Below are 57,671 nucleotides of genomic sequence, written 5' to 3' on the forward strand. Positions count from 1 at the left end.
TCCGGCTGTCGTTCGGGCAGCTGCGGAACCTGCGAAACGACGATCAGCGCAGGCGAAGTGCGCTACCTCCAAAGACCGTCGTTCGATATCGCCGCGGGACGCTGCCTGCTCTGTGTCGGCACGCCGATCGGCGATCTGGAGCTCGACGCGTGAACGGGGCGCGCGCAAGCCTGTTGAGCCGGGAGGTCATCCCCTTCTACCTCTCGCTCGCCGCTCTCGGCGGCGCCGCACTGGCGCTCGACGCGCTGCTGCACCTCTCGGGCGCGGTCTGGATCGGACGCTATCTCGGCATTCCCGGCGTGCTGCTGATCATCGCGTCGTCGGGCTATTCGCTGCGCAAGCACAAGCTGATCAGATCGGGAAAGCCGGCCAGCCTGCTGCGCTGGCACGAACGCCTCGCCTGGGCCGGGTCGCTGCTGATCCTCGTCCATGCCGGCATCCATTTCAACGCGATCCTCGCCTGGCTGGCGGTCTGGGCGATGCTGATCAACGTCGCCAGCGGGCTCACCGGCAAGTTCCTGCTCGGACGCTCGCGCAAGCGGCTCGACGCGACCCGGGCAGGATTGCGGGCGCAGGGCATGTCGCCCGAGGAGGTGGAAGAACTGACCCATTGGGACAGCCTGACCTTCGACGCCGTCAAGCAATGGCGCGTCGTCCATCTGCCGATCACGCTGGCTTTCACGGTTCTGGCGCTGGCCCACATCATTGCGATCTTCCTGTTCTGGGGCTGGAAATGATGCGCCGCTGGGGACTGATCCTGATCGCCGTCAATCTGTGCGGGCTGATCGCTCTTGCCTTTGCCTTGCCGCACCTGATGGTCGCACCCGGCCCGCTGATCCCTGCGCACGCGGAGATCAGGCGCGACTGCTTTGCATGCCATGCTCCGTTCAGGGGCGTGTCGGCGGATCGCTGTACCGCCTGCCACAAGGTGGCGGATATCGGTATCCGCACGACCAAGGGCGTGCCGCTTGGCGCCGCCCGGCATGGTATCGCCTTCCACCAAGCGCTCTCCCAGCCCAACTGCATGGCGTGTCATAGCGACCATAGCGCTCCGCATCTGGTGAAGACCCCGAGGCAAAGCTTCGCCCATGAGTTGCTGCGGCCCGAGGTGCGCGACCGGTGCGCCGCGTGTCACCGCGCGCCGCCGACCGCACTCCATGCCCAGGCCGGCAGCAACTGCGCGCAGTGCCACACGCAAAAGGGATGGAAACCGGCGCGCTTCGACCATGCGCGCTTCTTCGCGTTGACCGGACCGCACGATAGAAGCTGCTCAACCTGTCATGTCGGCGGCAATCTTTCCCGCTATACCTGCTACAGTTGCCACGAACATCAGCCCGACCGGATCCGGGCCAAGCATGCGGAGGAAGGCATCCGCGATATCGAGAATTGCGCACGCTGCCATCGCAGTGGCTCGGGCGAAGGCGACGAACGCGAAGGGGACGGGCGGGACGATGACTGACGGGAGCCGATCAGGCGGCCTGACCGCCGATGCGGCGCGCGCGCGACTGGAAGCGGACGGACCCAATGAGTTGCCGCGCGCCGGACAACGATCCGTCCTGCGCATCGCGATCGAGGTGTTGCGCGAGCCGATGCTGGCGCTGCTGCTGGCCGGCGGGGTCGCCTATCTCCTGCTCGGGGACACGACCGAGGCGCTGATCCTGCTCGCCTTCGCGACCTTCTCCGTCGTCGTCACCGTGGTCCAGGAATCCCGCACCGAGCATGTGCTCGAGGCGCTGCGCGACCTGTCGGCGCCGCGCGCGCTGGTCATCCGCGACGGCGCGCGTCTTCGCATCGCGGGGCGCGAGGTCGTGCGCGACGACCTGCTCGTGCTCGAACAGGGGGATCGGATCGCCGCCGACGCGGTGCTGGTCGAGGCGGCGGACCTTCAGGCCGACGAATCGCTGCTGACGGGAGAATCGCTGCCGGTCGGCAAGGCTGTGGCCATCCAGGATGGGGCCGAACACGACCGCCGGCCCGGTGGCGAGGGCCAGCCTTATGTCTATTCGGGCTCGCTGGTCACGCGAGGGAGCGGCATCGCCCGCGTGCTGGCGACGGGACCACGCAGCGAAATCGGCCGGATCGGCCAATCGCTCGCGACACTCGACGCCGAAGCCCCCCGCCTGCGCCGCGAAACGACGCGGATCGTTACCTGGTGCGCAGCCGGCGGCGGCGCGGTCGCGCTGCTCGTGGTGCTGCTGTTCGGGTTGTTGCGGGGCGGCTGGATCGAGGCGGTGCTGGCCGGCATCGCAATCGGCATGTCGATGCTGCCCGAAGAATTTCCCGTCGTCCTGACCGTATTCCTCGCGATGGGGGCGTGGCGGATCGGCAAGGTAGGGGTGCTCACCCGGCGCGCGGCGGCGATCGAGACGCTCGGTTCGGCGACCGTGCTGTGCACCGACAAGACCGGCACGCTGACCGAGAACCGCATGTCGGTCGTTGCGCTGTGGCTGCCGTCGGGCGAGACGCATATGGTTCAGCCGGAGGTAAGCGTTCCTGAAGCCTATCACGGCCTGATCGAGACGGCGGCGCTCGCCAGCGCGGCCGAGCCCACCGACCCGATGGAGATTGCGCTTCACGGCGCGCGCAGCGCGGTCCCCGCCATTGCGCCATCAACGAGCGCGCTGGCGCATGCCTATGCACTGCGTCCCGATCTGCTGGCGATGTCGAATATCTGGGACGATGGCGACACGCTGACCATTTCGGCCAAGGGCGCGCCGGAGGCGATCGCCAGCCTGTGCCATTTGCCTGCGCACGAGTTCGCCGCGATGACCGACGCCGTCGAGGCGATGGCGGTGCGCGGCATCCGCGTGCTCGCGGTTGCGACGGCGGCGCCGCGCGACCGGGCCTGGGCTCAATCGCAACAGGATTATGATTATGCGCTGACCGGGCTGGTCGGACTGGCTGATCCGATCCGCGCCAGCGTGCCCGGGGCGGTCGCTGAATGCCGCAGCGCCGGCATCCGTGTCGTCATGATCACCGGCGACTATGCCGCCACGGCGCGCTCGATCGCGACCCAGGCGGGGATCGCCGAGGGCGACGTGCTGACCGGCACTGATCTGGCCTCGCTCGATGATACCCAGCTTGCCGAGCGATTGAAGGCAGTCACCGTGTTCGCCCGGATCATGCCGGAACAGAAGTTGCGCATCGTCCAGGCGTTCAAGGCCGATGGCGAGATCGTCGCGATGACCGGCGATGGCGTCAACGACGCGCCATCGCTCAAGGCGGCGCATATCGGCGTGGCCATGGGCAAGCGCGGCACCGATGTCGCGCGCGAGGCTTCCGCCATCGTGCTGCTCGAGGACGATTTCGGCTCGATCGTGCAGTCGGTCCGGCTCGGGCGGCGTATCTACGACAATATCCGCAAGGCAATGGCCTTCATCTTCGCGGTCCATGTGCCGATCGCGGGGCTGGCGCTCCTGCCTTTGTTCTTCGGCCTGCCGATCCTGTTCGGCCCGATCCATATCGCCTTGCTCGAAATGGTGATCGACCCGGTCTGTGCTTTGGTATTCGAAGCTGAGCGCGAAGAGGACGACATCATGCGGCGTCGCCCCCGCGATCCGTCAGAGGCCCTGTTCTCGCTGCCGATGATCGCCTGGAGCGTGTTTCAGGGAGGGCTCGCCTTCGCGATGCTGGCGACGGTCTTTCTGGTGGAGAGCTGGTCCGGGATGCCGGAGATCGAGCTCCGCGCGCTGACCTTCTTCGCGCTGATCGCCGAGATCGTCGCCCTGATCCTGGTCAACCGGTCGTTCAGCGCCGCTCTCGGCGAGGCGATCATTCGTCACAATGCCGCATTGCGCTATGTCGCTGCTGCCATTGCTGCGGTAACTGCATTGATTCTATTCCTGCCTTCGGCGCAGGCCCTGTTAAGATTCGGGTCGATCGCCTGGAGCGACATGGCGTTGGCGATCGGCCTGGGAGTCATGCTCATGCTGCTGCTCGAAGCCTGCAAGCCCGTGGTCCGGCGGTTGACGGCGCGCGTCTCGCCGACCGCGCCGCGCGGCCTGGTCGCGGCGTCGTGAGCCAGGCTATGCTATCCACCATGACGCTGGCGCGTGTCTTCCTGCTGGTGCTGGTCACCGTCGCAACGCTCGCTTTCTTCTGGCTTGTGGCGCCCTTTTCGGGCGCGATCCTCTGGGCGGTGATTGCCGCGGTGCTGTTTGAACCGCTCAACACGCGCCTGCTTGCCGCGATGCCGCGGCATCGCAACGGTGCGGCGCTGATCACATTGGTCATCATCACCGTCGTCGTCGTGGTGCCGGCAATGCTGCTCGGCGCAGCGCTGCTGCACGAGGCGGGCGACTTCTATGCCCGGGTGCGAAGCGGTGAGATCGATTTCGGACGGGTCTTCGTCGAGGCGCAGGCGCATCTGCCGGATTGGGCCAGAAGCTGGCTCGCGGATATCGGCCTTGGCGATGTTGGCGGCCTGCGCGCCAAAATAAGCCACGGCTTTGCGAGCAGCTTCCAGGCGGTCGCGTCGCGTGTGCTGAGCATCGGCCAGGGAGCGTTCGGCTTCTTTCTCGCGCTGGGCGTGATGCTCTATCTCACCTTCTTCCTGCTGCGGGACGGCCACGCCGTGGCGGCGCGGGTCGAGCGCGCCATTCCGCTGACCCTGGATCATCGCACGATGCTGGTCGCGAAGTTCGTCGCCGTCATCCGCGCGACGATCAAGGGCAGCCTGATCGTCGCGATTCTCCAGGGGGCGACCGGTGGCCTCGTTTTCTGGGCCTTGGGAATCCCGGGCGCGCTGCTCTGGGGCGTGGCGATGGGCGTCTTCTCGCTTTTCCCCGCCATCGGCACCGGACTGATCTGGGTTCCGGTGACGATCTATCTGCTGGCGACCGGTGCGATCTGGCAGGGGGCGGTGCTTGGCGGGTGCGGCTTCTTCGTCATCAGCAGCGTCGACAATATCGTACGCCCGATCCTGGTCGGGCACGATGCCCGCATGCCTGATTATGTCGTCCTGGTTGCCACGCTGGGCGGCTTCGAGCTGATGGGGTTCAACGGTTTCGTGATTGGCCCCGTCATCGCCGCCCTGTTCATGGTGGTGTGGGACATTTTTGGCGACGCCTATCCGCAACCAGCGGCGGTTGACGCAATCGGGCAGGATCCCGTGGATCGGCCCGACAACGCACCATAATGTCGACCTCGAGCTGACGCCGCGGGTCGCCTCCGGCGCGCCCGATGGCGAGCTGAAAAAGGCGCGACAGCGTTCGGACTATTGGGACACGCCCGATCACTGCCTGCTCAAGGCAGGTCGGTCTCAGCGAACCTCCCGCTGCTGCCGCGAGCGCCTCTTCAGCGGGACTTCATCGCCCGCCTACCAGTCGCGATGGGCTTCGCTGTCGATCCACCGGGCGATGCGATCATAGCGGATCGCTATGTCACCGATCGCCCTGCGATCTCCCTCGGCGCACTCGTGCCGTTGCCTGTCTTCGAGGCGATCGATCGCGTTGTGGATGCGATCGGCATCATCGTCGTCGATCTCGTCTTCGGCAACTTCGTGGCGAAGACGATCTTCGAGCAGATGGGCACGCTGCCCCGAACAGATGACCCGCGCCAGCCGATCATCATCGTCATAGTAACGGTTGTAGAGGGGATACCCGCCGCCCGTTCCGATATAGACGCCCCAACTCTGGGCGTTGGCAGAACCACTTGCGATGAGGGACGCGCCCAGCGCCACGACACTCCAGATCCTACGCATAATCACTCCTGACCAATGGGGACTTGACTGCGATTGCTCATTACGAAAGGCCCCCTAGAGCGATGCTGAACGCGCTGTCGTGTTACGTTCATATACGACCGGCAGGCTCATTTCCGCGCCGGGCGATGACGTTTTTCGCTCAACCACGAGCGCGACATGGCGATGGATCCCGAGCCGGGATGCAGGACAACGTCCCCGGCCTAGAACCTCGTCCCCATCCGCACTGAAATCGCCCGAGGCCGTTCCGGGGTATGCTGGCCGACAAGCGCCAGAGTGAAGGGATTGCCGAAGCCGAAGCTGTCGGCATGGCCGTCGAACAGGTTGGTCACGTCGATCGAGAGCCGCTGTCGGCCGAAGGCGATGGCGATGCCGGCATCCGCTGTCACATAATCACCCGCGCGCCGATCAAGCGCCGGATCGAAGCTCAGCCGCATCGCCCCGGTGTAACGCAGCGCGGCATAGGGCGAGACCTGATGGCGCGCGACCATGATGGTTCCGGCGAGCTGGGCATGGCCGGCGAGGTCCGGGACGACCGGCAGCCGGCGATCGTCCAATCCGCCTAGCACCGCCTCGGGGGCTGACAGCCGGGCATGCTGGGCGGTGACGCCGAGATCGAGATGGAGCCTCTCGCCGCCGACGCGGCCGCCGAATTCGAGGCCGAGATTGGCCGCGTCGCCGACATTGGCGGCAGCGATCAGCCCCAGGTCGAGCAGCCTGTCGCTCTGCACGTGATTCCACAGATAGCCGAATATCGCGCCATGGAATTGAAGGTCACCGTCCAGCGCGGTGAGGCGCCAGCCGAGCTCGATGCTTTTCAGCTCGTCGGAGTGGATCGCCGGGCTGGTCGGTCCACTGTCGGCGACGAGTCCGCCGGGGCGGATCGCACTCGCATAACGCAGCCAGAGCAAGGCATGAGGCCCGGCGTGCCAGACCAGCGAGGCGCTCGGCGTGAGCCCTGCCTTGGTGGCGAGCGGCTCGCTGGTCGAATCGAGCTCGTGATGGCTGGTCGAGACGAAGCCGCGCAGGCCAAGCTTGAAGTCGAGCGCAGGCGAAAGACGCTGCGTGCCCTCGGCATAGAGCGCTGCCTCGAAAGTCTCGTCGAGCCGGCTGCGGATGGGGATCGCCGGTGCGCCCGCTGGCTCGAAGCCGATGCCGGTCGAGGTGCCGGCGTCGAGCAGCGAAAGGCCCACGACCCAGGGATGAGACGCCGCCGGATCACTGATGCGGACTTCCTGGCCCTTCATCACCAGCCGGTGCCGCTCCTGCGCGGCGAGCGGCGCCGCCAGGCCGAGCGTGGCGGCGAGGACCGAGGCATCGTAGCGGTCATCGAATTCGTGGCGGACGAAGGAAGAGGTCGATTGCACGTCGAGCCCGGCGATCGCGCCCCTGATATCGGCAGTGACGGCGGCGAAATCATTGTCGACCGGCTCGGCGAGCGCGGTGGCGCGGGTGAGGCCCGAGGTCGCATATTGGCTGTCGCGCGTGTCGAGCCCCTGGCCGACGCCGGAGAGCGTGATTGTCCAGTCATCGGAGACCCGCCATGCGAGCGCGGCGCGCGCGCCCCTGCGGCGCGAGCGGTTGACGTCGCGCAGGTTCCGTTCCGTATCGTCGATCCAGCCGGGCATGGTCTCGCTCCACGCCGAGGCACGGAGGGCGAGCCTGCCGGTCACGATCGGGGCATTCACGGTGCCCTCGATCGAATAGCCTTGCCCGCCATGCGCGACGGTGGAAATCTCGGTCGCGGCGCTGCCCGACCAGCGGGCGAGATCGGGCTGCGCCGTCACGATCCTGACGATGCCGCCGAGCGCCCCAGCGCCGTAGAGCGTGCCCTGCGGCCCGCGCAGGACCTCGACATGATCGATATCGACGAGCTTGAGATCGGGATCGGGCGAGGCGTAGCTGATCCGCGCATTGTCGAGAAACAGGCTGACGGTCGCCTGGGTCGGGCCGTTGAAGGGGCTGTCCGAGACGCCGCGCAGGAACAGCCGGTCGCGGCCCGGGCCGAGATTGGTCGAGGAGACGCTCTCGGTTCGGGTCAGCAGGTCGGAAAGGCCGCGGCGGATGGCCGGCTGGCCGGCGACATCGCCGGGCAGCAGGCTGATCGACAGCGGCAGGTCGCTCAGCCGCTCGCCGCGCTTGCTCGCCGTGACGATGATATCGGGCGTCTCGATCGCGCCGGGCTCGGCGGCGCGGGTGGCCGGCCTGGCGCGGGCGTGGGGGGCGGGCTCGATCCGCCAGGTCACCGGATCGACCTGGACGGCACGGTAGCCGCTGTCGCGGAGCAGCCGGCGCAGCGCGGTGGCGACGTCGATCCGGGCGTGGATTGCCGGGGTGCGGACCGCCGGCAGCCGGCCGGCCATGCCGATCGTGATGCCGGCCTGGCGGGCGAGCGCGGGCAGCGTGGTGGCGAGCGTTCCTTCGGGCAGGTCGATGCTGGTGCGCTGGCCGTGCGCCGCGGCGGGTTCAGCCAGCGCGCTCGAGATGAACAAGGCCGCCAGCGCGGCGCGCACGAACCGGGAGGAGTTTCTGAACCTGGTCGACGAGATGCGATCCGTCGCCAATGGTCAAGACTCCCGAAAACCGCATGCCGGCCGCCGAGGGATCGACGACCAGCCGGGCGCCCGCATAGCGGGATATGTCGCCGGCAACCAGCGCGAGCGGCGCATTGTCGTATACCAGCCGGCCCGAGCTCCAGCTGCCCACCGTCGCCGGATCGACCCGGCTGCGCCGCGCAGCGCCCGCGGCGAGGTCGAGCCGCTGGCCGGCCGTCACCGCGACGCCGTCGTCCTGGCCCGAACGGGCGACGCTCACCGCACCCTCGGCAACGGCGACGACGACTGACTCATTGGAAGACGAGACGTCGAACCGGGTGCCGACGTCGCGCACCTCATAACCGCCGGCGCGGACGATGAAGCTGCGGGCGGGATCGTGGCGGACGCTGAAATTGGCGGTGCCCTGCGCGATCTCGACGACCGGCGACGCGCCCTCGGTCACCCGCAGCCGCGACGCGCGGTCGATGCGGATGCTGCTGCCGTCGGCAAGCTTCAGGTTTCGGGTCTCGTCGGCCCGGGTGGCGATGTCGCGCGGCGCTGCGGGGTGAGTGATCATTGACGGCAAGGCGAGCGCGACCGCCAGCATCGCGGCCGCGCCGGCGCCGGCGAGCCACAGGATCGGCCGGCGGGGAAGGGCGATGGCTTCCGGTTCGTCGTTTGCGGGGAGGCGCACGGCGATCGCTGGGGCGGCGGCGGCGATATCGGCATCGAGCATCGCAATCCGGTCATAGGCGGCGCGGTTCGCCGGCCGCGCGTCGAGCCACGCGCCGAACGCCTCCCAATCCATCTCGGGCGCGTCGAGCCGGGCGTGCCAGCCGGCAGCCTCTTCGAACGGATCTGGCCTGTTTCCCTGTGTCATTGCATCCCTGCCTCCGGCGGATGCCCCCGCCTTGACGAGAAGACGCCGCGACCCCGTCGCCGCCCCAGTGCGCCGGCGCGATCAATCATCGAGCGTCGCCCGCAAATGCCTGAGCGCGACGGCGATATGCTTTTCCACCGCGCTGCGCGAGATGCCGAGTTCGGCCGCGATCGCCGAGTGCGGACGGCCTTCGAGCCTGTGCCAGGTGAAGACCCGCCGCGCGCCGGGCGGCAGCGCTGCGATCGCCGTCGCCACGCGGGCCGCCTCTTCGCGGCCGGCGAGCCGGTCGAAGGCTGAAGGCGTCTCGTCGACTGCTTCGTCGCCAGCAAGCGTCGTGGTCGCCTCGGCCCAGGCGGTGTCGCGCGCCGTGCGCCGCCGCCCGCCGCGCAGCCGATCGATCACGAGGTTCATGCCGACGCGGTGGAGATAGCTGAGCGGGTTCGCGATCGGCCCGCTCCCGGTGCGTTGCACATGGAGCCAGATTTCCTGGACGACGTCCTCCGCCTCGTCGACGTTCCCGGTGCGGCTGGTGAAGAAGCGGATCAGGCGCGCGCGGTTCTCCGCGAGCACCCGGCCCAGCCCTTCGCCATCCATCTGTTCACCCTCGTACGCGACGATTTCTCTCCGGTCGGTCGAGCACGCCGATAACGGGTCGGGCGCCGGTCCGCAGTCCGTATTGTTGCGAATGGCGCGCTGCCTTCAGGCGTGGTGCGGGAGCGGGATCGCCGCGAACATCCCACCGAACAGGTCGAAGATGCGATCGGCCATCGCGACGATCGCCTCCTGGTCTTCGATATCGGTGATCCGGTTCATCAGCGATTCGAAGAAGCGCATATGCTCCTGGTCGAGCGCTCCGTGCGAAGTGAGGTAGCGGAAGGCCTCGGGCGGCAGGCCGAGGCTTGCCTGCACCGCCTCGGCGCCCTGGCTGGCGAGCGCGATGCTGGTGCCTTCGAGCACGAACACCATGCCGAAAAAGCTCGCCGGGTTGCCATGGCGGATCGTCGCATAGGCATGGTCGACCATCGCCGCGGTCGCCGCTGAGGGGCCGTCCGCCACGACCCGGACGGGATCGCCCCCGGCTGCTTCGATATCGTCGAGAATCCAGTGCTCATGGCCGCTTTCCTCGACGATATACTCGTCGAGCGCCTCGACCAGCATCGGCGACCGGCCGAGCCGGCCGCGAGCCAGCTGCATCAGCGGCACGGTGTGCCGGACATGGTGATAGGCCTGGGCGAGATAGGCGAGATAGGTGTCGCGCCCGATCCGGCCGGCAAGCCCGGCCCGGAGCTGGGGGGTGGCCAGCATCCGGCTGCGGGCGCCGGCGGTGCGGGCGACGAGCTGGTCGAAGAAGGGCGCGCTCGCCGCCCGGGCGAGGATCGCGGCGCGGCGCAGGCGGCCATTGGCGGTGAGCGTGCCGTCGAGCGGGGTAAAGGGCCGGGAAAGGCGCCACGACCCGACCCGGGCATAATCCGGCAGGGTCGCATTGGCGGCGGCGATGCCGGCGCCGGCATCGGCGGTGAGCGCGCTCGGCACGATGATCGCGGACAGCGCTGCATCGCCCTCGCCGTGAACCAGTGCCTGGGCGATCTCGGGCTGGGCGCACAGGACCTCCTCGATCCATTCGGGCGCGACGTTGCGCGCAAAGCCGGTGATCAGCATGCTCGATTTCCGCCCGATGATGGTGAGGCGGCCGGACTCGTCGATCGTGCCGAGGTCGCCCGTGCTGATCGGGCCGGACGCGCGCGGCGCGCCGACCGTGCCGAGATGGCCGATGCCCCGCACGATGATCTCGCCGTCAGCGGCGAGCGACACCCTGACATGATCGAGCGGTTGCCCGACCGTGCCGCGCACGGCTTCACCGAGCTGCTCGAGCGAGACGACCGAGCCGCACTCGGTCAGGCCATAGCCCTGGATCACCGGCAGCCCGAGCGCGGCGGCGCGATCGAGCAGGGTGACCGGGACTCGCCCGCCGCCGACCGCGACGAGGCGGAGCAACGGCAGCCGCGCGCCACGCGCTTCCATCGCCGCGACCAGCCCGGCGAGCAGCTCGGGCACCAGGATCAGGCTCGTCGCACGCGCTTCCTCGATTGCGCCGAGCAGTGTCGGAAAATCGGGGCGGAAGGGCGAAGCGAGGCCGAGCGCGTCGGCACGGCGGGTGGCATAGGTGCCGCCCGCGAGCAGGCTCGCATACAGGCCGGCGACATTTTCGAGCAGCACCGGCAGCGGCAGGACGGGAAGATGGACCCCCGCCATGCCGGCGCCGAGTCGCGCGACGATCGCCTGCGCGGTCGCCAGCATCGCTGCTTCACTCAGGCAGATGCCCTTGGGATCGCCGGTCGAGCCGGAGGTGTAGGTGATCTTGGCGGTACCAGCCGGGATATCCGCCGGTGAGCCCGGCAAAAGGGTGACGCCGCGCCGCTCGATCAGCGCGATGGCGCCGGCATCCTTCAGCACGGCCGCTTTCTGGCCGTCGGAAAAGAAAGGCGGCAGCGGCACGCAGGGGATGCCGAGCGACAGCAGCGCCAGATCGGCGAGTGCCCAGTTGGTGCCGTTGCCCTTGGCGATGGCGACAGCGCCGGGCGCGATGCTGCCCAGGCTGAACCGGATTACCGAGGCGACCGTCTCGATCTGGCGGCCGAGGTCGCGGTAGCGGACCACGCTCTCGCCATCGTCGAACGCGATCGCATCGGGAATCCCGGCGGCGCGCGCCAGGATCGCGTCGATGATCGCGCTCATGCCGCCCGCTCCGTCCGGGTGCGGAACCGGCCGAGACCGGCGGCACCACTATGAGTCCATCCGGCGCAGACCATCGGCGCATCGTCATAATAGCTGCCCCAGCGTTCGGGTTCGGCGATCCGGGTCGGGTCAGCCGGGGCGAGCTCGACGATCGGCACGCCGGCACGGGTGATCAGCCGGCGCAGCGACGCGCTGAGAGTCGCGACGGCGACATCATAGCGATCGGCGAACTCGACGGCGGTCTCGGCCCAGAGCCGCACCAGCGCCAGGGGCGAGATGGCGGCGAGGCAGCCGATCTCGACGATCCTCGCCCGCCCGATCTCGCGCTGCAGCGCCCGCGACGCGACTGCCTCGATCGGCGCATCGAGATAGGCTTCGAGGAACAGCCGGTCCTCGGTAGCGCCGCGATAGCCGAGCGTTGCGCCGAGCGCGCCGCCCGCCACCGACACCGCGCGCCACGACGCGAAATGCGGATCGGGCCGGGCCGCCAGCCGCGCCTGGAACCGCTCGCTGACGAAACGCTTGATGCCGTCTTCCCGCATGGGGATATTCTCCTTGTTGATCGCGAGACGCCGCTGCCGCCGCGGCACCTCAGTCCAATGCCTCATCGCGCGGCTCCAGCCGAGACCACCGCAATCAGTCCGTTGATCGCGCCGCTGATCCGGACCCCCCGCACGGCGATGTCGCGCTCGTCGAAGCCGCCGCTACCGAGGGCGGCGGCCAGCGAGGCGGCGTCGAACAGCCGGTGGGTGTCGGGCCCGGCGAATTTCCAGCGCTTCATCGCCGCTGCATCGGTGGCGTAGATGACGATCCGGCCGCCGGGGCGGAGCACGCGCCGCATTTCGGCGACCACCGCGCCGACATCGCGCCAGAAATAGATGACGTTCGAGGCCAGGATCCGATCGATGCCGCCGTCGCGATAGGGCAGTCGCTCGAAACGCGCCCGGGCCAGGCAGACATGGCCCGATCGCAGCGCGCGCCGGTTCGCGCGGGCGGCCTGGGCAATCATCGTCGCTGATTGATCCAGGCCGTGCACGACCCCGAGCGGCGCCCGGCGCGCCATCGCCGCGACGGTTGCGCCGGGGCCGCAGCCGAGATCGAGCACGACATGATCGGGCTCGATGTCGAGCGCCTCGATCGCGAGCGCATTGGGCCGCCCATTGGCGAGGCGCATCGCCGCGCCGGTGATGCGCCCCCAGGCGCCGCGGGGATGTTCGAGTTGCCGCCCGATGGCGTGCCAGATCGGCATGGCTGCGGTGCCGCCCCGATCAGCCGAGATGCTTGTCGGCCTTGGCGATCAGCTCGCGCACATCGGCGCGGCGCCCCGAATCCCAGACCGGGCGATGCGGGTTGACCGGCGCCTTCAGCGCGCGGGCGAGATAGAGCTTGGCCTTGGCATAGTCCCCCTGCGCGATCAGGAAATCGCCGTAGAAATAATTGGCGTCGAGCCCGTCGGGATCGAGCACCAGCGCATTCTGCAGATAATGCTGCGCCTTTTCCTTGCTGCCGAAGCCGACCGGCCAGCCGGGCACCTTGTAGTAGAGCACGCCGAGGCTCATCACGACGCCGCCCTTGGCCGCCTTCGGATCGATTTTCGCTGCCTTTTGCAGGATGTCGCGCGCCGTGGTCGCGAGGCTCAGCTGATGGAAGACATTGGCCATCGCCGCTTCCTCGCTGGTGGCGATGCCCTGCCACAACAGGGGCTCGGCGCGGCCGGGATAGCGCGCCACCACCGCCGCCGCCTGCTTCGCCAGCGCGTCCATCTGGCGCACCCGGGCGTCGCTGTCCTTGACCTGATATTTGATCCGCGCCCATTCATTGTCGATATGGCTGACCTGGGCATCCATTGCCGGGTCGTTCGAGGCATTGGCGCTGCCGCCGAAGCCGAAGGCGATGATGGCAAAGGCGGTGCTGCCCCATTTCTTCAATATCTGCATGTCGGTCGTCCTGCTTCGTTCACGAGGTGAAAAGCGCGCGCGCGGCTGCCGTCTGCCGGGCGAGGCCGGCATCGATCAGCCGCGGCGCGAGGCCGTTGGCGGCGATGAGGAAGCGTTCGGCCGCGCCGATCACGACATCCTTCCTGCGGCCCGCGATTGCCGAGACGATGGCGCCGGCGACGCTGTCGGGCTCGTCGACCTTCATCTTCGTCATCGCGAGAAAGCGGGCGACGCGGCTGTCGTTGAAGCCGGTGCGCGCGGCGCGCGGCGCGATATGGGTCACGGCGATGCCGAGGCCGTGGAGCTCGCGGCGGAGCGCCTCGCTGAAGCCGCGCAGGCCCGCCTTGCTGCTCGAATAGGCGGCGAAATGCGGATAGGCGATCGAGCCCATCACCGAGCCGATATTGACGATATGGCCGGCGCCCCGCTCGAGCATCTGCGGCAGAACCGCCCGCGCGAGCGTGACCGGCGCGATCAGATTGACCGCAAAGCCGAGCCGGATGCCGGCCGGGTTCTGCGCCGCGAGCGGGCCGAAATTCTGGATGCCGGCGAGATTGACGAGGATGTCGACGCGCCGCCCGGCGAGATCGGCGCTGAGATCGGCCAGCCCCGCCTCAGTCGAAAGGTCGGTGCGCAGCGTCTCGGCGCAGTTCGGGCAATCGGCCCGGTCGACGCCGATGACATTGGCCCCTGCTGCGGCGAGCTGGGCTGCAACCAGCGATCCGATGCCGCCTGCGGCGCCGGTGACGACGATCTGCCTGTCCCGAAAGGCAGTCACCGGCGGCCGCGCCCGGGCAATCCAGAATGTCGGTTATACCCCATGCAGTGCTCCTTCGCGATATGCGTTGGACGGCGCGGCGGGGGTGAACCTCAGTCGGGCGCCGGACTTTTTTGCGCGGGCGCCGTCGGCTCCGCGGAAACCGCGGCGGGCGCGGATTCGGGCTTGGCGGCGCCATGGCGCTTGCCGTGAAGCCCGTCGATCTCGGCCTGGCGCCGGCGTAGATAGAAGTCGCGCGAGGCAGCATAGGGATCGGCGGCGCCGTCGTGCAGGATATGGAGCTGCTCGTCGAATTCGGCGCGATGATCGAGCGCGCTGACCACCCCGACCGGTATGGTGAAGGTGAGCCGGTTGAAGGGCCTGCCGACCGCAAGCGGCAGCACGAAGCGATCGAGGCCGCCGCCGATGAGGTCGCGCACCGTCGTCGGGCCGATCAGCGGCAGGTAGAGGAAGGGCCCGGGCTTCACGCCATAATAGCCGAAGGTGTCGGCGAAGCCGTTATGGCGACGCGGCAGCTTGAACGGGCGCCGCTTCGCGATGTCGAACAGCCCGCCGACGCCGATCGTCGAATTGATCGCGAAGCGCGCGAAGGTCTCCGCCGCCTTGCCCGGCTTGAGCTGCAGCAGATAGTTCAGGAAGACATCGGGCTCGTGGAGATTGTTGAGGACATTGCGCACGCCGCTCCGCACCGGAGCCGGCACGGTGTGCTGATAGGCGAGTGCGGCGGGGCCGACCAAGGCACGGTCGATTGCCTGTGTGGCCGCGAATGCCTTGAAATTGACTGCCTCGATCGGGTCGCCGGGCGCCGAGCGCCCGCGTACGGTGACGACGATATCTGCCTGGTCCTCCTTGGGGCCGGACTCCGTGGCAACGGGCGCTTCCTTGAAGGGCGCGTCGGCGTCGGCGACATGCGGCGGCAATTCTGCGGCTGCGACCGGGATTGCCGGCGCCGGAATTCCCTGTTCGCTTCCTGCCGGTGCGATCATCGGAACCGGCGCCCCCGGCTTTGTGCCAGGGTCGCCTGTCCCGGCCTCGAGCAGCGCGAGGGCGGCGATGATCAGAACGCTCATTCGATGGTGTTTTCGGCGGATTGCGCGCTCATGCGCGTCGCTTCGGTACGCGGCTCTCCCTCGGGCGACGCTGGCCAGGCCATGATGCCATCAACCGATATCTTCATTCCAGTCGATCCCGAATCGCCATCATCATACTCCCGCAAAAGAAAGGGCCATCGTTATGACGCCGCCGATTCCCGATCTCCTCAGGTGTTCCCGCCGCGCAGCAGAATATGGGGCGATAGGATCGTCGGTCTCGGTCGAGCGAGGGCGGCCCCCGGCCGTTTCTTCCAAATCATGTCCCCGAACCGCGAGGCTGGCGCCGCGGCAAACCATCAATAGGTAGACATACCAAGTGTCGGGCTCCGGTCCATCAGCGTAACGATCGTTCATGGATCAACCATCGGCGCGCGACATGACGGACAGACTCACCCTTGCTTTCCATGGCGCGGCGCGCACCGTCACGGGCTCGTGCATGGAATTCCGTCACCGTGGAAAGCGCGTCCTCGTCGACTGCGGTCTGTTTCAGGGTTCGAGGACGCTGGAGACGTTGAACCGCGGTGCCTTCGCATTCGATGCCCGCGATGTCGATGCGGTCATCCTGACGCATGCGCATATCGATCACAGCGGTTTGCTGCCCCGTCTCGTCGCCGAGGGCTTCGCCGGCGATATCTGGTGCACTGAGCCGACCGCGGCGCTGCTCGAATTCATGCTCGCCGATGCCGGCCGTATCCAGGAGGGCGACGCCGCCCGACGCAATCGGCGCAAGGATCGCGCTGACCTTCCGGACATCGAGCCCATCTATACCGAGCAGGATGCGATGGCTGCCTGGAGGCAGGCCCGAACGATAGCGCTCGAAGAATGGTTCGAGCCCGCTCCCGGCTTCAAGGCTCGTCTGTGGAATGCCGGACATATTTTGGGATCGGCCTCGGTCGAGCTGCTGGTCGATGACACCCATATCCTCTGCTCGGGCGACATCGGGCCCGAGCACAAGGCCTTCCATCCCGATCCAGAAAGCCCCGCCGGGTTCGATCACGTCATCTGCGAATCCACCTATGGAGACCGCAAGCGGGAGGATCTGACGATCCTCGAACGCCGCGCTTTGCTCGAGACCGAGATCAAAAGCGCGCGGGCGCGCGGCGGCAATCTCATCATACCGGTGTTCGCGCTCGAGCGGACGCAGGAACTTCTGCTCGATATGGCAGCACTGATCGACGCGAAGCGAATCCCTTCAGTGCCGATCTTCGTCGATTCTCCGCTCGCCAACCAGGCGACGAGCGTCTTCGCGAAATATGCCGAGACGCTGGAAGACACGAACGGCGAAAACATCTTCCGAAACACTGCCTTTCATTTCGTCGATTCGACTGCCGAGTCGATCCGTCTCAACAGCGTATCGGGGGCGATCATCCTGGCGGCGTCGGGCATGTGCGAGGCGGGACGTATCAGGCACCACCTCAAGCACAACCTCTTCAAGCGGGAAGCGACAATATTGTTCGTCGGCTTCCAGGCCGAGGGAACGCTGGGTCGCGTGATCCTCGAAGGCGCCCCGCGCGTGCGGATCTGGGGCGAAGATATCGTGGTCCGCGCGCAGATCCGCCGGATCGAGAGTTACTCGGCGCATGCCGACCAGGATGGCCTGCTGGCCTGGATGGAGGCTCGCCGGCCAATCGGCGGCAGCCTTTTCCTTGGTCATGGAGAATCCGCCTCGATCGAGGCGCTGCGCCAGCTGGCTCAGGCCAGGCAGATCGCTCCCTCCGTCCTCGTGCAGGAGATCGGAGAGGTCTATCACCTCGCACCCGCGAAGCCGGCCGCGCGAACCAGGACTGGTGACCCGCAACTGCAGGCGGCGATCGGGCCGGATTGGCAGAACAGCTACGCCGATTTCGCGACGGGCCTGAAGCGGGAGCTCGCGCAAATTCGCGACGCAAGGGCTCGCGAGCACGCCGTTGCGGACATGCGAGCCGTGCTCAAGAGCTACAAACAGGCTCGTGGGGAACAGGCAGTTCGGCGGCATCGGTCGTGACGCCGCATCGATCGAATGCCACCCTTTGCCTGAGGAGGTGATCCATGGACGTGCTCGATATTCCCTATTTGCTCGGGAGAGCCCGGGCGCACCGGGTCCTCGGGCATGCCGCCAATGGCAGCGAAGCCCGGTCGATCCACAGCCAGTTTGTCAGGAACTATCAGAAGCTCCTGCTGGCGATTCGCCGCGCACGCTCGCAAGTAGCCAGTCCTGAGTCACGACAAGCGACCGTCAGCATCGCTTGCGCGGCGACCTGTGAGTAAGTGTCGGCGTGAATGGACGGACATGATCGCCGATCGGAAGGTTGCCTGACGCTGGACAGGCCGCCGCGTGATATCCGGAACCGGGCGTTTGCTCGGATAGACATGCCGGAACAACGGAGAGATTGATTGGGGGCGACCGATATCGACACGATCGGGGCGATCGGCCTCTCGCTCGCCCTTGGGCTGCTGGTCGGCATCCAGCGCGGATGGGCGCTGCGTAACGAGCAGCCGGGTTCCCGTTTCGCGGGTATTCGCACGTTCGGGCTGCTCGGCCTGGCTGGCGGCATGGCCGGCGTGATTCGCTCGATCGACGGCATTGTCGCGGCCCTCCTCCTCGCGGCGGCGGCGGCCCTGGTCCTGCTTGGCTATGCAGCGCTGGCGCGTCGTGCCGACAAGGTGAGCGGGACGGCGAGCCTGGTCGGCCTGCTGACGCTCAGCTGCGGATTTCTCGCCACCACTCAGCAAGCGACGCTCGCCACGGTCCTTACCGTGGTGATCACGCTGGTGCTGGCCATGCGCCCGCAGCTTCACGGTTGGATCAAACGGCTGAGCGAAGCCGAGGTGAATGCGATCGCCCGGTTCGCGCTGATCGCCATGGTGATCCTGCCGCTGCTCCCGGACCGCGCTTATGGTCCCTTCGATGCCTGGAACCCGCGCCAGCTATGGATGGTCGTCGTGATGGTTTCCGGCTTCTCGTTCGCGGGCTATGTCGCCAGCAAGCGCCTCGGGGCATCGCGCGGCACGATCGCGACCGCGGGCGCCGGGGCGATGGTCTCGTCGACCGCCGTCACGGCGGCCCTGGCCACCCGGCTGCGCAATGGCGAAGAGAGCGCCCCCATTCTCGTCGCGGGAATTGCCACCGCGTCGACAGTCATGTTCCTGCGCGTGCTCGTCCTGGTCGCGGTGCTGGCGCCCTTCGCCTTTCCCGCGCTGGCGATGCTCGTCGTTCCCGCCGCGCTCATGAGCGCGCTGGCGACTCTCTGGCATCTGCGCATCGCGATGCGACGTCCGGTCCAGCCGGCCGAGGAAGTCGCGGTCCGCAACCCGTTCGACATCCTGCCGGCCCTCGGCCTGATGGCGCTGGTGATGGTCCTTTCGCTCGTCTCGCGCTGGGTATTGCACAGGTTCGGTGACGCGGGGCTCGCGACCGTGCTTGCGCTGTCCGGCATGGTGGATGTCGATTCAGCCATCATCACCATGGGCGGACTGCCGTCCGGAACGCTTGACGCTCGAACCGCCGGCCTTGTCCTCGCCGCGCCGATCATGCTCAACACCCTCTTCAAGGCGGGCGCGGCGATCAGCCTCGCCGGTTGGAGCAGAGGCTGGCGGGCCGCTTTGCCGCTTGTCGCAAGCGTCGGCGTCGGAATGCTCATGTTGCCCATATTGCTTCGCCAGGCCTCGTCATGAAAACCGCTCGTCTGACCATCCTGTGATAAGCCACAGCGTGCCCGACCGGAGATATCGATGTTGAAGATCAGGCGCGTGGCGATCGACACGCATCCCGAAAATACGGCATTCCTGCTGCGCTCGGCCGATGGCTATGGCGCTGAGCAGTTCCAGGCCATGCGCAAGATCGAGATCACCGGAAACGCCGGCGCTATTCTCGCGACGCTGGCGATCAGCGATGATCCGCATATCGTCGGCGTCGGCGAGATCGGTCTTGGCGAGCAGGCGTTCCGGCGACTGGGCCTGGCGGAAGGGGACAGCGTGTCGATCGCGCAAGCCAAGCTGCCCCGCAGCCTGGAGGCGGTGCGGCGCAAGATCGGTGGCGACGTCCTCAGCGACAGCGAGATTGCGGCGATCATCACCGATGTCGCGGCCTATCGCTATTCGCCGATGGAAATCGGCGCCTTCCTCGTCGCCTGCGCCGGCTTCATGACCACCCAGGAAACGCTCGCCCTGACGCGCGCGATGGCCGATGCGGGGGACCGCTTCGACTGGCACGCGCCGCTGGTGGTCGACAAGCATTGCATCGGTGGCATTCCCGGTAATCGAACGTCGATGATCGTTGTCCCGATCGTGGCGGCCCATGGCCTGATCATACCGAAGACATCGTCGCGCGCCATCACCTCGCCCTCGGGGACTGCCGATACGATGGAGGTGCTCGCGACCGTCGACCTGTCGGCCGAACGCATGCGGGCGATCGTGGCGAGCGAGAAGGCGGTCCTCGCCTGGGCCGGGCGCATGAATCTGTCTCCGGCCGACGATGTCCTGATTTCGGTCGAACGGCCACTCCGCATCGACACGTTCGAACAGATGGTTGCCTCGATCCTGTCCAAGAAGCTCGCCGCCGGTTCAACCCATATGGTGATCGATATTCCGGTCGGACCCACCGCCAAGGTCCGCTCGCAAGGCGAGGCCGTGCGATTGCGCAAGCTCTTCGAATATGTCGCGCACAAGATCGGGCTGACGATCGACGTCATCCTGACCGATGGCACGCAGCCGATCGGGCGCGGCATCGGGCCGGTGCTCGAGGCGCGCGACGTGATGGCCGTGCTGCGCAACGACGCCGATGCGCCGGACGATCTGCGCGAACGGGCGCTGCTGCTGGCCGGGCGCGTGCTCGATTTCGATCCCGAGCTGCAAGGCGGGCGCGGCTATGCGCGCGCGCTTGATATTCTGGCATCGGGCAAGGCGCTTGCGGCAATGGAACGGCTCATCAGTGCGCAGGGCGCGCAGACCGAGACCTTCCGTCCGGGGGCGTTGCGCAGCGAGATTCTCGCCGAGGAGGATGGCTCTGTCGCCGCGATCGACTGCCACCTGATCGCCCGCATCGCGCGGCTCGCCGGCGCGCCGATGGACAAGGGTGCCGGCATCGATCTTCTGCGCAAGGTCGGCGACCAGGTGCGCCGGGGCGAGCCCCTCTACCGGATCCACGCGCAATCCGAGACGGGGTTGCGCTTTGCCTGCGACCTCGCCGCCGAAGGCTCGGGCTACCGGCTCCTGTCATGACAGCAACCATCCACAGCTTCGAGGAGTGCCTTCCGGCGGCCCGACGCCTGGCGGATGTGCTGGGGATCGCCTGCCGGGCAATCAAGTTGCGACACTTTCCCGACGGAGAGAGCCTCGTCCAGGTCGCGGCCACGGAACGCACCGCCATTCTCTATCGCTCGCTCGACCATCCCAACGATAAACTGGTCGAATTGCTGCTGGCGGCCTCGGCGCTGCGGGATCGCGGCGCGCGCCATGTCATCCTGGTGGCGCCCTATCTGGGCTATATGCGCCAGGACATGGCATTTCGGCCTGGTGAGGCAGTGAGCCAGAAAGTGATCGGCAGGCTGCTCGCGGCGCATGTCGACGGTCTGGTGACCGTCGATCCGCATCTCCACCGCGTGGCTTCGCTGGCCGAGGTGCTGCCGGGGATCGATGCGGTCGCGGTCTCGGCCGCAATGACCCTGGCCGACATGCTCCGCCCCGGAATCACGCCGGACACCGTCCTGATCGGTCCCGATGCGGAGTCCCGGCCATGGGTGGAATCGGTGGCAGGACCATTGGGCCTCCCGGTCCTTGTCGGGGAGAAGAACCGCCTCGGCGACCGTCAGGTAGAGCTCGCCATCGCCGGCATTCAGGGCGTGCGGGGCCGACCGGTCGTGCTGGTCGACGATCTCATCTCGAGCGGCGCCACCCTGGCGCGCTGCGCCGAGTTGCTCCATGCGGCCGGCGCGGCCCGCGTCGAAGCGGTCGCCACGCATTGTCTGGCGGGCCCCAATGATCTCGCGAAACTCGCCGCCGCCGGGATCGCGCGGGTACGGTCGACCGATACGGTGCCAAGCCCGGCCGCCGCTGCCTCCATCGCCCCCAGCCTCGTCGATGCACTGGCGCGATGGGTGCCCCCGTCCTGCGCGATAGCGCAGGAATCGGCCGCATCCGGCGATGCGGATTGACCGGCTGGCCCGTCAGGGCCGGATCGCGACCTTCAGCACGCCATCCCGCTGGTTGGCGAACAGTTCGTAGGCGCTCTCGATATCGTCGAGCGCGAAGCGATGGGTGACGAGAGCCCCCGTGTCCACCCGACCCGAGGCGACGACGTCCATCAGCCGTCGCATCCGTTCCTTGCCGCCAGGACACAGCGTCGTGACGATCCTGTTGTCGCCGAGACCTGCGGAAAAGGCGTCGATCGGGATGCGCAGATCCTCCGAATAAACGCCGAGCGACGAGAGCGTGCCGCCCGGCCGGAGCACGCGCAGCGCCGCCTCGAACGTCGCCTGCCGCCCGAGCGCCTCGATCGAAACATCGACGCCCCGGCCATCCGTGATCCGGCGGATTTCGTCGACCGGATCGATCTTGCTGAAATCGACGACGTGATCGGCCCCCATCGTTCGGGCGATCGCCAGCCTTTCGGGCACGGTATCGACCGCGATGATGGTGGTCGCCCCCATCAGCCTCGCACCCGCTGTGGCGCACAGGCCGATAGGGCCCTGCGCGAATATCGCGACCGTGTCGCCGATTCGGATCCGGCCCGATTCAGCGCCGCTGAATCCGGTCGAGAGGATGTCCGGACACATCAGCACCTGTTCGTCGGTGAGGCCCTCCGGCACCGGCGAGAGATTGGCCATCGCATCGGGCACGAGCAGATATTCCGCCTGTGCGCCGTCGATCGTGTTGCCGAAGCGCCACCCTCCCATCGCTTTCCAGCCATGGTCATGCGCGCCGCCGCATTGCGAGTGGAAGCCGCACAGAGAGGCGTTCGAGGTGCCCGAGGGGGTGATGGCGCCGGCGATCACCCGCTGGCCCTCGCGATAGCCGGCAACCGCCGAGCCGAGCTTCTCGATGATGCCGACCGGCTCATGTCCCACCGTCAGGCCCCGGGCGACCGGATATTCGCCTTTCAGGATATGCACGTCCGTCCCACAGATCGTCGTGGTGGTGATCCGGAGGAGCGCATCGAGCGGCCCGACATCGGGCACGGGCTTTTCGCCCAGGATGATTCGACCGGGCTCGAGGAAAATGGCAGCTTTCATCTTCATTGCCATGACTCAGGACTCCATCGACGCGGAACGAATGGCACAGTGCCTCCGCCGGACCGTGACCATCAGCGATGCCTCGCGGGCGCGGGGTCGGGCCGCAGGCGAAAGCCGCCGGACCCGCACCGCATATCCAGGATCGGCATCGCGCGTGACGTCTACTGAGGAGCCGCCACGCCCGAATGATCGTGGTCGTGCGTGGGCGGAGCTGCCGAGTCCGGCGCCGGAGTCGTAGTCGGAGCGGGCTGGGCTGCGGAGGCGGGTGCTGCGTCCATGCAGGACATGCCGCCGCCCGCCATCATCCCGTCGGCGCCCTTGTCGCCTTTCGGTCCTGGCGCCTTGCCGACGGGCTGCTGACCCGGCTTCATGTCGCCCATCATCTGCCCGCCCGCCATCATGCCTTGCATCATCGGGCAATTCGGGGTGGGCGCCGTCGGCGACGCGGCGGCGGCAGGTGCCTGGGCGTGATCGGAATGGGACTGGGCGTTGGCCGGGGCGGCGAGTGCCGGCGTGACGGTCAATGCCGCGACCATGGCGATGTTCCTGAGCAGCAGCTTCATTGTCCTGTTCCCCATTGTCGCGACGCGTCTTGCAAATGGCGCAACATATACTTGCGGTGAATCTGGCGCCCCGGCGGGGGTGGCGCCATGCGTAGTTTGCCGGATAGGCTCACGGGGGCGATACCTGGGCACAGCGCATCGGCGACGAAGCAGGCAAGTGCCTGTTGCCGGTCATGCCTTCGCCGGCTCAGTCTGAACCTCCGGACGGGGCGATGCTCGGCCCCGAACGGCCTAAGCCGCGTGCGAGCGGGTGCCGAAGCAACGCGACGAGGATGGCCGGCACGCCGATCGCGCTCGGCAAGATCCCCAGTGCGATCTCCGGAAGATCCCGCCACAGCGGGAGGTTCTTGCCGTTGTCGACATAAAAGGCGGTCAGCATCGCGATGTAGCACGCTCCCATGCCGGTGAGATGGATCCTCGGCCATTGTTGGCGCCAGCGCCGCCGCGCTGCGGTCCGGCCGAGACAGGCGCATATCATCGCGAGCGCCCCGAGCAGAAGCAGGTGGTTATTCGCCGCCCATCGCATGAACGAAAGCACGCTCATCGTCGCGAACACCCCCGACAAACACCAGAAACAGATCGTGCCCAGATCTGCGTGGCGGCCGCGGCGCTTCCTGCTGAGCATCGCAACCGCGCCGGCGATCACCGCTGGGCCACCGAGGTTCGAGCCTTTCGATACGCCCGGTGTTCCCGCGGTCGCCTCGATTTTGCCTCGGCACCGGCGAGCGATCTGGTATCAGGCTCCACCTCACGTTCGGGAGCTCTCATGGACGACCTCACTCGCCGGGACGTGGTGGCATCGGGCCTGGCCCTTTCCGCCGCCACGATGCTGCCTGGAGCCGGCTTCGCCGCACCGTCATCTGAATCGCCTTCGACGGCGCGTTTGAACTTGGGCCTGCTCCCGCGCGACGAGCTGCCGTTCGACGCTGGCTGGAGGTTCGCGTTCGGGCACGCCAGTGATCCCACCAAGGATTTCGGCTATGGCGCCGGGCAGAGCGACTTCGCCAAGACCGGCGACTTCAAGATCGCCAAGGCTGCGTTCGACGACAGCGGGTGGCGGCTGCTGGACCTGCCGCACGACTGGGCCGTCGAGCTGCCCTTCGTGAATGACGAGGGCGGCGAGGGCGAGAGCAAGCTGCGCTCCCACGGCTATAAGCCGCTCGGCCGCCGCTATCCCGAGACCAGTATCGGCTGGTATCGCCGCACATTCGACCTGCCGGAAAGCGATCGCGGGCGGCGCGTCTGGATCGAGTTCGACGGGGCGCTGCGTGACGCCGTGGTGTTCGTCAACGGCTGCTTCATCGGCCGCAACGACAATGGCTACGCGCCCTTCCGCTTCGATGTGACTGATTTCCTGGTGTATGGCGGCCGCAACTGCGTGGCGGTCCGGCTCGATGCGAGCTTCGGCGACGGCTGGTTCTACGAAGGCGCCGGGTTGTACCGCCATGTCTGGCTGACCAGGCAGGACCCGCTCCATCTCGGCAAATGGGACAGCGTCGTCCGCGCGACACCGGCGGCCGGCGCGGCGACGCTCGATCTTGCCACGATCGTCGAGAATGAGGGCGATCAGCCCGCCGAGGCGGCGATCGAGTGGACGATCCTCGACGCTTCCGGGCGCACGGTCGCAACGGCGACCGCTCCGGCCCAGCGGATCGCGGCTGGCGCGTCGGCGGATTTTTCGGCCGGCGCGACGATCGCCGCCGCGCAGCTTTGGGCGCCCGGTCAGCCCTATCTCTACTCAGCCGTCGTCAGGGTGTTGAGCGGGGCGACGGTGCGCGACGCCGAGCGTGTGTCGTTCGGTGTCCGAAGCGCGCGGTTCGATGCCGACAAGGGCTTCTTCCTCAACGAGAGGCCGCTCAAGATCCAGGGCACCTGCAACCATCACGACCATGCCGGTGTCGGCGCCGCACTGCCTGACCGGCTGCAGGCGTTCCGCCTGTCTGTACTGCAGGAGATGGGCTGCAACGCAGTCCGCACATCGCACAACATGCCGACGCCCGAATGGGTCGAGGCATGCGACCGGCAAGGCGTGATGATGATGTGCGAGACCCGGCAGATGAGCTCCAACCCCGAAGGGCTGCAGGAGCTTGAGCTGATGGTGAAGCGCCATCGCAATTCGCCCTCCATCATCATCTGGTCGATCGGCAACGAGGAGTGGCTGCTGCAATCGGGCGACATGGCGAGACAGGGCGCTGCGATCGCAGCGGCAATGGTGCGGCGCTGTCACGCGCTCGATCCGACCCGCGTCGTGTCCGCCGCCGTCAACGGCACTAACGAGCAGGGCGTGTCCGACCCGCTCGACATCATCGGGTTCAACTATAATCTGAAGCTTCCGGACGAGTTTCACCGCAAGCACCCGACCCGGCCGGTGTTCGGATCGGAGACGTCGAGCGCGATCTCGACCCGGGGCGAGTATAGCAGCGATGCGGCTCGGAACACCGTCAACAGCTATGACGGCGTGGTGCCCTGGGGCGAGACGCCGGAGCAATGGTGGAGTGTCTACGGGTCGCGCGAGTGGCTGGCCGGCGGGTTCGCCTGGACCGGCTTTGATTATCGCGGCGAGCCGACGCCCTATGGCTGGCCGTCGATCAGCTCGCAGTTCGGGATCGTCGACATGTGCGGCTTCCCGAAGGATTATTTCCATTATTACCGTGCCTGGTGGCGACCCGAGCCGAGCCTTCACCTCTTCCCGCACTGGAACTGGCAGGGCCGCGAAGGTGAAGAGATGACGATCTGGGTCTATTCGAACCTGGATGAAGTCGAGTTGCTGGTGAATGGGCGAAGCCTCGGCAGCCAGAAGATGCCACGCTTCGGGCATCTCGCCTGGAAGGCGGTGTACCAGCCCGGCATGATCGAGGCGCGCGGGCGGCGGGGCGGTCGCGTGGTGCTGACCGAGCGCCACGAGACGACCGGCCCGGCCCGCGCGCTGCGGATGACCGCCGACCGGCTCTCGATCGATGCCGACGGCGCTGACCTGGCGCTGGTGAAGGTCGAGGCGCTCGACGCGCGAGGCCGGGCGGTGCCGACCGCGAACCACAAGCTCGGGTTCAGGGTGTCCGGCGCGGGCAAGCTGATCGGCGTCGGCAATGGCGATCCCAACTGCCTGGAGAGCGACAAGGGTTCGCAACGCTCGCTGTTCAACGGCCTGGCCCAGCTGATCGTGCAATCGGACAGAAGGAACGGACCGATCCTGGTCGAGGCAGTGGAGGCGGTGCCCTTTGCCGCGCCGCTCGCCCCTGCGACGCTGACCTTGCGAGCGCAGGGGGCAAAGCGTCCATCGGCCGTGCCGACGCACCGGGACCGGACGTGACCGACACGTCAGCCCATTCCGGCCGACAGAGGCGATGGCGTCTCACGCGGAAAATGCGGGCGGGCGGATGAACAGGCCGCGCCGGCAGGGATGGTGGGCGATGACCCTACCACGCTTGCGAACGTAGTTGACTGATCTTTAACGCTTTTGTGGATCCGGTTCGGAGCTAAATGCCCCCGAAGATGCCCCCAAAAAAATTTCACGGAAGAGACAACGATCTAAGCCGCCAGTGTGAGACCTTTGAGTTGAGTTCCGCGGTAGGAACGCCAGAATCCCGCCTATAACATTGCAATATCAGCATCTTTTGTGACGCCCTCGGTGGCTAGCCCACACTTTCCCCTCACCATTCGCTGGCTTTCATGAAATCTGATGGAGCACTGCGGCAGGTTTGCGCTCGATTGTCTTGGAAAACTCGCCCTTGAGCGGCAGCGTAGTGTTGGTCTGAGCGAGGCGCGGGCCCTTCCGCCTTAGCCGCTCGCGTCGTCATCGCCCGGGAGCGAAGCCGGCAGTGCTGCCGCGCGAAGGGCTACTTGTGAGACTTGCAGCAAGCGAGGCTGTGTGGTGTGTGCGATCTGACCTGCCGTTCCTAAGGAAAAGCTGTGAGCACCGACGCGCCAGAAGATATTCGGGATGACGATGTTCGAAAGGACGAATTCGATTTGGCGCTGGAGGAGGGGGTCGAGGATGAAACACTTCTCGATGATCCGGGCGCGACCAAATTCAGCATCTCAAGCTACGGCGCCGATTACACAGTAGATAGCTTGGTGAAGCGGATGCGCGGAGAAGCTTTTCGCATTCCCGATTTTCAGCGTCAGTTTGTTTGGACTCCCAAGCACGCGTCGAAATTCATCGAGTCCCTTTTGATGGGCCTGCCGGTCCCTGGAATCTTTCTCTACAAAGAGGCTGAGACCAACGAGCACCTAGTGATAGACGGACAGCAACGCCTTAGAACGTTGCAAGCCTTCTACGACGGCATCCTTCGTGGGAAGGAGTTCAAGCTGCAAGGCGTGCGGGAGCCGTGGCTTAACCGCACTTACAAGACTCTCGATCCTTCCGATGTTCTGAAGCTCGACGATTCGATCGTCCATGCGACCGTGTTCAAACAGGATAAGCCAGAAGACGTGCTGGACAGCATCTACTTCGTATTCGAGCGTATAAACACAGGCGGCATTCGCCTTTCGCCTCAAGAAATCCGCAACTGTGTCAGTCTCGGCCCATTCATTGAACGCGTCCGCGAGCTGAACCAATTCCCGGCGTGGCGAGCAGTCTTTGCCAGCCAGAATAATCGCGCGAAAGACGAAGAGCTGATCGTCAGATTCTTCGCGCTGTACCGCGATGGCGACAAATATGCTCGCCCCATGAACGGTTTCCTGAACAAATTCTCAGCCGCAATGAATAAGGTCGGCAAGGATGAGCTCGATCGGCTGTCCAAGATTTTCCAGGCCACGATCGACAGGGTCAATTCTGCGATCGGGCCTCGGGCATTCCGCATCATCCGCGCCCTGAACGCAGCCGCCTTTGACGCCGTGATGGTAGGTTTGGCCAAACGCCTGGACGCCGGCCCCGCACCGTCTGATGCGGACGTTAGCGGTGCGTATGACGCGCTAGTCGCCAATGACGAGTTTAGACAGGCCTGCGAGCGTGCAACGGCCGACGAGGAAAATGTTCGCAAGCGCTTGGCGCTTGCGACGGCCGCATTCGCAGGCATTTAATGCGGCACGCGATTGAGAGCCGTGAACGAAAGCTCGATGCATTCTTCGCACGGGCGAAGGGCGCAGGCGATGATGAGCTGAAGTCAGATTTGGGGCGCTTGGGTGCCGTTTTGGTGTGCGGCTATGTCGAGCGATGCGTCGAGGTCGTCATTCTCGACCGACTTACCACGAGGGCTCAGCCCAGAGTTTTGCAGTTCATAAAATCATACTTCAAAAAAGGCACGAATTACGATTGCGAGGCTATCTGTCAGCTCCTGATACGATTCGACCAGAGCTGGGAGGCTGCTTTCCGCTCAACTATTAGCAAGAATGACCAATGGTCCACGTCGCTCGCGTCAGCCTACTTTCTTCGTAATTCGATCGCCCATGGCGGGGACGGGAATAAGGGGCTGCCGGGTGTTGAAACACTTTACACGGACTGCAAGAACATTGTTGTCGCCCTTGTAGAAGCCACGAAGGATTAGAACGGCAAACTTACCTGGTCTGGCGGCCTCGGCCGACGAGCAACGCTCAAACGGCGGCCGTCCGGGTGCGTAGGTCTAAAGGGCAAACGACGTTGCGAACGTGCGCAAGGCGATCGGCCGATAGAGACTCAAATTGGGATTTACCTGTTGAACACGATCGAAATTGAGGAGAATCTGGACCAGCTTGTCACCGAAGTGGCGGCGGGCACGTGCTCGGTTCACGATTTTCCCTTCCGGGTCATGGAGGCATACGAGGCTTCTCGCAACGAGGTCGCCAAACTTCGGATGAAGCATCCGCAGGGCCTCGCCGTGTCCAATATACTTTGGCCCAAGAAACTTCTGTTCCGTGCGGCGGATCGGGGACAAGTGCAAAATACTATCGAGGCGCTGAAGGCCTCGCTGGTTGGCAAGAAGGGTGCGGCGGCGAAGAATGCCCCACGATTCGTGATGAGCACCGACGGGGACGAATTCCTCGCCATCGATTTGAAAACCGGTGAAACGCCGCCATTTGACCGGATAGCGGAACTGCCGGTCAACTACGACTTCCTCCTGCCGATGTTTGGCGTCGAACGCTACAAGCCAGCGCCGGAGACCACGGCGGACGTCCGCGCGGCCCGTCATATGGCAAAGTTCCACGACGCAATCCGCGACGCCAATCCGACTTGGGGCGCGGAGCGGATTCACGATCTCAACCTGTTCATGACCCGGCTGTTGTTCTGCATGTTCGCCGAGGACACCGGCATCTTTACCCAGAAGCTGTTCGTGAACACGCTTCGGCGCGAGGCGATGCAGGTCGATGGTTCAGATACGCAGCGCGTCGTCGAAGACGTGTTCTTGTCGCTCGATCTGGCGGACAGGGAGGCCCGTCACGCCCAAGGCGTCCGTTCGCAACGGATCGCCGTCGACTTCCCCTACGTGAACGGCGGACTGTTTCGCGATCGCACCGAGGTGCCAGTATTCAACCGCCGCGCGCGCCGCCTGCTGCTCGAGGCAGCCGATCTGCAGTGGGAGCAGATCCACGCCGACATCTTCGGCTCGATGATCCAGGCGATCGTCCAGACCGACATGCGCGCTGACTTCGGCATGCACTACACGTCGGTGCCGAACATCATGAAGGTGCTCGAACCATTGTTCCTCAGTTCGCTGCGCGAGCAACTGACCGCGGCCGGCGACAACGTGAAAGCCCTGGAGAAGCTCGTGGAGCGCATCTCCCGCGTGCGGGTATTCGATCCAGCCTGCGGCTCGGGAAACTTCCTGATTATCGCCTACCGCGAACTGCGGCTGATCGAGACCGAGGCATTCCGACGCATGCGCGCCGTGAAGCGCAAGGGGCAACTCGATCTTGCCGACTACCACACCGGCATCAAGATCAGTAGCTTTCACGGCATCGATCCGGTCGACTTCGCCTGTGAAACGGCGAAACTGTCGCTGTGGATCTCTCAGTATCAGATGAACCGGAAGCTCGACGAAATTTGCTCCGCGCCGACGCCGGCGCTGCCGTTGACGGACGCGGGCAGCATTGTCGTCGGTAACGCGCTGCGGAAGGACTGGTTGAAGGTCTGCCCGCCGTCCGAAGACATCGAAACCTATGTAGTCGGCAACCCACCGTATCTGGGTCGCGGCAATCAGACTCCGGAGCAGAAACGGGACATAATTAAAGTGTTCTCGCCGTTGACGAAGAAATTCAAAAAGCTGGATTATGTCGCTTGCTGGTTTGCCCGTGGAACCGAGTATCTCAAAGCTGGAGGGACGGCATTCGCCTTCGTCTCGACCAACTCGATCTGTCAGGGTGAGCAGGTCGGGCTGCTTTGGCCGCATGTGATCGATCAGGACCACCGCATCGTCTTTGCCCATCAGGCATTCAAGTGGGCGAACAGCGCCGCCAAGAACGCCGGTGTGACATGCGTAATCATCGGCGTTGGCGACAAATCCATCCGCCGCAGGCTGTATAGCGCCGAGCGGATAACGTCAGTTGATAACATCAATGCCTATCTGGCGGCAGCCCCGGACGTCATCGTCGAGGGTATGTCTCATGCCCAGAGCGGGAAGCCGCTCATGCGATGGGGCAATATGCCTGCCGATGGGGGTGCACTCATCCTAAGCGAACAGGAGCGAGAGAAGTTGCTTGCTGCCTATCCCAAGGCGGCTGCCCTTATTCGCCCGCTATATGGCACCCAAGAACTGCTAGATAGTCGCCCGCGTTATTGCCTCTGGATACCTGACAGCCAGCTCAAGCTAGCGAAAACCTTTCCACCAGTCGCTGCCCGGATCGATGAATGCGCGGCATTTCGGAACCATGAAGACCGCGACGCGGGAACGCAGGCTCTTGCCGGGAAGCCGCACCAATTTCGTGAGATGCACACCGCCAAGCATAGCCAGATAGTGGTCGCGATGACCGCGTCGGAAAACAGACTGTACATTCCCGTCGAAGTCATGGGCAGTGATCCAGTGATCAGCAATCTGGCTTTTTCTATCCACGACGGGCCTATGTGGATTTTCTCGATAATCAGTTCCGGGCTGCATGTGACGTGGGCCAAGGCAGTGGCGGGCGGATTAGAAACTCGACTGCGTTACTCGAATACACTTGTTTATAACACATTCCCCATGCCTGCATTCTCGAAATCTCAGCAGGAAGCATTGGAACAGCATGCACTTGATATCATGCGCGTCCGCGAACCTTATATCGCCGATGGCAGGTCGCTTGCATGGCTATACAATCCAGAGACGATGCCGGCCGAGCTTCATCAAACCCATAGTAACCTCGATAACTATCTTGAGACGATCTACATCGGCCGTCCGTTCAAGGACGATCCCGAGCGCCTCGAGCATCTGTTCAAGCTCTATGCCCGTATGACCAAGACAGCGGCGAAGGCCGCCTGAGCCGGAGGTTCCCATGCCCGACTTCATCACCGTCGAGTATGGCGCCACAGGCGCCAGCAAGTCGACCAACGATAAGGGCATGCGCGCTATGCAGGCGCGGGCTTATGATGCCCGCAACGCGCAGTATCTGCTGATCAAATCGCCGCCGGCATCCGGCAAGAGCCGCGCGCTGATGTTCCTCGGCCTCGACAAGTTGCGCAACCAGGGGCTGAAGAAGGTCATCGTGGCCGTGCCAGAAAAATCGATCGGGAACTCTTTTCGGTCGACCAGCCTCACCGACCACGGCTTCTTCGCCGACTGGACGGTGCCCCCGCAGAACAACCTTTGCGATATGCTCGGTGGTGAAGGCGGCAAGATCAACGCCTTCATTCGGTTCATGGAGGGCGACAACGACATCATCGTTTGCACCCATTCGACCCTGCGGCACGCGTTCGATCGCATTATGAGGGACGGAAAGGGCATCACCGCGTTTCACGACTGCGTTCTGGCGGTCGACGAATTCCACCACGTATCAGCCGACGCCGACAATCGTCTTGGGGAACTCATCCGCGCCATCATGAACGAGGGGTCGGCACACCTGGTGGCGATGACCGGATCGTATTTCCGTGGCGATCAGGTGCCCGTGCTGCGCGCGGAGGACGAGGAAAAGTTCACGAGGGTCACCTACACCTATTACGAGCAGCTTTCGGGCTACGAATATCTGAAGACGCTCGGGATCGGTTACCACTTCTATCACGGCAGCTACCTCACCGCGATCGGCGAGGTGCTTGATCCCGATAAGAAGACCATCATCCACATTCCGAACGTGAATTCACAGGCGGCGTTGGGCGACAAGATCAAGGAGATGAACAGCATCCTCGACGTGCTCGGAGACGTCGTGATGATCGATCCGGTATCCGGTTTCCAGCACCTACGCACGTCCGATGGTCGCATCCTCAAGATCGCCGATCTCGTGACGCCAGATACGCAGCAGAAGGTCCTGACAGGACTGCGCGACGTGCATGCCAGGGAAGACCTCGACATCGTCATTGCACTTGGCATGGCCAAGGAGGGTTTCGACTGGATTTGGTGCGAGCACGCGCTCACGATCGGCTACCGGGGCTCGCTGACCGAGGTCGTTCAGATCATCGGGCGCGCGACCCGGGACGCGCCGGGCAAGAGCCATGCCCAGTTCACCAACCTCATTGCGGAGCCGGATACAGCCGACGATGTCGTGAAGACCGCGGTGAACGACATGTTGAAGGCGATAGCCTGCTCCCTCCTGATGGAGCAGGTGCTTGCTCCGAACTTCAATTTCCGCACACGTCCGTCTGACGATCGTTTCGATGGCGTCATGCGGCCCTCGGTGCGCATCGACTTGTTGGACCCGGAGCCCACGATCGAGATTACGGGACTGAAGGAACCGACCAGCAGACGGGCTCAAGAGATCATCCAGACGGACATGACCGACCTGATGGCGGCCGTCTTGCAGGATTCCCAGGTGCTGCGCGCCAGCTTGATACCCGATGAGTTCCCGGCCGAGACGATCAACCAGCATCTGATACCTGGCCTGATTGCACGGCGCTATCCTGACATCGCGAGCAACGACGATGACGTTGAAGCGATCCGGCAAAACGTCGTTGCGCGTCGGGCCGTGCTTGCGCAGCTTACCAAGACAAGTCGCGATTCTGGTTTGCCTGCATCAGACGACGAGGACGCAACCGACGGACAGAAGGCGCACGCACAGCTGCTGAAGCTGACGTCAAAGTTCATCACAATGCCCGAGCTCAACATTGATCTGATCGACCAGATCAATCCCTTCCAGCAGTCGTACGAGATACTGTCGAAGGCGCTCGGCGAGTCGGTGCTACGCCGTATCCATCAGTCGATCTCGGAAACCCGCATCGAGATTAGCGAGGCAGAAGCGCTAGCGCAGGTCCCTCGTATCCGAGCGTTTAAGGAACAGAACGGAACGGAGCCGAATATCAATTCGGCGAACCCGATCGAGAAGCGCATGGCTGAAGCCTTGGCTTGGATCCGTGCGGCCGCGATCCGTCGACAGCGGGAAAAGGATCAGGCAGCCTGATGCCGCGCTCCAGCCTATTCTACGAGACGCTCGACGAACTCATCGCGGCAAAGGACGGCCTGTTCGTCCCGGAAGTGAAGAAGGCGAGCTCTCCAGCTGACGATCAGGCCCGCCTCTTTCTCGAGATAGTCGCCTTCCGCGAGCGCTATGGGCGTGAGCCTGACGCTCAATCACGATCGCCCGAGGAGATGCGCTTGGGGGTCCGCCTGGCAGCGTTTCGTAAGGCGCCCGAGAAAGCCAGGGGACTGGCCAACTTCGATCAGTATGAATTGCTGACCGCAGTCGCCTCTGAAAAGGATGCTGTTCCGGCCAGTCTCGACGATCTCATCGCGTCCGGAGACGACCTATTGGTGACACCGGACGACCATATCTTCGAGTTTCGCGCGACGCCCGCCCCGATGCCTAAGGCGGAATCGGACATGATCGCGGAGCGTGTGCCCTGCAAGGAATTCGAAAAATTCGCCCCGATCTTCGATGAGTTTGTGTCGGATATCGCATCCGGGGTCCGCACAACGGTTCCGACGAACTCGACCTACCAGATTGCGACTGGCGACATGTTCATCGTCGATGGGCAGTTGGCCTATATTGCCGATGTCGGGGCGTGGATGACTCGTGGCGATCAGAAGGACGCCCGGCTGCGTATCGTTTACGACAACGGCACCGAGAGCGATCACCTTCTGAGATCGTTCGGAAAAGCGCTCTACCGCGCTGACAACAGTCGGCGGGTAGTGTCGCCGGAGGCCGGCCCACTGTTTTATGGGCGGGATCTCCCGGTTACCGGGTGCATCTACGTGGCTCGGACACTGTCTGACGATCCGGCGCTCATCGATCTGCGCGATCACATCTTGAAGCTGGGATCGACCACTGGCGCGGCGGCCAACCGCTTGGCGGGCGCCGAAAACGATCCGACGTTCCTGCTCGCGCGTGCCCGGGTTGTGACGGAATACGAAACGAGAGGCGTGCCCCCCAAAAAAATCGAAGGCCTGGTGCACCGGTTCTTTGCCGGTGCCTGCGTCAACGTGCAGATCCCCGATCGGTTTGGTCGCAAGGTCGATCCCCGCGAGTGGTTCTTCGTGTCGCCCGAGTCGGTCGACCAGGCGATGCGGCTGATCGCGACCAGGAAGCTGCACCTGTACGACTACGAGGTTGGCGAGGATCGCTTAATACCGCGTTCGTGATCGGATATCCTACCCCGCTCGATGCGTGGTTCGGTAGATATCCCCTTCGCTATCGCCCCGGATCGCTCTGGTCTAATGCTTCCAAATGGCAAAGCGACCGCTTGATTCCGAAGAGCTTGGACGAAAGGGTGAGGGGCGGCTTGAGGACATCTGCGTTGATGCAAAGTTAGTTCCCAACCGGGTCAAGGTAGACCGCAAGGGTTGGGACTACCTGGTCGAATGGCACCACCCGGAAACTGATCATCGATACGACGAACGCGACCCCTCGATTTCTTGTCGGGTTCAAGTCAAGACAGTCTGGGAAGGGGCGAAGTCGATTAAGCTGCGCCTTTCCTCGGCCGAGGCGCTCGCGACGGACCATCGGCCAGCTTTCATCTACATCGTGGAGGTCAGCGACGCGCTGCAATTTTCGGGCGCCTACATCATCCACTTGCGAGGCCGATTTCTCGAAGACCTGTTGCGCAAGCTTAGGGAAGCGCGGGTAATCGCACGCGCCCCAACCACGTCTTCATCACAGTGCCGCTCGCGCGCGCCGCCGTGATCGAAAAGGATGGTTGGAGCTTTCGTCGGTTCGTCGAATCGTGCGTTCCGGAGACAATGCTCGCTTACGCCAACGGAAAACAGGCGGAAATCGACCAGCTGGGCGGCGGCAAGGGACAAATGAGGATTGAGACAGCTCTGGCTCTCGAAACGGACGATCCGGTCCGGGAGATTGCCGAGATTTTCCTCGGTCAACGCGATGCAAAGGTAATCGATATCGCGGCATTTAGCACCCGCTTTGGCATCGACATTCCCGATACCGAACTGAGCGGGCAAACCGGGATCATGCGTCTCCAGCCGAAGCCAAGCGATGGCTGCACTGTCCTGCTGCGAATGGCGGGAGGAAATGTGTTGAAGTTCCGTGGCGATCTGTTCCGTGCCCCGCAGTTTGAAGAGAACCCGACGCGTGGACTCATGCTGGTTCGCACTCCTGCGTTCGACCTTACCTTCGACGCCGTTCTCAATCCGACTGGAGTTGGGGCAAACTTGAGCTTCTCGCTCGATACAGATCGATTTGCAGAGGCGAAGCTTTCGGCGGAGGCGTGGAGCGACGTGTGCACGCTCATCGCCGAGGTTGGTGAGCTCGGCACGACCTTGGAAATTCAGACCGACAATGTTCCGATCCCGATCACGAGTACGACAGTAGGGAGGGACGATCAGCCGCAGGAGCAACGCGATCAATTTCGCTTCTTGGCGCGCGTTTCTCGGGATGCTGGCGCGGTGCTGCGCTATTCGGGCTGGCCGGAATGGGAGATGACTGCAACAGCCATTTTCCGCGAGCGCTGGAAAATCGTCGTGCTGAACGCAATGATTTTCGCACCCGCGACAATCAGCACCATGGTGCTTCCGCCAGAGGGCGCTGAACGTCCGAGCGATATTTGGCCCGATCGAATGCTCTACATCGATCGGTTGGAGTTGGGCGAGATGGCCCTAGCTCACGCCGCTATCATGAACCTCTCCGGCGATACCGACAGCGGATTGTGCGAGGCTAAGTTCGCTTCCTTGTTCAGGACTGAACGCATCGACGGCTCGGTCGACGCATTTTGGGCGTTTGCCGACCGCGCACGAAACCTTGCGGGGATTGACAGCTATTATGTCGCGGCGCGAACTGAGCCAGATGGATCGCCCGAGCTTCTACTTAGCGGCTGAGCGGGATGCCTTGCTTCGCGCGTTCCTGTCTACAGACCGCTCTTGCTGGACTAAGGATGGTCGCTTTGAAGAAGCAGTCGTGATCAACAGCTCACCGGCCGCCAATTGATCAAGTCCGATCGTCCGCGCAGCCATCCATTCAGGCACATGCCAGCTGGTGGGGAGCGACCTCGCAACGACACCTGGCAGAATTGACATCAGAAGCATCCCTGAGAGCGTGCCGCCCGCGCTCGCCCAAACGAGCCGTTGCCACTGGCGGTCGGCCGCCTGACCGCGTTCGACAATTCCGTCAATCCTGCCAATCGACCGCGACAACGCGTCGCGCGCCTCACTCAACGCGGTGCGATCCTCCGCACGGGCATCAGCGCTTGCCTTGATAATCTCTCCGACAAGCGCGGCAGGCGATAGCCGAACCGCTGGGCTCCTTTCGATGCGTTGGATACCGCCAGCCGCCGCTTGCAGCGCTTCGGCCATCTGGCCAAGGGTTGTACTGTAATCCGGTATCCGCTCGCGGGCGGCGGTTAGCCCTTCGACCGCAGCGCGGATAAGGCTCACCTCGACGCGCTGCGCTTCGAACGCCTGGGTGAATTCTTCAATCGGATTGGTTTGGGTCGGATCGTCGGTCATGATTCGCGCTTACAGGCCCAGCCCGCGACCACGCGAGAGGGCGGGTACTTGCTGGAGGTCATGGGACAAAGATGCCCCGCTCAGCTTGCCGATTCCGAGTTCTTTCACGCGATTTCGAAGCAGCGACTCGAGCTGGGGATCGCGGTGAAGGCTCTTGGCCATGTCGGTCATGCTTTCCTTCACCCGGTGGACCGCATCATAGTCACCCGTGCGATCGAGCCTTTGCAGCGTGCGCGTTTTCTTCTGCCAATCGGCGACGAACTGATCAGCGCGTTGTGTTGCGTCGATCCGGACCTCCGCCTCCAGTGTCATCGCGCGGATCGCCGCAGCGGTCTTGCCGCTGGCGGCCTGGTCGACCAGTCCAAGATCGGCATTCATGGCGCTGCGTAGATCGCGCGCAGCATCCGGACGTACGGCGTTGAGCGCCCTGCCGGCTTCGGCAAAGGCGATCTTCTGGTGCGGCAGTTCCGGCAGGTTAGCCTTGCGCATGCGAAGGATATCCGCAGCGGCGCGCGCATAGCGCTCGACAGCCTTCTCGAGCGGCGTTGGCTGGGGTTCGATTGCCGGCGCTGGCTTGATCCTGATCCCAGCGAACGGATTGCGTGGCGGCGGCGGTTGCGGCGTGTGCGCCGGCTCGGGCACTTGCCGGTAGTCCGACGCCATGTCCTTGCCGCGTTCGCGCGACAGCGCGCGGACCAGCTTGCCCTGGTCGGCGAAGTCGTCACGGCCATAATGAAGATCGACGCTGTCGCGGTGCCGCGACAGCGCGACATAGGCGGCGTGCCGATCGAGACCCGGCGTCGCCAGCACATGCACCCGGTCGACCGTCACGCCTTGCGATTTGTGCACGGTCGCGGCGTAGCCGTGATCGATGTTGGCATAATCCTTCACGTCGAACGCCACCGATCGGCCATCATCGAGCATCACGGCCAACCGGGATTGCGTCACCGACTGCACCTGGCCAAGTGTGCCGTTCTTCACGCCAAGGCTGCGCTCGTTCGTCAGGAACATGAGCCGGTCGCCAGTCGCAAACTGTCGCTCGCCGCGCTCGGCGCGCACCGCGACATCCTCCCCAAGCTGGCCGCCCAAACGCAGCCGCTCGCGCGCCGCGATGTTGAGCGCGCGGACCTCGTCATTGGTGTGAGTGAGGATGATCCGCGTGGCGCCTGGCGAGGCGCTGCGATCGCGATCCCAGCGGTCGATCAGCTCACCCCTCGCCTGATCGCGCGTTTCGGCGGCGTGGATGCACCCGCGCTCATCATAAGAGGCGATTGCCTCGGCGGTGCGGCCGGTTGCGAGCTGCCGGGTCGCGTCACGCTGCCAGTCGTCGCGCTGACGGCGGATTTGGGTGATTTCGACGCCGCCGTGGCGCTCGGCGGTCGAGCGGAAGGCGGCACCCGCCTCGATCGCCTGGAGCTGCTCGGGATCGCCAACCAGGACGACCTTGGCGCCACGCTTTTCCGCTTCGCTGATAACGCGCTCCATCTGGCGCGTGCCGATCATTCCGGCTTCATCGATCACGAGCACATCGCGATTCGTCAGCAGCTCGCGACCCTGCGCCCATTGATGCTCCATGCTCGCGATCGTGCGTGATGCGATGCCGGAACCGCCTTCGAGATTCTCGGCGGCGATGCCGGACAGCGCGATGCCGTGAACGGAATAGCCCGCACCTTCCCAAGCCTCGCGCGCGACACCGAGCATCGCCGACTTTCCGGTGCCGGCATAGCCGATGACGACACCGAGACCTTTCGCGTCGGTGACATGCTCGTACGCGCTGCGCTGCTCGGGCGAGAGCAACATGCCCCGCGCCGCCGCCCGCGCCAGTGCCGTCTCGCGGTGGCGGTCGGCAACGGCGTGACAATCGCGGTTCGCCATCGCGCCCGTCGCGCGTTCGAGCCGCTGTTCGGTCTCGATCATCGCGCGGCTCGTGAAGCGCTGCTCGCCGCGCCCGTCCCTACCCAATGCGACCAGCCCGGGGGCGGCCTTCACCGCCGCCATCACCCGGTCGAACTGCTCTTTCCCGTCGCTGTGGCGGTGGACGAACATCGCGAGGTCGCGGTTGGTGAAAGTGGATTGCTGGTGCGTGATCGCGTCGAGCGCGAGCGCCGGCTTCGCCAGCAGCTTATCGCCGTTTGCGCGGGCAATGGCCTGGTGTTCTTCAAGCCGTTCAGACTCCAGCCCCTGCGCCGCCATGCGCGACGCCGCCGGCCCGATCTTGTGCTGCGGTTCGAGTTGGATCCCCTGCGCTTCCAGCGAGCGGTGATCGATCCGCGCGTCGATATCGAGTTCGGCAAGCCGCTGGTTGACATGCTCGCTCCAGCGCTCGCGCCATTTCTCCAGAAGATCAGTGCGATTCCAGTCGCGATTCTTCTTGCCGAACCCATCCTCCCCGACCTCGCGCATCGTCAGCATCACATGTGCGTGCGGCTTCCGCATGCCGTCAGCGCCAACATCCCAATGCACGTTGAGATCGGCGATCATCCCGCGATCGACAAACTCGTCGCGGACGAAATCGCGGGCGAGCGCAATACCAAGTTCTGGGGATAGCTCGCGCGGGATCGCAAACTCGATTTCGCGGGCAAGCTGCGCGTCGATCCGCTTCTCGGCCGCCTCGACCTCGTTCCATAGCTTTTCGCGATCGGAGAGATGCTCGGGCGCCCCGTCCGGCAACATCATCTCGGAATGGACGACGCCGGCCTTGTTCGAGAAGTCGTGGTGCCGATCGAGCCGCTCGTCGTGCAGCCGGGAGGCGGAGCGGTACGCAGCGGAAGCAACCGCGCTCGATCCGGCAGCGCGGGAGATGACCTTGGCCGAGAAATGGTAGATCGCCATGACGGCGATCCATTTACACCAAGCTAGCCACGTCGGCACGACGTATAAGCGCGCCCTCGAAAGATTTCATCAATCTCGGGACAGCAAAGTCCCAAGAGATTTCAACAGATTGCGACTGATCTACTCAGGCGATAACTGCTCTGTCCTCACCACGCAACATAAGGACGGACCGATGCGTAAACCCCGCGATTTCGACGCTGAATTGAAGGCGCTCGGCGACAAAACCCGGCAGCTGAAGGAGCGCAAGGTCCATCAGCTCGGCGAACTGGTGATCGCGACCGGCGCGGACGCGCTGCCTGTCGAGCAGTTGGCCGGGCTGCTGCTCGCCGGTGTCGAAAGTCGGAACGGCGAGGCGAAGGAGGGCTGGCGCAAGCGTGGTGCCGCGTTCTTTCAGCGCACGGCCGGCAACGCTGCCGGTGGCGATCGGGGCAACGCTAGCGGCGTTGCGTTGGGTGACAGTGGCGCGACACCGTCTCGAACTCAGCCGCGCGCGGACTGATACCCGGACCTGGGTCGTGAAGCGACGCGAACGAACACGTCAGTTGATCGAGCTTGGCGGCCTGGTCGCGAAGTCCGGACTGGTCGAACTCACCGATGACGACCGCGCCGCGATTTTCGGCGCACTGCTCGATGCCGCCTCGCAGCTGCGGAGCGCGGATCGTGGGCAACAGCTTCTGCTCTGGCGGCGGCGCGGAAAACGCGAATTTGGGATCGACCAGTAGGTTCGAAATCCGCCGCTGGCCGAGCCACGCGATCAAGGCGCTAGAAAGCGAACGGACCGGGAATGGGACGAAAAACTACCGGCGAGAGCTAACCCAATCATCGACATGCGCACATCAAAAATGGTAGCTTTCAAGACCGCCGTTCGAAAGGGTATTGCCATGATCATGCTGGCTTTTCTGGTGGTTTCCACTCCCGTGGCGGACGACCATTGATTGAGCTTCCAGCTGATGAATTCGCCGGCATACGAAGCCTTCGCGCGCAAGGCCGATAGGGAGTGCCCCTCCCAAAAAATGAGATATCTTCACCCGGCAGATCTCGGGGGAATGACGGAGGGCTTCGTATTGGCCCTGTCGGCGCGGGATCGACGGCGGGTGGCCGCCCTGGACAAGGGTTTCAAAGGCTGTCCCCTTTCCGGCATGTCATGTCCCGCCCAACATACGCTGGGCGCAATCGTCAAATTGGGAATGCTTGATAGCTTTACCCAATACGCCTGTTCGACACCCGGATGAGTGTCCGAAGCCCGCTCAGACTGAAAACCGGGTCCAGCTCGTCAGCCCTGCGCGGCCGCCGCCGTGCCTGCCCAATCGAAGCGCGCTCCGCGCGCGCCGAAGAAGGCCTGACCTTGCGAGCGTCGCCCGGTCATTGACCGGGCGACGCGAGCCGCTCGTTACACACGCCCTTCACCAGCGCCTGGAGTTCAGCCACGCGCTCGCCGAGCCAGCGCAATTCTTCGTCGCTGACCTTGTAATGCTCGGAGTAGCGCGCGTTGACATAGGCGAGGCGCAGCAGCTCGAAACATCGGCGGCTGAACTTGTCGTCGCGGGGCCATGCGGCGATCAGCGATGGCGCGATCTCCTCGCAATGCGAGCGCAGGAAATTGAGCTTGTGCGACTTCGGACTGTAGAGAGTAAGCACCAACATCGTGCAGTGGTAGAAGTGCTCTGCTGCCTGATGCAGCAGAAACGCGGCCTTGTTCGCCATGCCCTCTCGCGCAGCCAAATTGGCGAGAGTCGCGAATTCGGTGGCGCTCAAGAACCACCGATCAAAGTGCTTTTGCGCCTCTGCGTGCGCCTTGGCCGGAGGAAGCTTGCGCGGGCTCGCGAATGGGAACCCCTCGGCCTCGTAAAGCGCGATGCCTTGCTCCGCGATATCGATGAAGAAGGGACGCCCCTGCTCAAGCTGCTTGTTCACATCCTTGAGGCTGTGAACGATGAAATTGACCGGCGCGCTGAGCGCGCCGTTTATCGTCATGTCGCGCATCAGCCGGTCGTCGGCCGCCGACCAGTAGTCGACCACGTCAGTCAGCCGATCGTCGCTGACCACGACGAGAATGTCATAATCGGATTGATAGCCGCCGACCGGATCGTCCACCCATCCGCCCCGTGCGTACGAGCCGTACAGAACGACCTTAAGAATGCGTCCCTTCTTCTTCCAGGGCTGGGTCGAAAGGACGATCGCCTCGGCGAATTCCTCGAACAGCACGCGCACGACATGGGCAAGCTCGCGCTGCTTGGAGGCCGGCAGATGATCGAGCTCGGTACGCACGCCGATCATCCTAGAGTCCGGCGAGAATTTTGCCAGTGGACGGTGTCCGGGCTTCAACCCGGACACCTGCCAATCGTGTGACCCGTCGATGGTCATATCCAGCGCTCCCACCAGCGCAGCTTTCCGCCGTTCATCTGGCGACACAGTTTCTCCAGCCCCTTCGCGAATTGCCGTTCCACCGCGCGCGGCGTGAGTCCCGTGCATTTGGCAATCTCGGCATAGCTCAGATCTTCGAGACGGATCGCCAGCAGGATCTCGCGCTGAAGGCGTGGGAGGCGGGCAACCGCCGCCTCCAGCCGGGCAAGGTCGACGGCTTCGGGTTCCCCCCGGTTCATGCTGCCTCCTCCTGCGCGAACGCCCTGCAGGCCTGCGCATGCCGCTCCAGCAGCCAGTCAGCCGCCTTCCCGGCAGCACTCGCGGCCCGGAAAATCGCGCGGTTATCCTCGCGCAACACCTCAAGCCACGAACCGATGTAATCGGCATGGCGCACGGTCGGAACGATTCCGAGCGCAGCACATAGAAACGCCGAACCCATTTCAGCGATCAGTTCCTCCCGCGCATAGCCAGCCGAGCCGAACGGATTGGTCAGGTCCCGCCCGAGCCGCGACGCGTGCCCGGTCGCATGGACAAGCTCGTGCAGCCATGTCCGATAGGCGTTGATCGGATCATGAAACGCGCGTCGCGCCGGTACCATCACAAGGTCCTGCGACGGCACGTAAAAGGCCTCCATCCCGCCGGTCCGGAAGTCGACCGCACTCGCCGCGATCACATCGTCGGCAACCTCGACGATCTGGTCCTCGGCAAGCGGCACCGGTGCGGCGGCAAGCCCCGAACCCAGCCCCTCGCATTGATCGACATTGAAGACCGTGAAGCGCTTCAGAAACGCGATCTTACGCGGCTCCTCACAATCGCCGAGCGACTGCTGCTCCCCGTCCTCGCCCCGAGGCGTGAAGCGATCGGCATAGCAGACCGTCGTCCCGGTCTCGCCCTTGCGAACATTCCCGCCCAGCGCCTGCGCCTGTTTGTAGGTAAGCCAGCGCTGAGACGAATATCCCCGCTCGAACAGGGTCGCCCAGAGGATCAGGACATTGATCCCCGAATAGCGCCGTCCGGTCCCGGCATTGCACGGCATCCCAACCTCGGCCGTGTTCTGGCCCCATGGTTGCACCCAGGGCAGCCGCCCCGCCTCAAGTTCGGCAACAATCCGGTCGGTAACCTCGGCGTACAGCGTGTTGACCGGACGCTGCGATTGCGTGTCTCTGTTCCTCATCTTCTTCACTCCAACCACCGCAACCGGCGCCGGAATGGCGGGTGGGCGGCAGGAGCGGACTGAAAGTCCCGCCGATGAAGGCGGGCCGCACCCGAAGGGCCGAAACGAAGAGGAGGACTCCGGCGCAGCCGGAGTTGCGGCACGCCGCGGCGGGACTACAGGGCAGCGACGCCCACCCGCCAGTTCGATGCCGGAGGCAAACGCCATCGCGCCCAGCGCGATGACAATATGCCGGGGCAGAGCGCCGGCCAGATTGATCTTCGGATCAATCCAGCGTCAGTCGATCGTCATCGGAATCGACCGAGACGCCGCAGAGCGACTCGGCGACGCGCAAGTGGCGTAGAGCGCGGTCATGCCAGAGGCGTGAGACGCCATGGGATTTCGACCTCAGAATCAGCCCCCTACGCCAAGGCATCTTTTACACCGCCACAGGGCGCCATGCGGCGTCACACGGACATGCCCCTCTTGCGCCGCATCCCAATATCCCAATCCTGTTCGCGGGGAGCCAGACCGACGCAGACAGGACCATGCCATGACCGACACTCCCGACCGCATCCTTCGCCTGAAAGCGGTTCTCGACCGCACCGGGCTCAGCCGCTCGACAATGTACCGCAAGATGGACAACGGCACCTTTCCCAGGAACATCCACATCAGCACGCGATGCAAAGGCTGGCGCGAATCCTCCGTGGCCGAATGGATGCGCAACCCGCGATTCTACGAGGCGACGGATCATCCCTAGGGATGATGCCAGCGTGAACGCCCGAGCCCGTCAAGGGACCTCGATCCGCAGGAACGGGCCAGTAACGCAGCCCGGCAAGGCGCCGCGATCTCCTGTCCGCTTGTGCTGTTGCGAAGCTACGTGGCTCGCCCTGCAAGACAAGAATGCCCTGTGTGGAACCATCGACCGGCTCTAACTAAGTTGGCGCGCGGTAGAACCCCAGCTATTCCGAGCCGAACGACCGGGGATTCTCAAATCGGCTCGATCAGCCTCTCTATCCGATGACGATGGAGTTGCGCCCTCATAGATCGAGAACAGCAACCAAATCGGCGATAAGTGCAGTATCGATGTTGAGGATGGCAGAGTTCTAACGTAATCAGAACTATCGCCGCTGGAACCGGCGCTTCACGACCAACCAACAACTTCAGGGGTAATTGGAATGGGCGATTCTAGACAAGTTGTCGCATTTGAGGTCGCGGATCTTGACGAAGAAATCGTTCCGTCTGGAGCTATGGTGGAAGCGAAAACGGAGGCCGTCCATTGGATCACCGTTCTCGTAATCGGATGGATGCCATAAGCTAAATATGGCATTCTACTCTGGGTAGGTCGGGCAATGTTTATTTTGGCGGAGGCCCGGCCTCTGGAGATTGCTCGAGATCTGAATGAACTGCTCAGCGGTAGACCGGATGTGGGACTGGACGAGATTGCGGCGACGCTCTGCCGTCATTCCCGGCCGGAACTTGTCGCCGATATTGTGCATTCGGCACTCGATGCAGTTGCCGACAGGATCGATGAGGCGATACTTTTCCGCGGCGGACTAGTGCGATTGGTAGATTCGCCATTATATTCCTTAGATCTTAGGTACGCGTTCGAGGTCCGCGGGGAAGATATGCTGCCAAGCGGGCAGAACTATAACCTGCTGGCGCGCGCGTCCGACATGGTGATAGCGAATATCGGTCCGAAAGTTCTTCGCGGGGCTGGCTATTCTATTCGCGATTCGATTGATTTCGACCGATTCGATCCGTTAGCGCGCCTCGATTTTGACGGATATTGGGAACTTCAGGCGGGACAAGCGCGCCTCATCAGGGGTGGCGAACAAATTGCGTCAGTGCTGGACGCATCGGGGGTCCGCTTCCTCAGCCTTGCGCTGCCGCCGCGGTGGTCGCTCGATTGGCTTTTCAGCCGGGAGACGATGCGGCCAGTAGCTCGCTCCGTCGCCCATGTGGACGACAGTCAATTCGTCACCTGCCTTGAGCTGGCAAGTTGGTTGCGAGATGACCTTGCTACGGACAAGGTTCGGATGCTGACGGAGCATCGAGCGCACTTCGTTCGCTGGAAAGCCATTCAGGCCCTGGCCTTGCTTCGCCCGTCTGAGGCTCTTCCGCTCGTTGAGAAGGCGGCGGCAGAAGACTCCCATCCATCTGTTCGGAAAGCGGCAGGTGCCACTTTGGCTTTGCGCGGCGCAGCGGATCTCGATCGGCCCCAATCATGATCTATCGGGCACGGTTCGAATCGTCCTCTCCAATAGAGCTCGAGGAACTTGTCCAAAGGGTTGCTGACACAATTCGCGAAGATGACTTCGAGAGCATGAAAGCATGCGCGCCCTTTCTCGCATCCTACGCTCGAAAGGCGGGGATACTTAGGGACGTGATTAACAATACAATTGAAGATATGCTTCTTGACCGCACGGTTGCACCAATTCGTACTCCGCAGAGTTTCATACTAGCGGTACATGATAAATTTTATGTTCGGTGTAACATCTGGGCACCCATTGCGTCCGGTATTGTCTCAAAGCCCTTTCAGGAGCGACTATACTCTCTTGAAGCCCCGCATGATCATAATTTTAGCTTTCTGACCGTCGGATATGCCGGACCGGGCTACAAGACCGATATATACGAATATGATCGGGAAACAGTATCCGGCACGGTCGGGGAAAAAGTGTCCCTGCGGCCAACTGGAAGTTACGTGCTTTCTCCGGGCGACGTGATGCTCTACCGCCAGGGTATAGATGTTCATGTTCAGCACCAACCGGAACAGTATTCTGCCTCACTAAATGTCATGTTTCTATCAGACTACAGCCGGCGCGAGTGGCAGTTTCTTTTTGATTTGGAGACTTCGACGATCTCAGGGTTATCAGGTAGTGCCATGCGGTCCCGGCACGAGCTGATCACGCTTGCGGCCGAGCTAGGCGATGCTGAGACGACGAGCCGCCTGGTGGACGTAAGCGAGAGATGCCCCTGTCCGAGAACCAGACAGGCAGCGCTCGTCGCTCTAAATACAATTAATGAGAGGCACGTTATCTCGTAGAAAAGATCGCACCTTATGTCTCAGAATAACTACATCGACAATGGATGTATTTGATTTCTTGCAGCCTTTACCTGGTATTTCGTAGTGGTATGTTCAAGAGTGCGACGATGCGTCGCTTCGAGAAAGGAATACTGCCATGGAATGGAACGCGATTTCTAGCTCTACGGAATCACGCTCAACGGCGTTTGCTCCGCTGCCGCACACTGTCGGAAAGGCTGGCGCATCTGAGTCCGTTGCCATCGTCGCGATCATTTGGGGAATTGTGATTCTACTCTGACGAAATACCCGCCTCGTCATTGTGTCGGGGCGGGTAAATGCAAAGCAGTTCGAGGAACGCGCGGATGAGTGCCTTATTGACCGAACTCGTCGAACATGCAGATGCCATCATAGCTACTTCGGACGACGAATTCGAAAAATTTGAGGCATGTGAGCCGTATTTCCGACAGATGATAGAGCAGCGCCTTTATCTCGCAAAGCTTCACTCTATTCTTGAGGAGAACCTTGCGGGTCGAAAAGAGGTTACACCAGATATGTCCGCAGGGAATTTTCTTGTCCTGCACGGCTCCAGGCACTCTAGCTGGGCTGTCCTCAAGCATGTCGGTCGAACTCGGCAGTTATATCTCACCCCCTCGCATTCAATATCGGCCATGGTCGGGGGCGGCCCTCTGCGGCTCGATCGTTATGCCGTGCCGGCCGATGTCGAGCTGAGTGAACTTGACACGACCAAGGAGTTGAAGCTGCTCGAAAGCGGGGTGATGCGGATTGGCGAGATAGTAAGCAAGAACGGTCGAGCACATTCGCTTGATATATACCCGAGCGAGGCGACCTGCGCTTACACAGTCAGGGTAAATACGATTCCATACGCCTCTTTCGAATGGGCCTTCTCTCGTCAGACTCTTCGGCCGATAAAGATGTCGAGTCTCAGGGCTGCCGACAGCAACCTGACCACGATTTTTGACCTGCTTTCGGCAGTCGGCTCGCCGCAGTCGGTCGAATGGCTCGCGCCCTACGCCGAGCATAAGCTTCATTTCATTCGCTGGCACGCCGTCAATGCTGTCGGGACAATAGATTCAAAAATTGGGCTGGAATTAGCAGAGCGCGCGGTGGCCGACCCCCATCCGCACGTTCGTGCCGCAGCGCGATCTACCCTCGATGCCGTCGCTGCGAGGCAGTAATTCAACCTAGTACTGGAAACACGGAATGGTCTACATTCTAGATACGCAGCCGACTGAGACTCTGTCACTCGCCGAATATGTCGAATATGTTGAAAACAATGTCGATCCGGCAGACATTGATAGTTTGGAAGAGCATGCCTGGGCGTTGCGGGCGTTGGCCAACAATCGAACCTTTGTGCTCGATGAATATCACAATGAATTGAAGGCGTGCTGGTCTGGTGTATCAGTGAACGAGAATTCGCCGCAGTCAATCGTTTTAGCGAGAACTCGCGATTTCCTGATACGAAGCAATATTTGGGTGCCTGTGCCTGAATCTTCGGTGCACACTGATTTTGAGCGGAGCTACTTTGCCTACGACCTTGCGCATGACCATAATTTCAGTTTCGTATCGGTCGGTTATTTTGGACCGGGCTATGAAACTGACCTGTTTGAATATGATTATGCTACCGTGCAGGGTTACGAGGGAGAACCTGTTGACCTCGTAGAATGTGGGCGCCACCAATTGAAGCCGGGGCGTGTCATGGTCTACCGGTCTGGAAAGGATGTTCACATCCAGTTCCCTCCGGATCAGGTGTCCGTCTCGTTGAACTTGATGTGTCGGAGTGAAGACACGCGGACTGCGCAGCAATATATATTTGACGTACAAAATAAGACGATATCTCGAGGTGCCGGCGACATCGCGTCGACACGACTTTTCCTGATCGATATATTCAGGACCCTTCACGACGATAATACAGTCGACCTACTTTACCAGACGGTTTGTCATCATCGATGCACGCGAACGCAAGCGTTTGCGCTCAATGTTCTTGGCGAAATACGTCCCGCGGAGCTTGAGAAGTTTCTTTCTTCAGCAAAGAGTGACGCGCTGAAGCTTAGTACCTTGCCGTTGGTGTACGGTAGCGGGGGAAGGGACTATTCGGGGGCGTAGCAGCCCCGCCGGCACGCAGCTATCAGCACTACGTTGACGCAACTCTCCGGCGCATCGCTCATTATCGTGATGTGCAGTCAATTGGACGTAATTCTGTCCGCCAGTCGGACCGCCTGCCGGTTACCCGGCCGGTCAGCCAGGCGTTGCCCCGGCCGCATCCTCATACGACCCGGGTCGCAATCTGCGTAGTCGAGACTCTCCGCCAAGCTCGCTCAGGCCGTCGCGACTCTGGAGGCGACCATTCCATTCAGCGTTTGGATGAACCCAGCAGCGTCGTCGGGATGCAAGCCGATCAGCTCAATGGCGCGCTCGCCGCGAAAGGGTAACTTCAGCTTCAAAGGGCGCTTGAGGGTTACGATGACATTTGGGTACGCCATCAGCGAGGCCTTCAGCATCCGGCTCTTGTCTTCCGCTGCGAGGGAAATCACCCGTCCAGCCGATGCGATCTCTTCCATCGGAATCCACTGGTCGACGAGAACGCCAGCTCGCACACGAAGTCCTTCGCGGGACACGAGGACGGGAAGCTTGGGCAGAGAGAGAATGAATGCCAGTAAATACAATAAGCCGATATCGTCGACGGCAAACACAATCCATTTAATGATCGGGCGAGCGTGCATGAACAAGAAGTGCGCAGCAAAGGCTTCGATAGCAGCAATTGCGAGGAACGCGAAAAGAATGGGTCGAACGTGACGATAGTAATCGAACGGAATCATCCCAGCCGGCACATCTGCCGATCGACGCCAAACAAATAGGTACCCTATTAGGTTGATATCGTGTGCCGCGAACTTGGCTAAATTGGCCGGAATAATCTTGGAAAGGGCTGCCTCCAATCTGGCTTTGCTAGGCCCTGATGCTTCTTGATAAGCTCGGGCGGCGCCTAAGCCCCCGACCAGAAGGTGACACGCGACGATACACGCCATCGGCAGCCAGATCGCGGGGTGTGCCAAGATCCATAGACGGGCAGCCTTTGGCAACATGGCACCTGTGACGACAACAGCGCCCGCGACCGCACCCGTCCACTCCAGCTCGGTCATCCGACCGCGCGACCGGGCTATCCGAATGGCAAGCGGGATTAGCCCCGCACCAACAGCGAGGGCGCTCATAGGGACAGTATATGCGGCGAGAACGGGAAGGCGTGGGGCGATAAGAAGCGCAGCCCACAGAACCAGCTTTGCCAATTTGCCCAATACCGGGGTCGTCGATGCATGCTGCGAATCTCGAAGACCCACCCTGGAAGGGGTCTCAGCTAGCTCAACAGTCATCGCCACCTCATGCTCGGACCGAAGCGACCCGGACCGCCTTGATGTACCCAGTTTCTGCCCTGCGGTATAGTCCTTAGATACCCGCTAGCTCAATACTGACTGGTACTCGCTGAACATGGAACTGCAAAAAAATGTATCCGAATTGGTGATTTTTCTCTTCGAAAGCTCATTAATTACTGTTGACCCGTGATGAAGTAGCTGCCGTTACAATAATTGCGCGTGGGACGGGGCGAATGATGGATGGAAACGGGTCAGAGGCGTACAGCACTTGTCACGGGCACCGGCGGTATCGGCTTCGAAGTTGCACGTGCCCTCCACTCGAAGGGCTGGGCAATCCTCCTCGCTGGCCGGGACAACGAGCGCGGCACCGCTGCATGCGACAGAATCGCTGCCGAACCCGGTGACGGTCGGGTGCATTTTGTGCCCCTTGACTTGGCTAACCTCGCGTCCGTCGCGAATCTGGCCAACCTTCTGAAAGCGCGCGAGCAACGGCTGGACGTCCTCGTTAACAATGCCGGAGTGACCGCAGGGCCGGTGCGTCAATCGACCAGCGACGGATTCGAGTCGCAGATCGGCACCAATTATCTCGGGCATTTCGCGCTGACAGGTCAGTTGCTACCGTTGCTCACACGGTCTTCCGCGCCGAGAGTGGTTTCGGTCACGAGTTTGTCGTCCAAGTCCGGCGTTCTGGACTTCGAGGATTTCACGATGGAAACGCGGTACAATCCCATTCAGGCGTATTCGCGATCCAAGCTCGCGCTGCTGACTTTCTCGCTTGAATTGCAGAGGCGGAGTCTCGAGCAAGGCTGGAGGGTACTGAGTTGCGCTGCCCATCCTGGCCTCAGTCCCACTGGTATTCTCAGGGGCGCAATCCCCTCGGAGGGGCGCAGGGGAGCCATTCAAAAGCTTTACAAGTGGATTGGGCACCCGCCCGCTGCAGCGGCAGGTTCGGTCGTATTTGCAGCATCCTCCGACGAAGCGGAAGGCGGCCTCCAATACGGACCGTCGGGCCTGTTCGGGACCAAAGGAAAGCCCAAGTCCGTTGGGGTAAACAAGCATGCCAGAGATCTCGAAGCCGCACGCCGCCTATGGTCAATGTCTCAGGATCTTACGGGGAGTCCCTTCCCCTAACTCCTCGAACCCCTCCGACTGAGCATCCTGCCCAGTAGGTGCGTCCATGTCATTAGTATCGGAAAGGTAATACGGTCACATTGCCAGTCACCTTTGCGCGACGAGCGGATTTATCGGGTATCCTTCGCAGATTTGGTCGTTTGACGTCGAGCCTGCGTTCCTTGAAAACAGGCGGTGAGTAGCCAGTCGTGAAGCATTGGTTGGCTAGAATCGGGCCAGGCGACCCAGGCCCGCACTGGTTACGACAACGGGCAAAGCGGGGATCGGTAATGTTGCAGAGAACACGGGGTTGGGTTGGGCGCCATCCAAGGTGGTCGATCGCGATCGGCGTCGTCTTTGCCTTGGGGCTCTGGTTGGCGGTGCGCCCCACGCCAAGGACCTATGAATATGTCACGCAGGCCGTAGACAGGGGTGAAGTCGTGCGCCGCGTCACCGCTTCAGGCAAGCTGCGCGCGCTGAACACGATAAAGGTGGGTGCGGAGGTTTCGGGCCAGATCACGCGCGTCCTTGTCGACTTCAATTCTCCGGTGACAAAAGGGCAAGTGCTCGCCGAGATCGATCCGACGCGCCTTCGTGCACGCGTGCAGCAATCGCGCGCTCAAGTCGCGCTGGCGCAGGCGTCATTAGCCCAAGCCGAGGCTTCGATCAGCCGTGCCCATTCGGACGCCGGCACTCAAGAGCGTGATTATCGCCGCCGCGCTTCACTGGCGAAGAGCGGCTTCATATCGACTGCTGGGTTGGACACGTCTGCCAACGCATTGGCGGCTTCGCGCGCTGGCGCGCGCACTGCCGCCGCACAGGCGGCGAGCGCGCGCGCGCAGATCGCACAGGCCCAGGCGGAGCTTTCGTCGGCGGAGCTCGATCTGTCGCGCAGCACCATCGTCGCGCCCGCAAGCGGGGTGGTCATTAACAAGCTTGTCGAACCCGGTACCACGGTTGCGGCAAGCTTTCAGACACCCAATCTCTTCGAAATCGCGGCTGACACGACGCGGATGCAAGTCGAGGCATCAGTCGACGAAGCCGATATCGGTCAGGTGCGAGGGGGCCAGCCTGTGCGTTTCACGGTTGACGCCTACCCAGGTGAGACCTTTGCCGCGACGGTCCGCCAGATTCGTAAATCGGCGACTGAATTGCAGAATGTCGTTAGCTATCTCGTCATCCTCGACGTGGACAATAAGGACGGGAAGCTGCTGCCCGGCATGACCGCGAACGTCGAGATCATCACGGGTGAGCGTCCGAATGTCGTTCGCGTACCGGCGACCGCGCTCCGCTTCCGGCCGCGCGCAACCGATCGACCTGGCGAAAGAGACCTGCCTACCACCACGCCTGTCGTCTACATCGCCACTACCGACGAGTTTCGCCCCCAACGGCGCATCGTCACGCTCGGCCTCCAGGGCGAGGATTATGTCGAGATTGTCAACGGCATCGCGCCGGGGGACAAGCTGATCATCCGCAGCAGGTCGACCATCAAGAAAAAGGCATTTGAAGACGTCGACGATGCGAGTGACAATGCCAGCGGAAGCTAAACCGCCGCTCCTCGAGACGCATGACCTTGTGAAGGACTACGTCCTTGGGGGCGAAACGGTTCATGCCGTGGCAGGAGTTTCGCTGAGAATCGCCCGCGGCGAGTTCGTCGCCATCATGGGGGCGTCGGGGTCGGGAAAATCCACTTTCATGAACATGATCGGCGCTCTCGACGTGCCGAGCGCAGGGCGTTTGCTGGTCGACGGCGTCGACACTGCCGGGCTGTCGAGTGACGATCTGGCCAACATTCGCAACCGCAAGATCGGCTTCGTGTTCCAGCAGTTCAATCTGCTCGCGCGCACATCGGCGATCGATAACGTCGCCGTACCGCTCATCTACGCCGGCTTGCGGGGCGCCGAGCGGCGCGCCCGCGCCGAGGCGACGCTGCGCGACATGGGCCTGGGCGACCGGTTAAGGCACACACCGGCGAAATTGTCGGGCGGGCAGCAGCAACGTGTGGCGATCGCGCGTGCGCTGGTGACTAAACCCTTGATGCTGCTCGCCGACGAGCCAACAGGCGCGCTCGACACCAAGACGTCCGAGGACATCATGGGTATTTTTCAGCGACTCAATGACGAGGGTATTACTGTTATCGTCGTTACGCACGAACCCGACGTCGCCCAATATGCCGGCCGCAGAATTTTGTTTCGTGATGGCAAGGTGATCGAGGACGAGGCCGTCGTGGATCGCAGGCGCGCGACGTGAACGTAGCGCGCGTCTTTGCAGCCTGGGGCATCAATATCGCGATCGCTTTCGTCGCACTGCGTACCAACCTCATGCGATCAATCCTGACGACCTTGGGCGTTCTGATCGGCGTGCTTGCGGTCACCCTCGCGGTCGCGATCGGTGACGGCGCCAAGGCAAGCGTGATGAATTCGATCAACCAATTGGGATCGAACATGGCGATCGTCTTTCCCCAGCCCGACGTTAGGGGTGGACGGCCCCCGGGCGGTCGCGGCCGCCTGACCGAGCGCGACGCGGCTTCGATCCAACGGCTCGTTCCCGGCGTCAGCGGCATGGCGCCGCAACTCCGAGCAACTGTCCAGCTGGTTATCCAGGGACGGAACTCCACCACGACGGCGGTCGGCATTACGCCCGATTATGGACGGGTCGCCAATTTCGAAATCGATACCGGCCGCTTTATCGCCGAAGCCGACGTTCGCACCGCCGCACGCGTTGTCGTGCTAGGCCCAAGCGTCGCTGCAAAGTTATTCGGCAGCTTCGACCCGCTGGGACAGACGGTGCGCATTTCTCGCGTCCAGTTCGTAGTCATCGGTGTTTTGGAGACCAAGGGATCTTCGTTCGGGAACGATAACGACGACATCGCGCTCGTGCCGATCACGACGGCGCGCCAGCGGTTTGCGACGGCGACGGGCCAGGGACCGGACGATCTTGCAATCTTGTTCGTCGGCTTCGAGAACGGGGTCGATCTTGCAAACGCCAAACAGAACATCATCCGTGTGCTTCGGGCGCGAAACAACGTGCCGAAGGGTGAGATCAGCCCCTTCACCGTGAACACTACCGAGGAGTTCATGAAGCAAACTGGCGTCGTAACCGCGATTTTTCAGGGCGTGCTGGTGGCAATCGCATCAATCAGCCTGCTCGTCGGCGGCATCGGGATAATGAATATCATGCTGGTGAGCGTCACCGAACGTACCCGCGAAATCGGTCTGCGCATGGCGCTCGGCGCAAAACGGAGCGACATTCGAAACCAGTTTCTTGTCGAGGCGGCTGTCCTTTGCGTAATCGGCGGCTCAATCGGACTGGCAATAGCAGCGATACTTGCCCAGGTTTTTGAGAATCTCGCTGATTTTCCCGCGCCGATTGGCGCCGGAACGGCAATCGGCGCCATCTTATTCTCGGCATTTATCGGGCTGGCTTTCGGCAGCTATCCTGCGATCCGGGCGTCGCGTCTCTCCCCGATTGACGCGCTACGAAGCGAGTGAGTCCAATGCCGATATGCGCCCAGAGTACGAACGCGCGGCGCGGGGAGTGACGCCCGTGGTACGCCTGGTGCGGCCCGGCAGCGCCCAGTTTCAGATCGAACGCGACCTTCTCGCCGACCATAAGACCTACCTGCACTGTCCGCCGAGGAGTTGGGACGCCGGTTGAAGTCCCTGCACCAATAAGTCTCCCCATTCAGTCGCCAATTGGCGCCTCCGCGCCATGTGCAATGCGCGGTTGTACGCCATCTCCGACGCCGAAACGCCCTTCGGCTTATGCGCCAGCATTGCGTCGATGATCGCTCGATCATCTGGTCGATTCAACGCGACCGCCCGCTCGTTCATGATTGTCGAGAAAGTGGCTCGCCATCCGTGCGGGACATGCCGGCCGCTATATCCATTTCGGAAGTACATATAGCCGATTGCGTTCTCCGACATCGGGATGCGGGTGGATCGAATGCTGGGAAACAGAAGGGCGATCGTACCGGTCAACCGCTGCAAGGATCTCAGGACTTCGATCGCTTGGGACGCCAGCGGAACCACATGCTCGAAACCCTCTTCGCTCTTATCGCTCAGCTCCAGCTTCATCTTGTCTGGTGGTATTCGCCACACGGCCTCGGGGCTCGGCGACGCATCATCGGTCCAGTCGATACCCTCGAATTCCACCCATTGCGCGGTTCGGACGACGCCGGGCCGGACGGCGGTAAGCGCGAGTAGTCGCGAAGCGAGTTTGGTCAGCGGGCTCGACGTCGATCGCTCCATGTCGAACAACAACTGCCGAGCGTCTTCGATCGACCGCAACGCAGGTTGCTTCCCCTTTTTCCCGATCGGCTTGAGTGCCCGGCCGATAGTCGCTGCGGGATCGGTGGCGACAAGGCTTTCGGCCATCCCGTAGCTGAAGACCGCCGAGACATGCTGCCGTATCCGCTTGGCTGAGTCGATTGCTCCACGCTCTTCCACTTCGCGCAGCATCGCGAGGATGATAGGTCCGTCAATGTCGATGAGAGGCATCGTGCCGAAGGCCGGAAAAACGTCGCGCTTGAATGCTTGGATGACTTTCTTCGCCTGAACCGGTGACCAGCGAGCTCGCTGGGCGTCGTGCCACTGCGTGGCCACGCGCTCGAACGTTGCGCCAGCGGCTGCGTGCGCCGTGAGCTTCCGTTTGCGTTCCTCGACCATGGGATCTCTATGTTCGCGCAGGGCCGCGCGCGCCCGATCGCGCTCCTCACGCGCCTTCGCGAGCGACACCTCCGGATAAGGCCCGAAAACGAGACGCTTTTCTTTTCCCGCGAACCGATACTTCAAGCGCCACGACTTGAACCCTTTCTGGGTGACGAACAGGTAGAGCCCCCCTGAGTCGGCCAGCTTATAGTCCTTGTCTCGCGGCGCTGCCTTTCGCGCCTGCAGATCGGTGAGTGCCACGATGCCCCCTCCATCCTCGGTCCGTGCCCCCGAAGTGCCCCCAGCGCGCATGCGCTTTGGTTGCACCGCTCAGGAAGCGATGAGACCATAAACTCTCAGATTCTCAGGAGTTTCGCAATAGAGCGACACTTGGTGACATGCCTTGAAACTAAGGAATGGTGGGCGATGACGGGCTCGAACCGCCGACATTCTCGGTGTAAACGAGACGCTCTACCAACTGAGCTAATCGCCCCCGGCGATTCGTAGCATCGCATCCTCGAGGTGTGGCTCCGTTGCCAGCATCGCGCGCGATCGGCAAGCCTCAAGCGCCGGGCAGCTCCGCCTGTTTGATCGTAGCGAAATAGCCGTGCATGCCCGCGCGGGCCTTGTCCGAGAGCGCCATGAACGCCCGGCGCTTGTCGAACGGATCGGCGTGGCGCTCGAACAGGCCGGCCTCGCTCATCTTCGCGATCCAGCGCAGCGCCGTGGTTGGCGCGACCGCCGCCGCGATGCACAGGCTGGAGACGGAAACCTGAGTCCGTTCCAGGTCGGCCGCGAACAGATCGAGCAGCATGTCCCATGCCGGATCCTCGAACAGCCCGCGGCCGAAATACTGGTCGCGCAGCCGCCGTGCGCGAATCGCGTCGCGGACCTCGCGCGCGGTAACCGACTGGCCGTTGCCGGTCTGAAGCGGCGCAAGGCCGGTGTGCCGCTCGGCGGGGCGGTCGTCCCGTCTCGCTGACCGTTCGCCGGTATTCCGGGTCAGCCGGGCGAGCGTCTCGGCGATGCGTGCGACTTCCTGATTCAAGTGCCGCAACCGTGCGGCCTCGGCATCACGGCCTGCATCGTTGAGCTGGTCGCGCGCGCGGGCGCCAAGCGCCGCCGCCGCCGCCGCCGCCCGCTCGACGATACCGGGCGCGTACAGCATCCGGGCGTCGGTGCCGCCCAGCCCGGCCGAGACCAGATCGATCTGATGGTCGGCCAGCGCGATCACGATCGGTGCGTCGGTGTCGCGGGCCAGTGCGGCGATGCGCGGCAGGACTGCCTTGATCAGCGCATCGTCGATCCGCTGCGCCTCGACCATGACGAGACCGAGCGCGCCCTGCCGATCGAGCTGTCCCGCGGCGCCCTGCCAGCCGATCCGGCCAAGGGCGCGTCCGCCGGCCATCAGGATCGCCTCGGCCGCCGCGCGGCCTTCGGGGCCATCGTCGGCGATGATCAGCGCGGGGGCGCCCATGCTGTAGCCCGACCCCGTCGCTGAACGCCTCATTGCTTCCCAGCACCCATCCCGGTTGCCCCCGCGGCCCGGCTATGGTCGCAAAAATACGGATTCCTCCGAAATGGGTTAGTCGATATGCCTCCAGATCGGACCTAGCTGCCCGTTATGGCGCTCGTCAGGCTGCCCACACTGTAACGATCTTCACCAAATTGGATGCAACGCTTGCGTCCGCGCCCGGACCGTCAGGCGAATGTCTCGGCATAATCCATATCGGGATCGGCGAGCAGCGCGTTGGTCGCCGCCGCAATGCCGCCCGACCAGAAGGCAATCCCGATCCCCGACA

The 57,671-nt window shown here is 63.4% G+C and carries 51 protein-coding genes and 1 tRNA gene (2 of these 52 cut by a window edge); 29 read left to right on the plus strand and 23 right to left on the minus strand.

Annotation, left to right across the window (positions count from 1 at the left end):
• The 5 genes in view from ABD050_RS15525 to ABD050_RS15545 are tightly spaced (at most 8 nt apart) and all read left to right on the plus strand, a layout consistent with a single transcriptional unit that may run on beyond the window.
• Positions 1–153 carry the 3' portion of a 2Fe-2S iron-sulfur cluster-binding protein gene (locus ABD050_RS15525; RefSeq protein ID WP_343890364.1) on the plus strand. 1,074 nt of this gene lie to the left of the window's left edge, so the window shows 153 of its 1,227 coding nt (coding positions 1,075–1,227); its start codon lies off the left edge, out of view; it ends in the stop codon at positions 151–153.
• A complete protein-coding gene (locus tag ABD050_RS15530; protein ID WP_343890366.1) occupies positions 150–737 on the plus strand; it encodes a hypothetical protein in 588 nt (195 codons plus the stop codon). Before ABD050_RS15525 ends, ABD050_RS15530 begins: the two co-directional genes overlap by 4 nt.
• Entirely contained in the window at positions 737–1,459 is a 723-nt protein-coding gene (locus ABD050_RS15535) for a cytochrome c3 family protein (RefSeq protein ID WP_343890368.1), read from the plus strand. Before ABD050_RS15530 ends, ABD050_RS15535 begins: the two co-directional genes overlap by 1 nt.
• Positions 1,452–4,019, plus strand: coding sequence for a cation-translocating P-type ATPase (locus ABD050_RS15540; protein ID WP_343890369.1), 2,568 nt, complete (start codon positions 1,452–1,454; stop codon positions 4,017–4,019). The genes ABD050_RS15535 and ABD050_RS15540 overlap by 8 nt, the downstream gene beginning before the upstream one ends.
• An 8-nt stretch (positions 4,020–4,027) precedes the next feature.
• The gene (locus ABD050_RS15545) at positions 4,028–5,137 is read left to right on the plus strand and encodes an AI-2E family transporter (RefSeq protein WP_425542468.1); all 1,110 of its coding nucleotides are present in this window, start codon (positions 4,028–4,030) and stop codon (positions 5,135–5,137) included.
• A 180-nt stretch (positions 5,138–5,317) separates the two neighbouring features.
• Here ABD050_RS15545 and ABD050_RS15550 read toward each other — a convergent pair whose 3' ends face one another.
• The 10 genes from ABD050_RS15550 to ABD050_RS15595 form a co-directional block, all read right to left on the minus strand.
• Positions 5,318–5,701 (minus strand): histidine kinase, encoded by a 384-nt coding sequence (locus ABD050_RS15550; RefSeq protein ID WP_343890371.1) that lies wholly within the window; start codon positions 5,699–5,701, stop codon positions 5,318–5,320.
• A 200-nt stretch (positions 5,702–5,901) separates the two neighbouring features.
• Positions 5,902–8,211, minus strand: a complete 2,310-nt coding sequence (locus ABD050_RS15555) for a TonB-dependent receptor (protein WP_343890372.1) — start codon at positions 8,209–8,211, stop codon at positions 5,902–5,904.
• Positions 8,165–9,112: a FecR family protein gene (locus ABD050_RS15560; RefSeq protein WP_343890373.1), complete on the minus strand. Its 948-nt coding sequence runs from the start codon at positions 9,110–9,112 to the stop codon at positions 8,165–8,167. The genes ABD050_RS15555 and ABD050_RS15560 overlap by 47 nt, the downstream gene beginning before the upstream one ends.
• Before the next feature lie 81 nt (positions 9,113–9,193).
• Positions 9,194–9,706 carry an RNA polymerase sigma factor gene (locus ABD050_RS15565; protein ID WP_343890374.1) on the minus strand — a complete coding sequence of 171 codons (513 nt, stop codon included), beginning with the start codon at positions 9,704–9,706 and terminating at the stop codon, positions 9,194–9,196.
• A gap of 105 nt (positions 9,707–9,811) precedes the next feature.
• A complete protein-coding gene (locus tag ABD050_RS15570; protein WP_343890375.1) occupies positions 9,812–11,848 on the minus strand; it encodes an AMP-binding protein in 2,037 nt (678 codons plus the stop codon).
• Entirely contained in the window at positions 11,845–12,456 is a 612-nt protein-coding gene (locus tag ABD050_RS15575; protein ID WP_343890376.1) for a thermostable hemolysin, read from the minus strand. Before ABD050_RS15575 ends, ABD050_RS15570 begins: the two co-directional genes overlap by 4 nt.
• On the minus strand, positions 12,453–13,097 hold the full coding sequence (locus ABD050_RS15580) for a class I SAM-dependent methyltransferase (RefSeq protein ID WP_343890377.1): 645 nt from the start codon (positions 13,095–13,097) through the stop codon (positions 12,453–12,455). Before ABD050_RS15580 ends, ABD050_RS15575 begins: the two co-directional genes overlap by 4 nt.
• 19 nt (positions 13,098–13,116) lie before the next feature.
• On the minus strand, positions 13,117–13,785 hold the full coding sequence (locus ABD050_RS15585) for a tetratricopeptide repeat protein (RefSeq protein WP_343890378.1): 669 nt from the start codon (positions 13,783–13,785) through the stop codon (positions 13,117–13,119).
• A gap of 19 nt (positions 13,786–13,804) precedes the next feature.
• The gene (locus tag ABD050_RS15590; protein ID WP_343890379.1) at positions 13,805–14,563 is read right to left on the minus strand and encodes an SDR family NAD(P)-dependent oxidoreductase; all 759 of its coding nucleotides are present in this window, start codon (positions 14,561–14,563) and stop codon (positions 13,805–13,807) included.
• 92 nt (positions 14,564–14,655) lie between these two features.
• Entirely contained in the window at positions 14,656–15,633 is a 978-nt protein-coding gene (locus tag ABD050_RS15595; protein WP_343890380.1) for an MlaA family lipoprotein, read from the minus strand.
• 397 nt (positions 15,634–16,030) lie between these two features.
• Here ABD050_RS15595 and ABD050_RS15600 point away from each other — a divergent pair, with 397 nt between their 5' ends.
• From ABD050_RS15600 to ABD050_RS15620, 5 genes are all read left to right on the plus strand, one after another.
• Positions 16,031–17,638: an MBL fold metallo-hydrolase gene (locus tag ABD050_RS15600; RefSeq protein WP_343890381.1), complete on the plus strand. Its 1,608-nt coding sequence runs from the start codon at positions 16,031–16,033 to the stop codon at positions 17,636–17,638.
• A gap of 44 nt (positions 17,639–17,682) precedes the next feature.
• The gene (locus tag ABD050_RS15605) at positions 17,683–17,901 is read left to right on the plus strand and encodes a hypothetical protein (RefSeq protein WP_343890383.1); all 219 of its coding nucleotides are present in this window, start codon (positions 17,683–17,685) and stop codon (positions 17,899–17,901) included.
• Positions 17,902–18,027: 126 nt separating this feature from the next.
• Positions 18,028–19,308 carry an MgtC/SapB family protein gene (locus ABD050_RS15610; RefSeq protein WP_343890384.1) on the plus strand — a complete coding sequence of 427 codons (1,281 nt, stop codon included), beginning with the start codon at positions 18,028–18,030 and terminating at the stop codon, positions 19,306–19,308.
• A gap of 57 nt (positions 19,309–19,365) precedes the next feature.
• A complete protein-coding gene (locus ABD050_RS15615; RefSeq protein WP_343890385.1) occupies positions 19,366–20,853 on the plus strand; it encodes a thymidine phosphorylase family protein in 1,488 nt (495 codons plus the stop codon).
• Positions 20,850–21,785, plus strand: coding sequence for a ribose-phosphate diphosphokinase (locus tag ABD050_RS15620; protein WP_343890386.1), 936 nt, complete (start codon positions 20,850–20,852; stop codon positions 21,783–21,785). Before ABD050_RS15615 ends, ABD050_RS15620 begins: the two co-directional genes overlap by 4 nt.
• Before the next feature lie 12 nt (positions 21,786–21,797).
• Here ABD050_RS15620 and ABD050_RS15625 read toward each other — a convergent pair whose 3' ends face one another.
• From ABD050_RS15625 to ABD050_RS15635, 3 genes are all read right to left on the minus strand, one after another.
• Positions 21,798–22,874 carry an NAD(P)-dependent alcohol dehydrogenase gene (locus ABD050_RS15625; protein ID WP_343890387.1) on the minus strand — a complete coding sequence of 359 codons (1,077 nt, stop codon included), beginning with the start codon at positions 22,872–22,874 and terminating at the stop codon, positions 21,798–21,800.
• A 149-nt stretch (positions 22,875–23,023) separates the two neighbouring features.
• The gene (locus ABD050_RS15630) at positions 23,024–23,425 is read right to left on the minus strand and encodes a hypothetical protein (RefSeq protein ID WP_343890388.1); all 402 of its coding nucleotides are present in this window, start codon (positions 23,423–23,425) and stop codon (positions 23,024–23,026) included.
• A gap of 187 nt (positions 23,426–23,612) precedes the next feature.
• The gene (locus tag ABD050_RS15635; RefSeq protein WP_343890389.1) at positions 23,613–24,071 is read right to left on the minus strand and encodes a hypothetical protein; all 459 of its coding nucleotides are present in this window, start codon (positions 24,069–24,071) and stop codon (positions 23,613–23,615) included.
• Between the two features lie 120 nt (positions 24,072–24,191).
• Between ABD050_RS15635 and galA the strand changes: the two genes are divergently transcribed.
• The 8 genes from galA to ABD050_RS15675 all read left to right on the plus strand — a co-directional run bounded on the left by galA (position 24,192) and on the right by ABD050_RS15675 (position 36,723).
• Positions 24,192–26,735, plus strand: coding sequence for a beta-galactosidase GalA (galA, locus tag ABD050_RS15640; protein ID WP_343890390.1), 2,544 nt, complete (start codon positions 24,192–24,194; stop codon positions 26,733–26,735).
• A gap of 599 nt (positions 26,736–27,334) precedes the next feature.
• Complete coding sequence (locus ABD050_RS15645) at positions 27,335–28,447, plus strand: GmrSD restriction endonuclease domain-containing protein (RefSeq protein WP_343890392.1); 1,113 nt, start codon at positions 27,335–27,337, stop codon at positions 28,445–28,447.
• Positions 28,447–28,911: a HEPN domain-containing protein gene (locus tag ABD050_RS15650; protein WP_343890393.1), complete on the plus strand. Its 465-nt coding sequence runs from the start codon at positions 28,447–28,449 to the stop codon at positions 28,909–28,911. The genes ABD050_RS15645 and ABD050_RS15650 overlap by 1 nt, the downstream gene beginning before the upstream one ends.
• A 147-nt stretch (positions 28,912–29,058) precedes the next feature.
• Positions 29,059–31,791, plus strand: coding sequence for a class I SAM-dependent DNA methyltransferase (locus tag ABD050_RS15655; protein WP_343890394.1), 2,733 nt, complete (start codon positions 29,059–29,061; stop codon positions 31,789–31,791).
• Positions 31,792–31,804: 13 nt separating this feature from the next.
• Positions 31,805–33,856 carry a DEAD/DEAH box helicase gene (locus ABD050_RS15660; RefSeq protein WP_343890395.1) on the plus strand — a complete coding sequence of 684 codons (2,052 nt, stop codon included), beginning with the start codon at positions 31,805–31,807 and terminating at the stop codon, positions 33,854–33,856.
• Complete coding sequence (locus ABD050_RS15665; protein WP_343890396.1) at positions 33,856–35,034, plus strand: GIY-YIG nuclease family protein; 1,179 nt, start codon at positions 33,856–33,858, stop codon at positions 35,032–35,034. Before ABD050_RS15660 ends, ABD050_RS15665 begins: the two co-directional genes overlap by 1 nt.
• Before the next feature lie 85 nt (positions 35,035–35,119).
• Entirely contained in the window at positions 35,120–35,575 is a 456-nt protein-coding gene (locus tag ABD050_RS15670) for a hypothetical protein (RefSeq protein WP_343890397.1), read from the plus strand.
• The gene (locus ABD050_RS15675) at positions 35,551–36,723 is read left to right on the plus strand and encodes a hypothetical protein (RefSeq protein ID WP_343890398.1); all 1,173 of its coding nucleotides are present in this window, start codon (positions 35,551–35,553) and stop codon (positions 36,721–36,723) included. Before ABD050_RS15670 ends, ABD050_RS15675 begins: the two co-directional genes overlap by 25 nt.
• Here ABD050_RS15675 and ABD050_RS15680 read toward each other — a convergent pair.
• Both ABD050_RS15680 and traA read right to left on the minus strand, forming a co-directional pair.
• Complete coding sequence (locus ABD050_RS15680; protein WP_343890399.1) at positions 36,709–37,350, minus strand: DUF6118 family protein; 642 nt, start codon at positions 37,348–37,350, stop codon at positions 36,709–36,711. The two genes, ABD050_RS15675 and ABD050_RS15680, sit on opposite strands and share 15 nt — an antisense overlap.
• Positions 37,351–37,359: 9 nt before the next feature.
• Positions 37,360–40,182 carry a Ti-type conjugative transfer relaxase TraA gene (gene traA / locus ABD050_RS15685; RefSeq protein WP_343890400.1) on the minus strand — a complete coding sequence of 941 codons (2,823 nt, stop codon included), beginning with the start codon at positions 40,180–40,182 and terminating at the stop codon, positions 37,360–37,362.
• 172 nt (positions 40,183–40,354) lie between these two features.
• Between traA and ABD050_RS15690 the strand changes: the two genes are divergently transcribed.
• Together ABD050_RS15690 and ABD050_RS15695 are read left to right on the plus strand one after the other, a co-directional pair.
• The gene (locus ABD050_RS15690) at positions 40,355–40,681 is read left to right on the plus strand and encodes a conjugal transfer protein TraD (RefSeq protein WP_343890401.1); all 327 of its coding nucleotides are present in this window, start codon (positions 40,355–40,357) and stop codon (positions 40,679–40,681) included.
• 16 nt (positions 40,682–40,697) lie between these two features.
• The gene (locus tag ABD050_RS15695; protein WP_343890402.1) at positions 40,698–40,904 is read left to right on the plus strand and encodes a conjugal transfer protein TraD; all 207 of its coding nucleotides are present in this window, start codon (positions 40,698–40,700) and stop codon (positions 40,902–40,904) included.
• A 640-nt stretch (positions 40,905–41,544) separates the two neighbouring features.
• Here the strand turns inward: ABD050_RS15695 and ABD050_RS15700 are convergent.
• The 3 genes from ABD050_RS15700 to ABD050_RS15710 form a co-directional block, all read right to left on the minus strand.
• On the minus strand, positions 41,545–42,450 hold the full coding sequence (locus ABD050_RS15700; RefSeq protein WP_343890431.1) for a HEPN domain-containing protein: 906 nt from the start codon (positions 42,448–42,450) through the stop codon (positions 41,545–41,547).
• A gap of 92 nt (positions 42,451–42,542) precedes the next feature.
• The gene (locus ABD050_RS15705; RefSeq protein WP_343890403.1) at positions 42,543–42,785 is read right to left on the minus strand and encodes a sigma factor-like helix-turn-helix DNA-binding protein; all 243 of its coding nucleotides are present in this window, start codon (positions 42,783–42,785) and stop codon (positions 42,543–42,545) included.
• Complete coding sequence (locus ABD050_RS15710; protein WP_343890404.1) at positions 42,782–43,720, minus strand: ArdC family protein; 939 nt, start codon at positions 43,718–43,720, stop codon at positions 42,782–42,784. Before ABD050_RS15710 ends, ABD050_RS15705 begins: the two co-directional genes overlap by 4 nt.
• A gap of 532 nt (positions 43,721–44,252) precedes the next feature.
• Between ABD050_RS15710 and ABD050_RS15715 the strand changes: the two genes are divergently transcribed.
• From ABD050_RS15715 to ABD050_RS15735, 5 genes are all read left to right on the plus strand, one after another.
• A complete protein-coding gene (locus tag ABD050_RS15715; RefSeq protein ID WP_343890405.1) occupies positions 44,253–44,459 on the plus strand; it encodes a helix-turn-helix transcriptional regulator in 207 nt (68 codons plus the stop codon).
• Positions 44,460–45,051: 592 nt separating this feature from the next.
• The gene (locus ABD050_RS15720) at positions 45,052–45,930 is read left to right on the plus strand and encodes a HEAT repeat domain-containing protein (protein ID WP_343890406.1); all 879 of its coding nucleotides are present in this window, start codon (positions 45,052–45,054) and stop codon (positions 45,928–45,930) included.
• Complete coding sequence (locus ABD050_RS15725; RefSeq protein ID WP_343890407.1) at positions 45,927–46,745, plus strand: hypothetical protein; 819 nt, start codon at positions 45,927–45,929, stop codon at positions 46,743–46,745. The genes ABD050_RS15720 and ABD050_RS15725 overlap by 4 nt, the downstream gene beginning before the upstream one ends.
• A 353-nt stretch (positions 46,746–47,098) precedes the next feature.
• Positions 47,099–47,920 (plus strand): HEAT repeat domain-containing protein, encoded by an 822-nt coding sequence (locus tag ABD050_RS15730; RefSeq protein ID WP_343890408.1) that lies wholly within the window; start codon positions 47,099–47,101, stop codon positions 47,918–47,920.
• A gap of 25 nt (positions 47,921–47,945) precedes the next feature.
• Positions 47,946–48,848, plus strand: coding sequence for a transposase (locus ABD050_RS15735; RefSeq protein ID WP_343890409.1), 903 nt, complete (start codon positions 47,946–47,948; stop codon positions 48,846–48,848).
• A 212-nt stretch (positions 48,849–49,060) separates the two neighbouring features.
• Here ABD050_RS15735 and ABD050_RS15740 read toward each other — a convergent pair whose 3' ends face one another.
• Positions 49,061–49,882: a hypothetical protein gene (locus tag ABD050_RS15740; protein ID WP_343890410.1), complete on the minus strand. Its 822-nt coding sequence runs from the start codon at positions 49,880–49,882 to the stop codon at positions 49,061–49,063.
• A gap of 468 nt (positions 49,883–50,350) precedes the next feature.
• Here ABD050_RS15740 and ABD050_RS15745 point away from each other — a divergent pair, with 468 nt between their 5' ends.
• The 4 genes from ABD050_RS15745 to ABD050_RS15760 all read left to right on the plus strand — a co-directional run bounded on the left by ABD050_RS15745 (position 50,351) and on the right by ABD050_RS15760 (position 54,711).
• Positions 50,351–51,241: an SDR family NAD(P)-dependent oxidoreductase gene (locus tag ABD050_RS15745; protein ID WP_343890411.1), complete on the plus strand. Its 891-nt coding sequence runs from the start codon at positions 50,351–50,353 to the stop codon at positions 51,239–51,241.
• A 359-nt stretch (positions 51,242–51,600) separates the two neighbouring features.
• The gene (locus ABD050_RS15750) at positions 51,601–52,767 is read left to right on the plus strand and encodes an efflux RND transporter periplasmic adaptor subunit (RefSeq protein WP_343890433.1); all 1,167 of its coding nucleotides are present in this window, start codon (positions 51,601–51,603) and stop codon (positions 52,765–52,767) included.
• 28 nt (positions 52,768–52,795) lie between these two features.
• Entirely contained in the window at positions 52,796–53,470 is a 675-nt protein-coding gene (locus ABD050_RS15755; RefSeq protein WP_343890413.1) for an ABC transporter ATP-binding protein, read from the plus strand.
• On the plus strand, positions 53,467–54,711 hold the full coding sequence (locus ABD050_RS15760) for an ABC transporter permease (protein WP_343890415.1): 1,245 nt from the start codon (positions 53,467–53,469) through the stop codon (positions 54,709–54,711). The genes ABD050_RS15755 and ABD050_RS15760 overlap by 4 nt, the downstream gene beginning before the upstream one ends.
• A 126-nt stretch (positions 54,712–54,837) precedes the next feature.
• On the opposite strand, the gene ABD050_RS15765 is transcribed toward ABD050_RS15760, so the two are convergent.
• From ABD050_RS15765 to ABD050_RS15780, 4 genes are all read right to left on the minus strand, one after another.
• Complete coding sequence (locus ABD050_RS15765) at positions 54,838–56,130, minus strand: tyrosine-type recombinase/integrase (protein WP_343890416.1); 1,293 nt, start codon at positions 56,128–56,130, stop codon at positions 54,838–54,840.
• A 156-nt stretch (positions 56,131–56,286) separates the two neighbouring features.
• A tRNA-Val gene (locus tag ABD050_RS15770) sits at positions 56,287–56,362 on the minus strand.
• Positions 56,363–56,431: 69 nt separating this feature from the next.
• Complete coding sequence (locus ABD050_RS15775; protein ID WP_343890417.1) at positions 56,432–57,379, minus strand: MarR family winged helix-turn-helix transcriptional regulator; 948 nt, start codon at positions 57,377–57,379, stop codon at positions 56,432–56,434.
• Positions 57,380–57,570: 191 nt separating this feature from the next.
• A protein-coding gene (locus ABD050_RS15780) for a hypothetical protein (protein ID WP_343890418.1) crosses the window boundary here: on the minus strand, positions 57,571–57,671 show its 3' end. The gene runs 814 nt beyond the window's last position; 101 of the gene's 915 nt are visible here — the last part of the coding sequence; its start codon lies beyond the right edge, outside the window; the stop codon is at positions 57,571–57,573.

It is taken from the genome of Sphingomonas oligophenolica (assembly GCF_039522915.1).
In the GTDB taxonomy this organism is placed as follows: Bacteria; Pseudomonadota; Alphaproteobacteria; order Sphingomonadales; family Sphingomonadaceae; genus Sphingomonas; species Sphingomonas oligophenolica.

Bases quoted from the DNA above. Each gene is read 5' to 3' on its own strand.
- ABD050_RS15535 (WP_343890368.1), top strand. From the start codon at position 737: ATGCGCCGCTGGGGACTGATCCTGATCGCCGTCAATCTGTGCGGGCTG.
- ABD050_RS15540 (WP_343890369.1), top strand. From the start codon at position 1,452: ATGACTGACGGGAGCCGATCAGGCGGCCTGACCGCCGATGCGGCGCGC.
- ABD050_RS15545 (WP_425542468.1), top strand. From the start codon at position 4,028: ATGCTATCCACCATGACGCTGGCGCGTGTCTTCCTGCTGGTGCTGGTC.
- ABD050_RS15550 (WP_343890371.1), bottom strand. From the start codon at position 5,701: ATGCGTAGGATCTGGAGTGTCGTGGCGCTGGGCGCGTCCCTCATCGCA.
- ABD050_RS15560 (WP_343890373.1), bottom strand. From the start codon at position 9,112: ATGACACAGGGAAACAGGCCAGATCCGTTCGAAGAGGCTGCCGGCTGG.
- ABD050_RS15565 (WP_343890374.1), bottom strand. From the start codon at position 9,706: ATGGATGGCGAAGGGCTGGGCCGGGTGCTCGCGGAGAACCGCGCGCGC.
- ABD050_RS15570 (WP_343890375.1), bottom strand. From the start codon at position 11,848: ATGAGCGCGATCATCGACGCGATCCTGGCGCGCGCCGCCGGGATTCCC.
- ABD050_RS15575 (WP_343890376.1), bottom strand. From the start codon at position 12,456: ATGAGGCATTGGACTGAGGTGCCGCGGCGGCAGCGGCGTCTCGCGATC.
- ABD050_RS15580 (WP_343890377.1), bottom strand. From the start codon at position 13,097: ATGCCGATCTGGCACGCCATCGGGCGGCAACTCGAACATCCCCGCGGC.
- ABD050_RS15585 (WP_343890378.1), bottom strand. From the start codon at position 13,785: ATGCAGATATTGAAGAAATGGGGCAGCACCGCCTTTGCCATCATCGCC.
- ABD050_RS15595 (WP_343890380.1), bottom strand. From the start codon at position 15,633: ATGAGCGTTCTGATCATCGCCGCCCTCGCGCTGCTCGAGGCCGGGACA.
- ABD050_RS15600 (WP_343890381.1), top strand. From the start codon at position 16,031: ATGACGGACAGACTCACCCTTGCTTTCCATGGCGCGGCGCGCACCGTC.
- ABD050_RS15605 (WP_343890383.1), top strand. From the start codon at position 17,683: ATGGACGTGCTCGATATTCCCTATTTGCTCGGGAGAGCCCGGGCGCAC.
- ABD050_RS15615 (WP_343890385.1), top strand. From the start codon at position 19,366: ATGTTGAAGATCAGGCGCGTGGCGATCGACACGCATCCCGAAAATACG.
- ABD050_RS15620 (WP_343890386.1), top strand. From the start codon at position 20,850: ATGACAGCAACCATCCACAGCTTCGAGGAGTGCCTTCCGGCGGCCCGA.
- ABD050_RS15625 (WP_343890387.1), bottom strand. From the start codon at position 22,874: ATGGCAATGAAGATGAAAGCTGCCATTTTCCTCGAGCCCGGTCGAATC.
- ABD050_RS15630 (WP_343890388.1), bottom strand. From the start codon at position 23,425: ATGAAGCTGCTGCTCAGGAACATCGCCATGGTCGCGGCATTGACCGTC.
- galA (WP_343890390.1), top strand. From the start codon at position 24,192: ATGGACGACCTCACTCGCCGGGACGTGGTGGCATCGGGCCTGGCCCTT.
- ABD050_RS15650 (WP_343890393.1), top strand. From the start codon at position 28,447: ATGCGGCACGCGATTGAGAGCCGTGAACGAAAGCTCGATGCATTCTTC.
- ABD050_RS15660 (WP_343890395.1), top strand. From the start codon at position 31,805: ATGCCCGACTTCATCACCGTCGAGTATGGCGCCACAGGCGCCAGCAAG.
- ABD050_RS15665 (WP_343890396.1), top strand. From the start codon at position 33,856: ATGCCGCGCTCCAGCCTATTCTACGAGACGCTCGACGAACTCATCGCG.
- ABD050_RS15670 (WP_343890397.1), top strand. From the start codon at position 35,120: ATGGCAAAGCGACCGCTTGATTCCGAAGAGCTTGGACGAAAGGGTGAG.
- ABD050_RS15680 (WP_343890399.1), bottom strand. From the start codon at position 37,350: ATGACCGACGATCCGACCCAAACCAATCCGATTGAAGAATTCACCCAG.
- traA (WP_343890400.1), bottom strand. From the start codon at position 40,182: ATGGCGATCTACCATTTCTCGGCCAAGGTCATCTCCCGCGCTGCCGGA.
- ABD050_RS15690 (WP_343890401.1), top strand. From the start codon at position 40,355: ATGCGTAAACCCCGCGATTTCGACGCTGAATTGAAGGCGCTCGGCGAC.
- ABD050_RS15705 (WP_343890403.1), bottom strand. From the start codon at position 42,785: ATGAACCGGGGGGAACCCGAAGCCGTCGACCTTGCCCGGCTGGAGGCG.
- ABD050_RS15710 (WP_343890404.1), bottom strand. From the start codon at position 43,720: ATGAGGAACAGAGACACGCAATCGCAGCGTCCGGTCAACACGCTGTAC.
- ABD050_RS15715 (WP_343890405.1), top strand. From the start codon at position 44,253: ATGACCGACACTCCCGACCGCATCCTTCGCCTGAAAGCGGTTCTCGAC.
- ABD050_RS15720 (WP_343890406.1), top strand. From the start codon at position 45,052: ATGTTTATTTTGGCGGAGGCCCGGCCTCTGGAGATTGCTCGAGATCTG.
- ABD050_RS15725 (WP_343890407.1), top strand. From the start codon at position 45,927: ATGATCTATCGGGCACGGTTCGAATCGTCCTCTCCAATAGAGCTCGAG.
- ABD050_RS15735 (WP_343890409.1), top strand. From the start codon at position 47,946: ATGGTCTACATTCTAGATACGCAGCCGACTGAGACTCTGTCACTCGCC.
- ABD050_RS15740 (WP_343890410.1), bottom strand. From the start codon at position 49,882: ATGACCGAGCTGGAGTGGACGGGTGCGGTCGCGGGCGCTGTTGTCGTC.
- ABD050_RS15745 (WP_343890411.1), top strand. From the start codon at position 50,351: ATGGAAACGGGTCAGAGGCGTACAGCACTTGTCACGGGCACCGGCGGT.
- ABD050_RS15775 (WP_343890417.1), bottom strand. From the start codon at position 57,379: ATGAGGCGTTCAGCGACGGGGTCGGGCTACAGCATGGGCGCCCCCGCG.